Here is a 57,671-nt window from a genome sequence, read left to right on the forward strand (position 1 = left end):
GGGGAGAGGGAGCAAACACTAAAAACGGCAATCTTTGATTGCCGTTTTGCGTTTACCTAGCCTTTCATCCACGTCCGGATCCCGTCCAGGAACATCTGCGTTGCCATCATCACCAGAATCAACCCCATCAGACGCTCCAGCGCATTCACCCCTTTCTCGCCCAGCAGGCGCAGGAACAGCGACGACTGCAGCAGGATAATAAATGTCCCGCCCCAGGCGATCAGTAAGGCAATCACCAGATGGCTCATCTGATTGGGATACTGATGCGACAGCAGCATCAGCGTGGCCAGAATGGTCGGTCCGGCAACGAGGGGGATCGCCAGCGGCACAATAAACGGCTCTTCACCGGCGGGCAGGCCGCTGCTGCTGCCTTCCGCGCTCGGGAAAATCATCTTAATGGCAATCAGGAACAGAATAATCCCGCCGGAAATCGAAACGGTTTCGGCGCGTAGGTTCAGGAACGCGAGGATCTTTTCACCGGCAAACAGGAAGATAAACATCACCAGCAGGGCGATGAGCAGCTCGCGGATCATGATCGCGCGGCGGCGCTTTGGCTCGGTATGCTTTAGCACCGACATGAAGATCGGCAGGTTTCCCAGCGGATCCATTATCAGGATCAATAAAACCGCGGCGGAAATGATTTCACTCATGTAAATTATCCCTGAAACTCTCTATGGTTATTATGATGATTAGCTCTTTTTCTGATAGCCGGGCAATCATCGATTAATTTCGCTTGCGACTTTGGCAGCATTTTGTAATGTGAAGCATATCCCAGTTCAATACTGGCTTGCACAATCAGCACACACCCCTTGCAGGAAAAAAATGCTATGAAAAACGTTGGTTTTATCGGCTGGCGCGGTATGGTCGGCTCTGTACTCATGCAACGCATGGTTGAAGAGCGCGATTTCGACGCCATCCGCCCGGTCTTCTTCTCCACTTCCCAGCTTGGCCAGGCTGCGCCGTCCTTTGGTGGTTCCACCGGTACGTTGCAGGATGCTTACGATCTGGAAGCGCTGAAGGCACTCGATATTATTGTGACGTGCCAGGGCGGCGATTATACCAACGAAATTTATCCGAAGCTGCGTGAAAGCGGCTGGCAGGGCTACTGGATTGACGCGGCCTCGTCGCTTCGCATGAAAGATGATGCCATTATCATTCTCGACCCGGTTAACCAGGGCGTGATCACCGAGGGCCTGAACAAGGGCGTGAAAACCTTTGTCGGCGGTAACTGTACCGTCAGCCTGATGCTGATGTCCCTCGGCGGCCTGTTCGCGCAGGACCTGGTGGAGTGGGTCTCCGTGGCGACCTACCAGGCGGCGTCCGGCGGCGGCGCGCGTCATATGCGTGAGCTGCTGACCCAGATGGGCCAGCTGCATAACAGCGTCGCGACCGAGCTGGCCAACCCGGCGTCTGCGATCCTTGATATCGAGCGTAAAGTCACCCAGCTGACCCGCAGCGGCGAGCTGCCGGTGGATAACTTTGGCGTACCGCTGGCCGGTGGCCTGATCCCGTGGATCGACAAACAGCTGGATAACGGCCAGACCCGCGAAGAGTGGAAGGGCCAGGCCGAGACCAACAAAATCCTCAATACCGCGAACACCATTCCGGTTGACGGTCTGTGCGTGCGTATCGGTGCGCTGCGCTGCCACAGCCAGGCCTTCACCATTAAACTGAAAAAAGATGTGTCTATTCCGACCGTGGAAGAGCTGCTGGCCGCGCACAACCCGTGGGCGAAAGTGGTGCCAAACGATCGCGATATCACTATGCGTGAACTGACCCCAGCAGCCGTAACCGGCACGCTAACCACGCCGGTTGGCCGTCTGCGTAAGCTGAACATGGGGCCGGAATACCTCTCCGCGTTCACCGTGGGTGACCAGCTGCTGTGGGGTGCCGCCGAGCCGCTGCGCCGTATGCTGCGCCAGCTGGCGTAATAATTTGTTAACTACCGGGGGTGATTTTCACCCCCTTTTTTTGCGTACTACAGGGAGTAAAACGCAGATGTCTTATTTTTTATCAGGAGTCATGTAGAGCGTTGGCTATGCTTTAAGGAAGAGTCATTTCTTACCTGAGGTTAGGACGGGCTGACAGGATGCTCGTTCAGGTCACATTAAAGTCGTCCCAGGCGCTAAAAAGGACGACATAAAAAAACAGGATGAATACCATGTCCGATCGTATTTCGAGAGACGTGATTAATGCGCTTATTGCGGGTCATTTTGCCGACCCCTTTTCTGTGCTAGGGATGCACCGTACTGAGGCCGGGCTCGAAGTCCGTGCGTTGTTACCGGATGCGACGGAAGTCTGGGTGATTGAACCCAAAACCGGCCGCAAGGTGGGTAATCTGGAATGCCTCGATTCGCGTGGCTTCTTCTCAGGCGTCATGCCTCGTCGTAAAAACCCCTTTCGTTACCAGCTCGCCGTCATCTGGCACGGCCAGCAAAACCTGATTGACGACCCCTATAGCTTTGGCCCGCTCTTAAAAGAGATGGACGCCTGGCTGCTGTCCGAAGGGACCCATCTGCGTCCTTATGAAACGCTGGGTGCCCATGCAGATACGATGGATGGGATCACCGGCACGCGGTTTGCCGTGTGGGCGCCCAATGCCCAGCGGGTCTCCGTGGTGGGGCAGTTCAACTACTGGGACGGGCGTCGTCACCCGATGCGCCTGCGCCGGGAAACCGGCATCTGGGAGCTGTTTATCCCCGGGGCGCACAACGGGCAGCTCTATAAGTTCGAGATGATCGATGCCAACGGTAAGCTGCGCATTAAATCCGACCCTTACGCCTTTGAAGCGCAGATGCGCCCGGACACCGCCTCGCTGATCTGCGGCCTGCCGGAGAAAGTTGTGCAGACCGAGGAGCGCAAACAGGCCAACCGCTTCGATGCGCCGATCTCCGTCTATGAGGTGCATCTCGGCTCCTGGCGTCGCCACACGGATAACAACTTCTGGCTGAGTTACCGCGAGCTGGCGGACCAGCTGGTGCCGTACGCCAAATGGATGGGCTTTACCCACCTTGAGCTGCTGCCGGTTAACGAACACCCGTTCGACGGCAGCTGGGGCTATCAGCCTACCGGGCTGTATGCGCCAACGCGCCGCTTCGGCACGCGTGATGATTTCCGCTATTTCATCGATGCCGCGCACGCCGCCGGGCTGAACGTCATCCTCGACTGGGTGCCGGGCCATTTCCCGGCGGACGATTTCGCGCTGGCCGAGTTTGACGGCACAAAGCTGTACGAGCACAGCGATCCGCGCGAAGGCTATCACCAGGACTGGAATACGCTGATCTACAACTACGGTCGCCGTGAAGTCGCGAACTACCTTGTCGGGAACGCGCTGTACTGGATCGAGCGCTTCGGCATTGACGCCCTGCGCGTGGATGCGGTGGCGTCGATGATCTACCGCGACTACAGCCGCAAAGAGGGCGAGTGGATCCCGAACGAATTTGGCGGCCGCGAAAACCTGGAAGCGATTGAGTTCCTGCGTAACACCAACCGCATTATTGGCGAGCAGGTTGAGGGCGCGGTGACAATGGCGGAAGAGTCGACCGACTTTGCCGGCGTCTCCCGTCCACCGTCAATGGGCGGTCTGGGCTTCTGGTACAAGTGGAACCTCGGCTGGATGCACGACACGCTCGACTACATGAAACTCGATCCGGTTTATCGTCAGTATCATCACGATAAATTGACGTTCGGGATGCTCTACAACTACACCGAAAACTTCATGCTGCCGCTGTCGCACGATGAGGTGGTGCACGGTAAGAAATCCATTCTCGACCGCATGCCGGGCGACGCGTGGCAGAAGTTTGCCAACCTGCGCGCCTACTACGGCTGGATGTTTGCCTTCCCGGGTAAAAAACTGCTGTTTATGGGCAATGAGTTTGCCCAGGGACGCGAGTGGAACCACGATTCCAGCCTCGACTGGCATCTGCTGGAAGGAGGCGATAACTGGCATCATGGCGTGCAGCGTCTGGTCCGTGACCTGAACCTGACCTACCGCCATCACAAAGCGCTGCACGAGCTGGACTTTGATCCTTACGGCTTTGAGTGGCTGGTGGTGGATGACCATGCGCGCTCGGTGTTTGTCTTTGTGCGTCGTGACAAGGCGGGTAACGAGATTATCGTCGCCAGCAACTTCACGCCCGTTCCGCGCCACCATTACCGCTTCGGCATTAATCAGGCGGGTAAATGGCGAGAAATCCTCAACACCGACTCGATGCATTACCACGGCAGCAACGCCGGTAACGGCGGGCTGGTACAGAGCGATGCCATCGAAAGCCACGGGCGGCCAAACTCCCTGAGCCTGACGCTGCCGCCGCTTAGCACTGTCTGGCTGGTGCGGGAGGGCGAATGACGCAGCTTACGGCAGGTAAACCCGAACCGCTCGGGGCGAGTTTTGACGGGAAGGGGGTCAATTTCACCCTCTTTTCCGCCCATGCTGAGCGGGTAGAACTGTGCGTGTTTGACGGTGAAGGTAACGAACACCGTTATGATTTACCTGCCCGCACCGGGGATACCTGGCACGGTTACCTGTCCGGAGGTCGGCCAGGGTTGCACTATGGCTTTCGCGTGCACGGTCCGTGGGAACCCGCGCAGGGACACTGGTTTAACCCTGCGAAGCTGTTGATTGACCCGTGCGCGCGCCGCGTGGACGGTGAATTTAAAGACGACCCGCTGTTCCACGTGGGCTACGGCGAGCCCGACCACCGCGACAGCGCGCCCGTCGCGCCAAAAAGCGTGGTGGTGAACGATCTCTATGACTGGGAAGACGATGCCCCGCCGCACACGCCGTGGGGCAATACCGTCATTTATGAAGCCCACGTCAAAGGGCTGACCTACCTGCACCCGTCGATCCCCAAAGAGATGCGCGGCACCTATAAGGCGCTTGGGCATCCGACGATGGTCGCCTACCTGAAACATCTTGGCATTACCGCCCTGGAACTGCTGCCCGTCGCCCATTTCGCCAGCGAGCCTCGCCTGCAGCGGCTGGGGCTGAGCAACTACTGGGGCTACAACCCGCTGGCGATGTTCGCGCTTGAGCCGCGTTATGCCGTCCATCCTGACAAGGCGCGGGACGAGTTTCGCGACGCGGTGAAGGCGCTCCATGCGGCGGGTATTGAGGTCATTCTGGACGTGGTGCTGAACCACAGTGCGGAAAGCGATCTCGACGGCCCGACGCTCTCCATGCGCGGAATTGATAACCGTAGCTATTATTGGATCAGGCAGGATGGCGATTATGAGAACTGGACCGGCTGCGGTAACACCCTCAATCTCAGCCATCCGGCGGTCACGCATTTTGCGTATGAATGCCTGAAATACTGGGTAGACACGTTCCACGTCGACGGTTTTCGTTTCGACCTCGCGCCCGTCATGGGGCGCACGCCGGCGTTCAGCCAGCAGGCGCCGCTGTTTGAGGCGATAAAAAACTGTCCGGTGCTCTCACAGGTCAAGCTCATCGCGGAGCCGTGGGACATCGGTGAAGGCGGCTATCAGGTCGGGAATTTCCCGCCGCTGTTTGCCGAGTGGAACGATCATTATCGCGATGCCGTGCGCCGCTTCTGGCTGGAGCGGAATCTGTCGCTGGGGGAATTTGCCGGACGCTTTGCCGCATCCAGCGATCTCTTTAAGCGTGACGGTAAACGCCCGTCAGCCACCATCAATCTGTTAACGGCGCATGACGGTTTTACCCTCAGGGACTGCGTTTGTTTCAATCAGAAACACAATGAGGCAAACGGCGAAGAGAATCGCGATGGCACTAACAATAACCATAGCTTTAATCATGGTATAGAAGGATTAGGCGGAAGTCTGGATGTTATCGAGCGGCGACGCGCCAGCGTACATGCGCTGCTGACAACGCTTTTATTGTCGCAGGGCACGCCGATGTTGCTGGCCGGCGACGAGCATGGCCACAGCCAGCACGGTAACAACAATGCGTATTGCCAGGACAACACCTTAACCTGGCTCGACTGGGGAGAAGCGAACAGCGGTTTGATCCATTTCACCGCGGCGCTGATCCATCTTCGCCAGCACATTCCCGCACTGACCGCCGACCGCTGGTGGGAAGAGGGTGACGGAAACGTTCGCTGGCTGAATAAAGACGCGCAACCGTTAAGCGCGCAAGAGTGGCAACACGGTGTACCCCGCCTGCAGATCCTGTTGTCGGATCGCTGGCTGGTCACGCTGAACGCGACGGATGACGTCGCAGAGATTGTTTTACCTGACGGGGAATGGCGCGCCGTTCCCCCCTTTGCCGGAGCGGATAATCCGGTAGTAATGGCTGTCTGGCACGGGCCTGCGCACGGAGTGTGCGTATTCCAAAGATGATAAAAAAGGAGTTAGTCATGGTTAGATTAGAGAAGAACGATCCCTTAATGTTGGCACGCCAGCTACCATTAAAAACGGTTGCCCTGATCCTTGCGGGTGGGCGTGGTACCCGTCTGAAAGATTTGACCATCAAGCGCGCCAAACCGGCTGTTCACTTTGGTGGTAAGTTCCGCATTATCGACTTTGCGCTCTCCAACTGCCTGAACTCAGGCATTCGCCGCATTGGCGTCATTACGCAGTATCAGTCGCACACGCTGGTTCAGCATATCCAGCGCGGCTGGTCATTCTTCAGCGAAGAGATGAACGAGTTTGTCGATCTGCTTCCTGCTCAACAGCGCGTTCACGGGGAGAACTGGTACCGCGGCACGGCGGATGCAGTGACGCAGAACCTCGACATCATTCGCCGCTATAACGCGGAATACATCGTGATCCTCGCCGGGGACCATATTTACAAGCAAGATTACTCCCACATGCTCATCGACCACGTCGAAAAAGGGGCGCGCTGCACCGTGGCGTGTCTGCCGGTGCCCGTTGCTGAAGCGACGGCGTTTGGCGTGATGCACGTGGATGCAGACGACAAAATCATCGACTTCGTTGAAAAACCGGCGAACCCGCCAACCATGCCGGGAGATGACACCAAATCCCTCGCCAGCATGGGGATCTATGTCTTTGATGCCGATTATCTTTATGAGCTGCTGGAAGAAGACGACAAAGACGAAAATTCTAGCCACGACTTCGGTAAAGACATCATTCCGAAAATCACCAAAGCTGGCATGGCGTATGCACATCCATTCCCGTTGTCCTGCGTGCAGTCAGACCCGAATGCGGAACCTTACTGGCGCGATGTGGGAACGCTGGAAGCGTACTGGAAAGCGAACCTCGACTTAGCCTCCGTCACGCCTGAGCTGGATATGTACGATCAAAACTGGCCGATTCGTACGCATATGGAATCGCTGCCGCCGGCCAAATTCGTTCAGGACCGCTCCGGTAGCCACGGTATGACGCTGAACTCGCTGGTGTCCGGCGGGTGCATCATTTCAGGCTCGGTGGTGGTGCAGTCGGTACTGTTCCCCCGCGTGCGGATAAATTCATTCTGTAATATCGATTCGGCAGTCTTGCTGCCGGATGTCTGGGTAGGGCGTTCGTGTCGTCTGCGTCGTTGCGTGATCGACCGTGCCTGCGTCATCCCTGAAGGGATGGTCATTGGGGAGAATGCGGAAGAAGACGCGCGTCGTTTCTACCGTTCGGAAGAGGGGATCGTGTTAGTCACACGGGAAATGTTGCGGAAGCTGCAAATCAAACAGGAGCGATGATGCAGGTTTTACACGTATGTTCTGAGATGTTCCCGTTATTAAAAACGGGCGGTCTGGCAGATGTACTTGGTGCATTACCGGCGGCGCAAATCGCCGGAGGCGTGGATACCCGAGTCCTGCTGCCCGCCTTCCCGGATATCCGGCGCGGTATACCTGATGCGAAAGTGGTGACCCGCCGTGACACGTTTGCCGGACGCATTACCCTGCTGTTTGGGCATTACAACGGTGTAGGGATCTACCTGATCGACGCGCCACACTTATACGACCGACCGGGCAGCCCGTATCACGATACGAACCTGTTCGCCTATACCGACAACGTGTTGCGCTTTGCGCTGCTTGGCTGGGTCGGTGCAGAAATGGCGACGGGGCTGGATCCGTTCTGGCGCCCGGATGTCGTGCATGCGCACGACTGGCACGCCGGGCTGGCCCCGGCATACCTGGCCGCGCGCGGTCACCCGGCGAAATCGGTCTTCACCGTGCATAACCTGGCCTATCAGGGGATGTACTATGCCCATCACATGAGTGAAATCGATCTGCCATTATCGTTCTATAACATGCATGGGCTGGAATTTAACGGGCAGATTTCGTTCCTGAAAGCCGGGCTCTATTACGCCGATCATATTACCGCCGTGAGCCCAACCTACGCCCGCGAAATTACCCAGCCTGAGTTTGGCTACGGTCTGGAGGGGCTGTTGCGCCAGCGTCATCGTGAAGGGCGCCTGTCGGGCATTCTGAACGGCGTCGACGAACAGATCTGGAGCCCGGAAACCGATCTCCTGCTGGCGTCGCGCTATGGCCGTGATTCGGTGGAAGACAAAGCGGAAAACAAACGCCAGCTGCAGATTGCGATGGGCCTGAAGGTTAACGACAAAGTGCCGCTGTTCGCGGTAGTGAGCCGCCTGACCAGCCAGAAAGGGCTGGATCTGGTGCTGGAGGCGCTGCCCGGTTTACTGGAGCAGGGGGGACAGCTGGCCCTGCTCGGGGCGGGCGACCCGGTGCTGCAGGAAGGTTTCCTGGCCGCCGCCGCGGAACATCCGGGGCAGGTGGGCGTGCAGATTGGTTATCACGAGGCGTTTTCGCACCGCATTATGGGCGGCGCGGACGTCATTCTGGTGCCGAGCCGTTTCGAACCCTGCGGCCTGACGCAGCTCTACGGTCTGAAATACGGCACCCTGCCGCTGGTACGCCGCACGGGCGGGCTGGCGGATACGGTATCCGATAGCTCTCTGGAAAACCTGGCGGACGGTATCGCCAGCGGGTTTGTCTTTGAGGACAGTAATGCCTGGTCGCTGCTACGGGCGATTCGGCGTGCTTTCGTCTTGTGGTCCCGTCCATCGCTGTGGCGTTACGTCCAACGTCAGGCGATGTCCATGGACTTTAGCTGGCATGTCGCGGCGCAGTCGTACCGCGATCTTTATCAACGCTTGATGTAACGAGGCGAAGTTACTGATATGAACGCTCCCTTTAGCTACTCTTCACCCACGCTCAGCGTTGAGGCGTTAAAGCACTCCATCGCCTACAAGCTGATGTTCACCATCGGGAAAGATCCGGTTATCGCCAACAAGCACGAGTGGCTGAACGCCACCCTGTTTGCGGTGCGCGACCGCTTAGTGGAACGCTGGCTGCGCTCAAACCGCGCCCAGCTCTCGCAGGAAACGCGACAGGTTTACTACCTGTCGATGGAATTTTTGATTGGCCGCACGCTGTCCAATGCGCTGTTGTCGCTCGGTATTTATGACGACGTCAAAACCGCGCTGGAAGAGATGGGGTTAGATCTGGAAGAACTGATCGACGAAGAGAACGACCCGGGCCTCGGTAACGGCGGTCTGGGGCGTCTTGCCGCCTGCTTCCTCGACTCGCTGGCGACGCTGGCGCTGCCGGGCCGCGGCTACGGTATTCGCTACGACTACGGCATGTTCAAACAGAATATCGTCGACGGGCGCCAGAAAGAGTCACCGGACTACTGGCTGGAGTACGGTAACCCGTGGGAGTTTAAACGCCACAATACGCGTTACAAGGTGCGTTTTGGCGGACGTATTCAGCAGGAAGGGAAAAAATCCCGCTGGGTGGAAACCGAAGAGATCCTGGCCGTGGCCTACGACCAGATTATCCCCGGCTACGACACCGATGCCACCAACACGCTGCGCCTGTGGAGCGCGCAGGCCAGTAGCGAAATCAATCTCGGTAAATTTAACCAGGGTGACTACTTCGCGGCGGTGGAGGATAAAAACCACTCCGAGAATGTGTCCCGCGTGCTGTACCCGGACGACTCGACCTATTCCGGTCGCGAGCTGCGCCTGCGTCAGGAATATTTCCTCGTCTCCGCGACGATTCAGGATATCCTCAGCCGCCACCATCAGCTGCACAGAACCTACGCCAATCTGGCGGAGAAAACCGCGATTCACCTCAACGACACCCACCCGGTGCTCTCCATTCCGGAACTGATGCGCCTGCTCATTGACGAGCATAAGTTCAGCTGGGACGACGCCTTTGAGGTGACCTGCCAGGTGTTCTCGTACACCAACCACACGCTGATGAGCGAAGCGCTGGAGACCTGGCCGGTGGATATGCTGGGCAAGATCCTGCCGCGCCATCTGCAGATTATCTTTGAGATTAACGACTACTTCCTCAAGACGCTGCAGGAGCAGTACCCGAACGATACTGGCCTGCTGAGCCGGGCATCCATCATTGATGAATCCAACGGCCGCCGCGTGCGCATGGCCTGGCTGGCGGTGGTGATCAGCCACAAGGTGAATGGGGTATCTGAGCTGCACTCAAACCTGATGGTGCAGTCGCTGTTTGCGGACTTCGCGAAGATTTTCCCGACGCGCTTCTGCAACGTTACCAACGGCGTTACGCCGCGCCGCTGGCTGGCGCTGGCTAACCAGCCGCTTTCTGAGGTGCTGGACGAGAATATCGGCCGCACCTGGCGTACCGATTTGAGCCAGCTGAGCGAGCTTGAACAGCATATTGATTTCCCGACGGTGAATAAGGCCGTGCGCGAAGCCAAGCTGCTGAACAAAAAACGGCTGGCGGTCTGGCTGGCGCTCCACCTCAACGTGGTGGCCAACCCGAAAGCGCTGTTCGACGTGCAGATCAAACGCATCCACGAATACAAGCGTCAGCTGATGAACGTGCTGCACGTGATCACCCATTACAACCGCATCAAGGCCGATCCAACGGCGGAATGGGTACCGCGCGTGAAGATCTTTGCCGGTAAGGCGGCCTCCGCCTATTACATGGCGAAGCACATCATTCATCTGATCAACGATGTGGCGAAGGTGGTAAACCAGGATCCGGATATTGGTGACAAGCTGAAGGTGGTGTTTATCCCGAACTACAGCGTCAGCCTGGCGCAGCTGATCATCCCGGCGGCGGATCTCTCTGAGCAGATCTCCACCGCGGGAACGGAAGCCTCCGGCACCAGTAACATGAAGTTTGCCCTCAACGGCGCGCTGACTATCGGTACCCTGGACGGGGCGAACGTCGAGATGCTGGAGCATGTGGGGGAAGACAATATCTTTATCTTCGGTAATACGACGGAAGAGGTGGAGGCGCTGCGCCGGAAAGGCTACTCGCCGCGTGAATATTACGAAGAGGATGAAGAGCTGCGTCAGGTGCTGACGCAGATTGCGACCGGCGTGTTTAGCCCTGAGGAGCCGGGCCGTTACCGCGACCTGGTGGATTCGCTGATTAACTTTGGTGACCACTACCAGGTACTGGCGGATTATCGCAGCTATGTGGATTGTCAGGACAGGGTGGACGAGCTGTATCGTCAGCAGGAGAAGTGGACCAGTGCCGCGATGCATAACATCGCCAATATGGGGTATTTCTCGTCTGACAGGACCATCAAGGAGTATGCCGAGACGATCTGGCATATTGATCCGGTGCGGTTGTAAAAACAACCCCTCACCCTGACCCTCTCCCCAGAGGGGAGAGGGAACTTGAACACCCTCTCCCCTCTGGGGAGAGGGAACTTGAACACCCTCTCCCCTCTGGGGAGAGGGCTGGGGTGAGGGGTCAGGCCGCACACATCAAGACGCTAACGACAATTCACGCTTCCCCGCATGCTGCAGCAACCACTGCGCCACGCGGGACTGCTGTTCGGCGTTAAGCCACATCCCTTCTTTGGTACGACGCCAGATGGCATCGTCCAGACGGCGAACCCATTCGTGTTCGACCAGATAACGCAGCTCGGCTTCGTACAGCTCGTGACCGAAATGTTCGCCCAGATCGGCAAGCGCTTTCGCGTCACCCAGGAGCAGTTCGGTGTTGCTGCCGTAGGTGCGGGCATAGTGGCGTGCCATCCCCTCGGTGATGAACGGGAAGCGACGACGCAGCTTCACGGCGTAATCATCGCGGTTGCCGCCAATATCACCGCCGGGCAGTACCGCGTCTTTGGTCCATGCCGGGCCAATGCCTTTGTAGTACGGCGCCAGTTTTTCCAGCGCGTGCTCGGCCAGCTTACGGTAGGTAGTGAGCTTACCGCCAAACACCGACAGCAGCGGCGCCTGACCGTCTACGTCGTGAATATCAAGCGTATAGTCGCGGGTGATGGCCTGCGGGGAATCCGATTCATCATCGCACAGCGGACGCACGCCGGAGTAAGTCCAGACCACATCATCGCGCGACAGCTGTTTCTTAAAGTGCGCGTTATACACTTTCAGCAGGTAGTTAACTTCACTCTCGTCGATCTCGACGTTTTTCGGATCGCCTTTGTACTCCACGTCGGTGGTGCCGATGATCGAGAATTCGTCCATCCACGGGATGACGAACACGATGCGCTTGTCTTCGTTCTGCAGAATGTAGGCCTGTTTCTGGGTATGCACGCGCGGCACCACAATATGGCTGCCTTTGATCAGGCGAATGCCGTACGGGGAGGGCAGATGCATGCCGTCGTCAAAGAACTGTTTCACCCACGGACCGGTGGCGTTCACCAGGCCGCGCGCTTTCCAGCTGAATTTCTCGCCGGTATCGATATCTTCCGCTTCGACAATCCACAGGCCGTTTTCACGGCGGGCGGCGGTGGCACGGGTGCGGGTTTTCACCTCGCCGCCTTTCTTCTCGACCATCTGTGCATTGGCCAGCACCAGGCGCGCATCGTCTACCCAGCAGTCGGAATATTCGAAACCGCGCACGATTTCAGGTTTAAGGACCGATTCTGAGCCAAAACGCAAACCGGTCGAACCCGGCAGGCTGGTGCGTTTACCCAGATGATCGTACATAAACAGACCGATTCGGATCATCCACGCCGGACGCAGATGCGGGCGATGGGGCAGGCGGAAGCGCATCGGAATCGCCAGATGCGGCGCCATTTTTAACAGCACTTCACGTTCAGCCAGTGCTTCACTGACCAGGCGGAATTCGTAGTGTTCCAGGTAGCGCAGGCCACCGTGAATCAGTTTGGAGCTGGCGGACGAGGTCGCACAGGCGAGATCGTTAGCTTCCAGCATCAGTACGGATAAGCCGCGTCCTGCGGCATCGACCGCAATACCGGCACCGTTGATGCCACCGCCTATCACAATCAGATCTTTGGTTTCCATAACACCCTCACGCACTTTCGTTAAAGCTCATAAATGTTCGATATCGCTCATAATAGCAAAGGAACGCGCTTTTGGTAACATCAAAAAAACAATTTAGAGTGATATGGATAACATAATGGCGTTTACCCGCCGCCAGGACGTACACTACGCGGTAAAATCATGTCGCCGACCACTGTAAAGAGAACACCATGGATCAGTTTGAATGTATTAACGTAGAAGAAGCCCACCAGAAGATGCACCAGGGAAAAGCGGTGCTGGTGGACATCCGCGATCCGCAGAGTTTTGCGATGGGCCACACGCCAGGCGCGTTCCATCTCACCAACGACACGCTGGGCGCCTTTATGCGCGATAACGACTTCGACACGCCGGTGATGGTGATGTGCTACCACGGCAACAGCAGTAAAGGCGCGGCGCAGTATCTGCTTCAGCAGGGTTACGAGGCGGTATACAGCGTCGACGGTGGCTTCGATGCCTGGCATCGCCATTTCCCGGCGGAAGTGGAATACGCTTTTGAGCGCTGATCCCGCTATACTGTCCCCTTTTGTGTGGAAATAAGCGACCGCTGCCCATGTTGATGATCACCTCTTTTACCAACCCGCGCGTCGCCCAGGCGTTTGTCGACTATATGGCGACGCAGGGCGTTATTCTGACCATCCAGCAACATACACAGACCGACGTCTGGCTGGCCGATGAGAGCCAGGCCGGGCGGGTAAACGAGGAGCTGGCGCGTTTTCTGGAAAACCCTGGCGACCCGCGCTATCTGGCGGCAAGCTGGCAGTCTGGTCAGACCGGTAGCGGATTGCACTACAGCCGCTTTCCCTTTCTTGCCACCATTCGCGAGCGCGCAGGCCCGTTTACGCTGCTGCTGATGGCGGCCTGCATTATCGTCTTCATTATCATGAATGTGGTGGGCGACCAGAGCGTCATGATCGCCCTGGCGTGGCCGTATGACCCGTCTCTGGATTTTGACGTCTGGCGCTACTTTACCCACGCGCTGATGCACTTCTCGGTGATGCATATCCTCTTTAACCTGCTCTGGTGGTGGTATCTCGGCGGTGCCGTGGAGAAGCGTCTGGGCAGCGGGAAGCTGATCGTTATCACCATTATTAGCGCCCTGCTGAGCGGCTACGTGCAGCACAAATTCAGCGGCCCGTGGTTTGGCGGGCTCTCCGGCGTGGTGTATGCCCTGATGGGCTATGTCTGGCTCAGGGGCGAGCGTGACCCTGAAAGTGGCATCTATCTGCAGCGCGGATTAATAACCTTTGCGTTAATATGGCTTATTGCCGGATGGTTTGATCTGTTTGGTATGTCTATCGCCAATGGTGCGCACGTCACCGGGCTGGCCGTTGGGCTGGCGATGGCCTTTGCCGACACGCTCCATGCGCGAAAACGAACATAATTCTCAGGGATAATTGATGAAACAAACACAACGCCATGACGCCATTATCGAACTGGTAAAAAAACAGGGATACGTCAGCACCGAAGAGCTGGTTGAGCAGTTTGCCGTCAGCCCACAAACCATCCGTCGTGACCTGAACGACCTGGCCGATCAAAACCGCATTCTGCGCCACCACGGCGGCGCGGCGCTGCCGTCCAGCTCGGTCAACACCTCCTGGCACGACCGCAAAGCCACGCAAACGGCAGAAAAAGAGCGCATTGCCCGTAAAGTGGCCAGCCAGATCCCCAACGGGGCGACGCTGTTTATTGATATCGGCACCACGCCGGAAGCGGTGGCCCATGCCCTGCTGGATCACGAGAACCTGCGCATCGTTACCAACAACCTGAACGTGGCCAATACCCTGATGCAGAAAGACGATTTCCGCATTATTCTCGCCGGCGGTGAACTGCGCAGCCGCGATGGCGGAATTATCGGCGAGGCGACGCTCGATTTTATCTCTCAGTTCCGTCTCGACTTCGGCATTCTCGGGATTAGCGGCATCGACAGCGACGGCTCGCTGCTGGAATTTGATTACCACGAAGTACGCACCAAGCGGGCGATCATTGAAAACTCACGCCACGTGATGCTGGTTGTGGATCACTCGAAGTTTGGCCGTAACGCGATGGTCAACATGGGCAGCATCAGCATGGTGGATGCGGTCTATACCGACGTGATGCCGCCGGCGGGCGTTATGCAGGTGATTAAAGATAATAATTTGCAGTTAGAGTTGTGTTGAGAAGCCTTTCTCCCTCTCCCTGTGGGAGAGGGCCGGGGTGAGGGCATCAGACCGCAAAGGACTTACACTCCGTATCCCATCATCTTCAACAATTGCTGCGCATGCTGCACCGCATCCTGACGATGCGCCACACCCAGCTTCTGATACAGATTGCGGATATGCGTTTTGATGGTGGTCGCCGCCACCGCCAGCTCACCGGCAATCTGCTCATTGCTGTAACCGGAATAGATCAGCCCCAGAACCTGCCATTCGCGCTGAGTCAGCGGGCTGGTACGGATCAGTTCCGGCACTTCCGGGTGGTTCAGCAGACGTTCAACGAAGTTCTCGTCGAAATGGGCAAACTTGTGGCGATGATGCTGGTTAATCTCGCGCAGAATGCGTTGGGCGCGATGCTGATCCAGCTCCGGCAGCGTATTGAGCTGAATCAGCTGACGCAGCTGCTGCGCCATCACTTCACCTTCAATCACAAAGTGGCTGATAAACCCGGTGCGGTTAGCCAGCTGTAGCGCTTCCAGCAGCACGCGCTGCGCATCGTTTTTACGGCCCGCCTGCCAGTAGAGCTGGTTTTGCAGGAGCAGGTTGCGGTTGAGGTCGCTCATCAGACGCAGGCTGCGCGCGTTCTCGTTCAACTCCTCCAGCACAATCTCTGCGGGCTCTAATTCACCAAGCAGGATCTGCGCGCGGGCAATGTTGCGCCACTGGCTCTGCAGGAAGTGGTTATTGGCAAATTCCGGTTTTGGCGTCTGGCGTAACCAGTTGGCGGCGGATTTTTTATCGCCGGTCATCTGCCAGTAAATCACCCGGACCTTATCGGCGTTTGAAACCCAGTCGCTATGATACTGACCGTTGCCGAGCAGGTTTTCCAGGCGGTTAAGATGGTTGCGGGCGTTATCGAGATCGCCGCGCGCCAGCGAGCACTGCACCAGCAGCGCCAGACACTGCAGCTGCTGCTGAGGCTGGAAGCTGGAGAGGACATCCACACCCTGGCGGGCGCAGCTTTCGGCTTCATCCAGACGCGACCATGCCCACAGGAGCTGAGCGCGAATACGCAGCAGGAACTCGTGCATCGGCAGTTGTTCAAGATGCTGTTCACGAATCAGCTGGAACGCTTTTTCCTGGTTTTCCCAGGCGGCCTGCAGGAACCCCTGCGCGAACAAAATTTCGCTTTGCTGGATCAGGCTCCACAGCGCGTAATGCCAGACATCATGGCGACGCGCCATCTGCTCGGTTTGTTGCATCAGCGACAGGGAGCGCGTCAGCTCGCCTTTGCAGTGCAGCACTTCACCGTGTACCGACGTGGCAACAATCCGGCTGTAGAAGTTAGCGAGCGGCAGTTCATCCAGGGCAACCATCGCCAGGCGCTCAGCCTCATCCGGGTCGCCGTCGTTAATTGCTACCTGGGCCCGCAGGGCGTTAAATTCACCGTGCAGGGGCGTATCCATGTTGCTTTCCATCTCCTGCTCCGCGCGGGCCAGCAGGGTGTTCACTTCGCTGTAGCGATGCTGGCTTTGCATCAGCCAGGCCTGAAGCAGCACCAGACGTGGGTTCTCCAGCAGGCTTTCCCAAGGCAGGGCTTTAAGCGACTCTTCCAGCAGCGTCAGTTCGCTGTGGTTAAACAGGCCCCACGCATGGTTGAGAAGGATATCGCGCAGCATGCTGGCATCACCCGCCGCCAGGGCGTGGTGAATGGCTTCGCTCGGGAAGCCCTGCGCCATCCAGCTTTCGGCGGCGGCGCGGTGAATTTCAGGCAGTTCAACCGCCAGCTCCCACTGGCAACGCTGGCGCAGGAAACTGCCAAACAGCGGGTGATAGCTAAACCACTCGCCGGGGTCGTCCATGCGGGTCAGGAACAGGCCCTGACGTTCAATCTCTTCAAGCTGTAGCTGACCGTTTTCACACCCCGTCACGCGCACAATTAACGCATCGTTCATGGAGCGTAGCAGCGAGCTTTTCAGCAGGAAATTGCGGGTCGCCGGATCAACGCTGTTCAGCACTTCGTCCACGAGGTAATCCGAAAGGTGGCTGGCGTTGATGCCCGCCAGGCGGCGCGCAGACTGATGCGCCGGGCTGTTGTTTTGTCGGGCAGAGAGGGCGATGAGCTGCAGCGCCGTCGCCCAGCCGGCGACGTCGTCGCACAGGCGGCTGCTTTCGGCGGCCTCAATCGGTGACGTCAGGCGGCAGTCAAAGAACTGTTTTGCTTCCTGGTGGGTAAAGGCCAGCTGCTGGCTGCCCACTTCGAGAAGCTGATCGCGCACGCGCAGGTTTGCAATCCCCAGCTGTGGCAGATTGCGTGACAGCACCACTAAGGTCAGGTTTTCCGGCTGATGGCGCAGGAAGAAACGCATCGATTCATGAATCACCGGGTTGGTAATGAGGTGGTAATCATCAATCACCACGTATAGCGGGCGATGCCATTCGGCCAGCTCGATAAAGAGCTGGGAGAAAAGGGAGGACAGGCTGGCGTACTGGCGCTTTTGCACCATCACCTCGCTGGCGACGCAGTGTCCATTGGTTGCCTGCTGAATAGCGGCAATCAGATAGCTGGCAAAACGCTCTTGCTGGTTATCGCCCTCATCAAGGGAGTACCAGCCAAGATCGCTCTTACCTGCTGCCCATTGCGAAATGAGCGTTGTTTTTCCATAACCTGCAGGGCTCGTAACCAGCGCCAGTCGGAAATTATGTGCGCCGGAAAGTTTAGCCAACAGACGCTCGCGGACCACGGTATGGTCAAGGCGAACCGGGCGACTTAATTTTGACGGAATCAACATAGGTTTCACTTCACTGTGGGGACGAGAGATTTTATTTTTTTTGCGCTTCGTAATTAATAGATATAAGGTCGGCCAATAAGTTAACTATTGCAAGTTATGTCTGAATTTGGTGGCTCTGAATTTGCACTCTGTCACAAAACATTCAGGCGGATGGCGGAACTTTCTGGAAAGGGCTTTGATGCCTTGTCAGTGCTGGCTTGTATGGCTGTGCTGCGGCTGCGCTGAAACTGGTTTCAGAAAGGGATAGTGACGGAAAATTTAATATACCCGGTGTAAAGTTAAGTGGGATTAATAATCTCCTTAGTAATGACCTGATTGCAGAAATATTATTCTACGTAAGTAATCATTTCAGCGCGTTTTAATTTCAGCCGAAACCGCATTTCATTTCTTTGACATTCTCCACGGTGACGATTTCCTCTTCCGGGCACACTCGAACTATGCTCTGAGAGTGGCCTCGATCACACTTTTCTGCTCATCCCCGCTACTCCTCCCTGTCTAATCCCCCGCGGGAGGAGGAAGAGGTGAAATGAGCCAGGCACACTAGCGCCAACTTGTGTTTTCTTTCTAAAGGATGCCGATCCCCTATGTCACAGCCTACCTTCAACAAAGCTCAATTCCAGGCTGCCCTGACGCGTCAGTGGCAGCGTTTTGGCCTTCATGCTGCTAACGAAATGACGCCTCACCAGTGGTGGCAGGCAGTGAGCGGTGCGCTCGCAGAGCAGCTGGATGCTCAACCTCTGGCAAAACCGGTAAAAGGTCAGCGCCATGTCAACTACATCTCAATGGAGTTCCTGATTGGCCGTCTGACGGGCAACAACCTGTTGAACCTCGGCTGGTATCAGGAGGTGGGGGACGTGCTGAAAGAGCACGACATTAACCTGACCGACCTGCTGGAAGAAGAGATTGACCCTGCGCTGGGTAATGGTGGTCTGGGGCGTCTGGCGGCCTGTTTCCTGGACTCCATGGCAACCGTCGGCCAGTCGGCGATTGGCTATGGCCTGAACTATCAGTACGGTCTGTTCCGTCAGTCATTTGCCGATGGTCATCAGATGGAAGCGCCGGACGACTGGCACCGTAACACCTACCCGTGGTTCCGCCATAACGCGCAGCTGGATGTGCAGGTCGGGATTGGCGGGAAAGTCACGAAGCAGGGGCGCTGGGAACCGGCGTTCACCATCACCGGTGAAGCCTGGGACCTGCCTGTACTCGGCTACCGTAACGGCGTGGCGCAGCCGCTGCGTCTGTGGCAGGCGAAGCATGCGCATCCGTTTAACCTGACCAAATTCAACGACGGCGATTTCCTGCGCGCCGAGCAGCAGGGCATCGACGCCGAGAAGCTGACCAAGGTGCTCTACCCGAACGACAACCACCTGGCGGGTAAAAAACTGCGTCTGATGCAGCAGTATTTCCAGTGCGCCTGCTCTGTGGCGGACATTCTGCGCCGCCATCATCTGGCGGGCCGGAAGCTGGCGCAGCTGCCGGACTTCGAAGTGATTCAGCTCAACGACACGCACCCGACCATTGCCATTCCTGAGCTGCTGCGCGTGCTGATCGACGAGCATCAGCTGAGCTGGGATGACGCCTGGGCCATCGCCAGCCGTACCTTCGCTTACACCAACCACACCCTTATGCCAGAAGCGCTGGAGTGCTGGGATGAGAAGCTGGTGAAAAACCTCCTGCCGCGTCACATGCAGATCATCAACAAGATTAACGACCAGTTTAAAACGCTGGTGGATAAAACCTGGCCGGGCAACAAAGCGGTCTGGGCGAAGCTGGCGGTGGTCCACGATAAGCAGGTTCGCATGGCGAACATGTGCGTGGTGAGCGGCTTCGCGGTGAATGGCGTGGCGGCGCTGCACTCGGATCTGGTGGTGAAAGACCTCTTCCCGGAATACCACCAGCTGTGGCCGACCAAATTCCATAACGTGACCAACGGCATTACGCCGCGTCGCTGGATCAAGCAGTGCAACCCGCTGCTGGCCGGTCTGCTGGACAAAACCCTGAAGAAAGAGTGGGCCAACGATCTGGACCAGCTCATCAATCTGGAAAAATATGCGGACGACGCAAAATTCCGCGAGCAGTACCGCGCCATCAAGCAGGAGAACAAAGTCCGTCTGGCGGCGTTTGTTAAAGCGCGTACCGGGATTGAGATCAACCCGCATGCCATTTTCGATATCCAGATCAAACGTCTGCACGAGTACAAACGCCAGCACCTGAACCTGCTGCACATTCTGGCGCTGTACAAAGAGATCCGCGAGAACCCGCAGGCCGACCGCGTACCGCGCGTGTTCCTGTTCGGTGCGAAAGCGGCGCCGGGCTACTATCTGGCGAAAAACATCATCCTCGCCATCAACAAAGTGGCGGCGGCGATCAACAACGATCCGAAAGTGGGCGACAAGCTGAAGGTGGTGTTCCTGCCGGACTACTGCGTCTCTGCGGCTGAAATGCTGATCCCGGCGGCGGATATCTCCGAGCAGATCTCGACTGCGGGTAAAGAAGCCTCCGGCACCGGCAACATGAAGCTGGCGCTGAATGGCGCGCTGACCGTCGGTACGCTCGACGGGGCCAACGTCGAAATCGCCGAGAAAGTGGGTGAAGAGAATATCTTTATTTTCGGCCACACCGTGGAAGAGGTGAAAGCCATTAAGGCCAAAGGCTACGATCCGGTGAAGTGGCGCAAGAAAGACAAAGTGCTGGATGCGGTACTGAAAGAGCTGGAAAGCGGTAAATACAGCGACGGCGACAAGCACGCGTTTGACCAGATGCTGCACAGCATGGATAAACACGGCGGTGACCCGTATCTGGTGATGGCCGATTTCACAGCCTATGTGGACGCGCAAAAACAGGTCGACGTGCTGTATCGCGACCAGGAAGCGTGGACCCGGGCGTGCATTCTGAACACTGCCCGCTGCGGTATGTTCAGCTCTGACCGCTCAATCCGTGATTATCAGGCCCGTATCTGGCAGGCAAAACGCTAAGGAAGCGCGATGGAGAGTAAACGTCTGGACAGCGCCGCGCAGGCGGCGGGGATCAGCCTCAGTTACATTAATGCTCACGGCAAACCGCAGTCTATTGGCGCCGACACCAAAAGACGTTTGCTGGATGCCATGCACAAAACCGACGCGAAAGCGTCGGCTGCACCGGTGCCGAACGTGAAGGTTTTCACCTCGGGGAAAAAGATGCCGCTGGCGGTGGAGGGGCGCGGCGAGTTTACCTGGCTGCTCACCACCGAAGACGGCCAGCAGCATAAAGGCCACGCCACCGGCGGTAAGACCCTTAACCTTCCGGCAAAACTGCCGGAGGGTTACCACTCCTTAACGCTCACCCAGGATGACCAGCGCTTCCATTGCCGGGTGATCGTCGCGCCAAAACGCTGCTATGAGCCGCAGGCGTTGCTTGAGGGTAAAAAGCTGTGGGGCGCCTGCGTGCAGCTCTACACCCTGCGTTCAGAGAGCAACTGGGGTATCGGTGATTTTGGCGATCTGAAGAAAATGCTGGCCTCCGTGGGGGAGCGCGGCGGCGCGTTTATCGGCCTCAATCCGATCCATGCGCTTTATCCGGCCAACCCGGAGAGCGCCAGCCCGTACAGCCCGTCATCCCGCCGCTGGCTGAACGTGATTTATATTGATGTTAATGCGTTAGACGACTTCAAAAACAGCCAGGAGGCGCAGGCGTGGTGGAAACTCAGCACCACCCAGCAGGCGCTGAAGCAGGCGCGTGACGCGGACTGGGTGGACTATTCTACCGTCACGGCGCTGAAAATGGCCGCGTTGCGTCTGGCGTGGAAAGGCTTTTCACAGCGCGATGACGAGCAGATGGCGTCCTTCCGCCAGTTTGTCACTCAGGAGGGCGAGAGCCTGTACTGGCAGGCAGCATTTGATGCGCTGCACGCGTATCAGGTGAAAGAGGACGAAATGCGCTGGGGCTGGCCGGTGTGGCCGGAAGCGTATCAGTCCGTCGACACGCCGGAAGTGAAAGCCTTCTGTAAAAAACACGCGGATGAAGTGGACTTCTACCTGTGGCTGCAGTGGCTGGCGTACAGCCAGTTTGCCGCCTGCTGGCAGGTGAGCCAGGGCTATAAGATGCCTATCGGCCTGTATCGTGACCTGGCCGTCGGCGTCGCAGAGGGCGGTGCGGAAACCTGGTGCGACCGTGAACTCTACTGCCTGAAAGCCTCCGTCGGCGCGCCACCGGATATCCTTGGCCCGCTCGGCCAGAACTGGGGCCTGCCGCCGATGGATCCGCACGTGATGGCGGCGCGAGCGTACGAGCCGTTTATCGACCTGCTGCGCGCCAACATGCAGAACTGCGGGGCATTGCGTATCGACCACGTGATGTCTGTGCTGCGCCTGTGGTGGATCCCGTACGGTGAAACGGCGGATCACGGGGCCTATGTGCAGTATCCGGTTGACGATCTGCTGTCGATCCTGGCGCTGGAAAGCAAGCGTCACCAGTGCATGGTGATCGGCGAAGATCTTGGCACCGTACCGGTGGAAATTGTCAGCAAACTCCGCGATAGCGGCGTTTACTCCTATAAAGTGCTCTATTTTGAAAACGACCATGAGAAAACCTTCCGCGCGCCGAAAGCGTACCCTGAACAGTCAATGGCAGTCGCGACGACGCATGACCTTCCTACGCTTCGTGGCTATTGGGAAAGCGGCGATCTGACGCTCGGTAAAACGCTGGGTCTCTATCCGGATGAGGATGTGCTTCGCGGCCTGTATCAGGATCGCGAGCTGGCGAAGCAGGGCCTGCTGGATGCGCTGCATAAGCATGGCTGTCTGCCGAAACGTGCCGGGCATAAGGCATCGCTGATGGCGATGACCCCGACGCTCAACCGTGGTCTGCAGCGTTACATTGCCGACAGCAACAGTGCCCTGCTGGGCCTGCAGCCGGAAGACTGGATTGATATGGCGGAGCCGGTCAATATCCCGGGCACCAGCTATCAGTACAAGAACTGGCGTCGCAAGCTTTCCACTACGCTTGAGAAGATGTTTGCCGATGACGGGGTGAACAGGCTGATTAAGGATTTGGATAAGCGCAGAAGGGCGGTGGGCAAGAAGCGGTAGTTCCACCCTCACCCTAACCCTCTCCCTGGGGGAGAGGGAATGGAATGTAGGCCGGGTAAGCGTCAGCGCCACCCGGCTTTTTTACATCAAACCACCATATTCAGCAGCAGCACCCCGACCAGACCGCACACCGAAATAATGGTTTCCAGCGCGGACCAGGACTTGATGGTTTCACCGATTGTCAGGTTGAAGTACTCCTTGAACAGCCAGAAGCCCGGGTCGTTGACGTGAGAGAAAATCACGCTACCGGAACCGACGGCAATAACCATCAGCTCAGGGCTCACGCCCGTGGTCGCAATCAGCGGGGCAACGATACCGCCTGCGGTGATCGCCGCAACGGTCGCAGAGCCCAGCGCAATACGCAGAACCGCGGCGATGGACCAGGCCATCAGGAGCGGCGACACGTTGGTTTCATGCATCATGGCCGCGATGTATTTGTCCACGCCGCTGTCGACCAGAACCTGCTTGAACGCACCGCCACCGCCAATGATCAGCAGCATCATGGCAATGATTTTGATGGACGAGGTCAGCGTGTCGTTGATCTGATCCATTGAACGGCCGCGGTTCAGACCGAAGGTGAACATCGCAATCAGGACCGCAATCAGGGTTGCCATCACCGGGTCACCCAGGAATTCGGCCACGGACAGGAATGCATGACCTTTTGGCAGGATCATCTCCGCCACTGCGCGCATCGCCATCAGAATCACCGGTACCAGAGAGGTCCAGACGCTGACGCCAAAGCCAGGCATCTCTTCTTCGGTGAAGGTTTTCGCGCTGTACAGACCTTCCGGAATCGGCTTATCAATGCCTTTCAGGAAGCGGGCATAGACCGGACCGGCCAGAATAACGGTCGGGATCGCCAGAATGGTACCGAACAGCAGGGTTTTACCCATATCCGCGTGGAAGATGGTCGCAATAGCGGTTGGACCCGGGTGCGGCGGCAGGAAGCCGTGGGTAACGGACAGCGCCGCAGCCATTGGCACACCGACATACAGCAGCGGGATGCTCGCCGCAGCCGCGATGGTAAACACCAGCGGCAGCATCAGCACGAAGCCCACTTCATAGAACAGCGCGAAACCGACGGTAAAACCGGTTAACACCACCGCCCACTGGATGTTCTTCTTACCAAATTTGTCGATAAGCGTGGTGGCAATACGCTGGGCGCCCCCGCAGTCCGCCAGCATTTTGCCGAGCATGGCGCCGAAGCCCATGATCAACGCCAGGCTGCCGAGCGTGCCGCCAACGCCGGCTTTAATCGAGCTGATGACTTTTACCAGCGGCATCCCCTGCATCAGACCGACTGCAAGCGCCACCAGAACCAGAGCGATAAATCCGTTCATTTTGAAACGGATCATCAAGAGCAGTAATAACACAACACCGATAGCAACGATGACTAATGGCATGATTTACCTGGCCTTTGAATTGTTATGGGTAACGTCATTGTTTCAACGACAAGTTCCGATTGTCCCAACTGGGAACAGAGTGTTAACGGCACTCATACTGATGCCTTCGAAACCATTAAGTTTAGTCGGCTGTTATAAGGATGCTGAGTGCCCACGAGAATGATACGGGTAACATGGCGAGATTGAGAATCACCCTGGGAGGCTAAATTTGAATTATGAGACGCAGGTCAACATATAGAGGGAGAGGTAAACGCAAAACGGTAACCACGAGGTTACCGTTTTTAATGTTTTCACCCTCTCCCGTGGGAGAGGGCCGGGGTGAGGGCATCAGACCTCACTATTTTCGTAGGCCCGGTAAGCGCAGCGCCACCGGGCAATACGGGCGGGCAAAGAATCAGTAGTATGAGTGCTCGCCGCGCTGGTGTTCAGTCAGATCGCGCACGCCTTTCAGTTCCGGGAATTCGTTCAGCAGCTGCTTCTCGATCCCTTCTTTCAGGGTCACATCCACCATGGAACAACCGTTACAGCCGCCGCCAAACTGCAGAATGGCGAAGCCTTCATCGGTGATCTCCATCAGGGAGACACGACCGCCGTGGCCAGCCAGCTGTGGGTTGATCTGGGATTGCAGCAGATACTCAACGCGCTCCATCAGCGGGGCATCGTCAGAGACTTTACGCATTTTCGCGTTAGGTGCTTTCAGGGTCAGCTGAGAACCCAGCTGGTCGGTGACGAAGTCGATCTCCGCATCTTCAAGATACGGTGCGCTCAGCTCATCAACGTAGGCGGTGAGCTGTTCAAATTTCAGGGCAGTGTCGGTGGCTTCCACCGCGTCCGGCGGACAATAAGAAACACCACATTCTGCATTCGGAGTGCCTGGATTAATCACAAACACGCGGATCTGCGTCCCTTCTTCCTGATTTGCCAGCAGTTTGGCAAAGTGCGCTTGTGCAGAATCGGAAATACGGATCATAGCTTTGGCCTAATAGTTGACTAAATTACCTGGGTATAATCATACGCCCATTGAAGAAGGGCTACAAGGTACGGCACAGACACCATACCTGAACCGACGCGGCGCCGCTTTGCAAAAGCAGTCGGGAAAGTTCAGCAACGGTACTGCCTGTGGTGACGACATCATCCACAATCGCGATATGGAGGCCGTCGACCGGCAATTCAAGGCGAAAGGCATTTTTGAGGTTTCTTTTGCGAAGCCGGGCGTTGAGCTGATGCTGGATGGCGGTGGCATGAACACGCGTAAGTGCGCGGGCGTCATACCGACAGCCAAGCCAGCGGGCGAGGGGGCGGCAGATCAGATCGCTCTGGTTATAGCCGCGCCGCCAGTGCCGACGCTGGTATAAGGGCACGTTTACCACCCTGTCGATTTTCGGCAGGGCGCGCTGACGCCGTGCCTGTAAAACCGCCAGCAGTAGCAGGCGGGCCAGGGGCTGGGCCAGCGAACTTTGACCGGAAAATTTCAGCGAATGAATAAGCCTGCTCAGCGGCGGAACATAATCATCCACGGCCACCAGCGCGTGCCACGGCGGGGCTTTTTTCAGACACCGACCGCAGGGAAGCGCGGGGTTCGTGGCCGGTAAACCGCACTGTGGGCAGGTCGCGATACGCCTTGTGAACGATCGCGTGCAGACAGAACAGATACCCCATCCGCTGAGCGCAAGCGGCATTTGGCATAGCCAGCACAAGCCTGGCACTGTTAGCATGTGCAACCTCCATGTGAAAAAAGAGAACAGTAACTGATGAAGACGCTGTGGTGGCAGACTGCAGGAACAGGAAATTGCCATCTTGTGCTGCTGCACGGATGGGGCCTGAATGCAGAAGTATGGCATTGCATAAGTGAGGAACTTGCCTCGCATTTCACCCTGCATCTGGTGGATCTGCCCGGTTTTGGCCGCAGCCGCGGTTTTGGGGCGATGTCGCTTGATGAGATGGCCCGGCAGGTTCTGGACGCTGCGCCGCAAAACGCCATCTGGCTCGGCTGGAGCCTGGGTGGGCTGGTGGCAAGCCAGATTGCGCTGTCGCAGCCCGAGCGCGTGAAGGCGCTGGTGACCGTGGCCTCGTCGCCCTGCTTTAGCACGCAAGAGGCGTGGCCAGGTATAAAACCTGACGTGCTGGCGAGCTTCCAGCAACAGCTGAGCGAAGATTTCCAGCGGACCGTCGAGCGCTTCCTCGCCCTGCAGACGATGGGCACAGAAACCGCGCGTCAGGATGCGAGAACGCTGAAGCAGACCGTGCTTTCCCTGCCGATGCCGGAGGTGGAGGTGCTTAATGGCGGGCTGGAGATCCTGAAAACGGTCGACCTGCGCGAGCCGCTGGCTGCGCTGGCCATGCCGCACCTGCGTATCTATGGCTACCTTGACGGCCTGGTGCCGCGTAAAGTGGTTCCGCTTCTGGATGCGCTGTGGCCGGAGAGCGAGTCGCAGGTCATTGCCAAAGCCGCGCACGCCCCGTTTATCTCTCATCCGGCGGAATTTTGTTCAGCGCTCATTGCGTTAAGTCAACGTTTCGACTGATTATTTTCCATCCAGCCTGGAAAAAGTAACACACCGCAACCATACTCCATTTGTCGTTGCGGTTGTTCTGCCTACGATAATCAAAACAACAATCCTATGGAGAGTCAGGCTATGAAACTTGTTACAGGTATTGTCACTTCTCTGGTTATTGGGTCACTTTCATTTGGCGCCTTTGCGGCAAAAGAGCTGGAAAAAGATAAAGTTGCAGGAATGAATCTGACCAAAATTGGTGAGATTTCTACGTCTGACACCACCGCGCCGATGGACGCAAGAGCAGAACTGTCGAAAAAAGCGGATGAGCTGGGTGGAACCTACTACGTTGTCACCAGTGCTGAAAAACAGACTAAAAACGTACGCGCAACAGCGGACGTTTATAAGTAATACGATAAAGCCGGGCATCACAGCCCGGCTTTATTATCGCAGTGCCCACCACTCCCTGAGGCAGGCTTTACCTTCCGGGCAGCTTTTACAACTGCCGGAGAGGCAACCTTCCGCGTCTTCCTGAATCCGCACGGCTTTCCCCATCGCTTCAAGCCTTTCCAGCATGGCATCGATCATCGGCTGCGGCGTATGCAGGGTGAGGCTTAATTGTCTGGCCTCCATCCGTCCCTGTAGCGCCAGCAGATCACGAACCTGAATCAACGATGCCATGAGGTGCTCCTTAGTGACAGTCGCCCGCCGGGCTATTGCAGCAGGTCGCGGCGGTTTTACGCTTCGCCAGCAGGTCGATATCGACGCGGCTGCGCGCGCGCCGTAACAGGCCGAGCACGATGACGTTAAACAGAACCACCGCGAGGATGCAGACCAGGCTGTAGCGCGGGTGCTGGCTGAAGTTAACGGTCTGATAGAAGAGCGTTGCCAGCGAGTAGGCGATGTTTAACCCCCACAGGATGGAGAAGCCCATCCAGCCGCGGCTGGACTCACGGGCAATTGCCCCCATCACCGAGATGCACGGGATATAGAGCAGAACAAAGATGAGGTAGCTATAGGCCGCGGAGGCGCTGCCAAATTTCTCGCTCATCACGCCCATGGCACCCGTCGCCATTTCACCATCGCCTTTGCTGGCTTCAATCGGGTTGGCCAGCACGCTCAGGCTAAAGGTATCTTTCAGGCTCTGCCAGGTTTCCTCTACGGCACCCAGCAGTTCATGGCCGAGATGAAACGCTGCTGGATCAAATTCCTGCTCCTGAATGTTCTCTGCGGTGTAGAGCGTGTTCAGGGTGCCGACAACCACCTCTTTCGCCATCGCACCGGTGAACAGCCCGACGGTTGCCTGCCAGTTATCCTCATGCACGCCAATCGGTTTGAAGACCGGGGTGATGACGCGGCTGACGGAGGCAAGGGCCGAGTCATTGATATTATCTGCCGCCTGCCCGCTAAGGGTGAAGCTGTTCAGCGCGCTCAGGAAAACACTGACGATGACAATCACCTTACCGGCGCGCAGCACAAAGCCTTTCAGGCGCTGCCAGGTCTGGATCACCAGGCTTTTCAGATGCGGCACATGATAGACCGGCAGCTCCATCACAAACGGTGAGGCTTCACCCCGCATGATGGTGTGTTTCAGCATCAAGCCGGTGAGGATCGCCATCACGATGCCCAGCACATACAGGGAGAAGACCGCCAGCGCGCCCTGCTGGCCAAAGAAGGCGGCGGCAAAGACGGCAAAGATCGCCAGGCGGGCACCGCAGGACATGAACGGCGCCATCATGATGGTCATCAGACGTTCGCGGGGCGCATCAAGCGTGCGCGCCCCCATCACCGACGGGACGTTACAGCCAAAGCCGACAATTAGCGGGACGAAGGATTTACCCGGCAGGCCCAGCGCCTGCATCAGGCGATCCATCACGAACGCGGCGCGCGCCATGTAACCGGAGTCTTCCAGGAACGAGAGGAACAGGTACATCATGCCGATCTGCGGCACCAGCGGCAGAACGGTGTTGATACCGCCGCCGATCCCCTGTGCGAGGAAGATGGTTAGCCATTCCGGGAAGTGCAGGGTGTAGCCTACCCACTGAATTCCATGCACGAAGACCGCAACGGAACCGGCATCGAAAATCGGCTGGAGCGCGCCACCAATGTTAATGGCGAGCAGGAACATCACGTACATGACCAGCAGGAAGATGGGTAAGCCGAGGAAGCGGTTAAGCACAACCTTATCCACCGCCGCCGTAAAGCGGCTGGGTTCTGCCGTGAGGGCATTACTGACCACATCGCAGATCGACGCGATGGCCTGGTAACGAGCATCGGCGATGTGCAGCGCCGGGTCATCCAGTTCGTCGCTCAGACGCGCCATGGTTACGTCGAGTTTATCAGCCGCATGTCCGGCGTAAGCACGGCTGTAGATATCGCCTTCCAGCATCTGCAGGCCGAGCCACAGCCGCTGTTTCGCCGGCATACTGTTGTCCATCTCCTGCGCCAGCATATGGGCTTCGCGCAGGAGGGGCTTCGCGTAATGCACCAGTTCAACGTCGCGGTTCCCCGCATGGCGATCGATGGCGAGCTTCAGGGAATCAATCCCGCGAGCGCGCGTCGATACCAGCGGAACCACCGGGCAACCCAGGCGCGCGGAGAGGGCATCGACGTCGATGCGCAGCTTTTGTTTCTCCGCAATGTCGAGCATGTTGAGCGCCACGATGCAGGGGATCCCCAGCTCCAGCAGCTGCAGCGTCAGATAAAGGTTACGCTCGAGATTGGAGGCATCAACCACGTTGATCAGCAGGTCCGCGTCGCCGCCCAGAATATAGTGACAGGCAATTTGCTCATCGAGCGAGGTTTGTGACGAAATGGTGGTTAAAGAGTAGGTGCCGGGAAGGTCAACCAGCGTGACCTGGTTGTCGGTTGTCGTAAACTGACCCTCTTTACGCTCAACCGTTACCCCGGCCCAGTTGCCCACGCGCTGGCGGGCCCCTGTCAGCTGGTTAAAAAGCGTCGTCTTGCCGGAATTAGGATTGCCAATTAAGCCAATAGTTAACTTTTTCATTTTTTTAGACTCACTGAAACCGCTGGCTTGTTATCGGGATAAGGCTTCGACTTCTATTAATGCGAGGTCTTTCTTACGCAGTACCAGATTCACGCGTCGGGTTTCGATATGAACCGGATCGCCTAACGGGGCCACGCGTACCACCTGGAATGACGAGCCGGGCAGCATGCCCAGTGACAGCAGCTTTTGCCGATAGGCCGGGCTAATTTCGCGGGTAAAACCGGTAATCTTCCATGCACTGTCTGGAGTGAATTGCATAATGCCTGATTCCACGAAAGGTTAAATAATCTACTATGCGATGATAATGAGAATAGTTTTTATCAGCAATATTAAAACTGTGACGGAATGTTGTTTGCGGTATTAATTTACGGCCTGTTTGACCTTGCTCAATATTTGCTGAAATGACGGGAAAACGAAAAGGGGAGTATTTGTTAACGGGGTGATAATTCGCGGTTTAAATATGGATGTGCAATCGGTTTCATCTATTACGATATAATTTGTGCCCTCTCCCCGTTGGGGAGAGGGTTAGGGTGAGGGGTTAGCGCTTCTTACCCATCGCGGCCGCCAGCGCATCCATCATCGCGCTGTTGCCTGCAGGCTGGGCATCACGCCCGCGCGGTTTCGCGCCTTTAGCGGCCGGGCGCTGCTGCTCGCGACCTCCACCGTTAGCCCCGCGGCGCGCGCTGGTTTCACCTGGCTGCTCGTCCAGACGCATGGTCAGGGCGATTCGCTTGCGCTGCAGATCCACTTCCAGCACTTTAACCTTCACGATGTCGCCCGCTTTGACCACGGTATGCGGGTCTTCAACGAACTTGTCGGCTAGCGATGAGATATGCACCAGACCATCCTGATGCACGCCGATATCGACAAATGCGCCAAAGTTGGTGACGTTGGTCACTGCGCCTTCCAGCACCATGCCCGGAAGCAGGTCGTTCATGGTCTCGATACCGTCGGCAAAGGTCGCTGTTTTAAACTCAGGGCGCGGATCGCGGCCCGGCTTTTCCAGCTCTTTGATGATGTCGGTAACGGTAGGCACACCAAACTTGTCGTCAGTGAAATCAGCGGCTTTCAGGTTGCGCAGGGCGCTGCTGTCGCCCATCAGATCTTTCAGCGCCTGCTGGGTGGCGGCCAGAATGCGTTCCACCACCGGGTACGCTTCCGGGTGAACGGTGGAGGCATCCAGCGGGTTATCGCCATGGTTGATGCGCAGGAAGCCCGCGCACTGCTCAAACGCTTTTGGCCCCAGACGGCTTACCTTCAGCAGCTGCTGGCGGTTCTGGAACTGACCGTTCTCATCGCGCCAGGCGACGATGTTCTGCGCCATCATGCGGGTTAAGCCCGCCACGCGCGTCAGCAGAGGAACGGAGGCGGTGTTCAGGTCCACGCCGACGGCGTTAACACAGTCTTCCACCACCGCATCCAGCTTACGCGCCAGCTGAGTCTGGCTCACGTCGTGCTGATACTGGCCCACGCCGATGGATTTCGGGTCGATTTTCACCAGCTCTGCCAGCGGATCCTGCAGGCGACGGGCGATCGAGACCGCACCGCGAAGAGAAACGTCCAGGTCCGGGAACTCCTGCGCTGCCAGCTCGGACGCGGAATAGACGGAGGCCCCTGCTTCGCTGACGATCACTTTCTGCGCCGTCACTTTCGGGAACTGCTTCTGCACGTCGAGGTAGAAACGTTCGGTTTCGCGGGACGCCGTACCGTTGCCGATGGCGACCAGCTCCACGTTGTACTTCTCGCACAGCGCGGCCACCACGACGGCCGCTTTGGCGGCCTGGCCGGTATGCGGATAGATGGTGTCGGTAGCGACCAGTTTACCGGTGCCGTCCACCACGGCCACCTTCACGCCGGTACGCAGCCCCGGATCGAGACCCATGGTGGCCCGCAGGCCCGCAGGGGCGGCCATCAGCAGGTCGTGCAGGTTACGGGCGAAGACGTTGATCGCTTCATCTTCGGCGCGCTCGCGCACGGTGCCCATCAGCTCGGTTTCGAGGTGCATCAGCACTTTGATGCGCCAGGTCCAGCTCACCACGCCTTTACGCCAGCTGTCTGCCGGGGCGTTGTTCAGGCGCAGGCCAAGATGGTCGATGATGATCTGCTCACAGTGGCTCTCTTTCGGCGGCTCGTCAAACTGCGGGTCGGCGTTCAGGGAGAGCTGCAGCACGCCTTCGTTGCGGCCACGGAACATCGCCAGCGCACGGTGAGAAGGGGTGGTAGAAATCGGTTCGTGGTGATCGAAGTAGTCGCGGAATTTCGCGCCCTCTTCCTCTTTACCCGCGACGACGGTAGAGACGATGTGTGCATTCTTCCACAGGTAATCACGCACTTTGGCAAGCAGGGCTGCGTCTTCGGCGAAGCGCTCCATCAGAATGTAGCGTGCGCCATCAAGAGCGGCTTTGGTGTCCGCCACGCCTTTATCGGCATCAATAAATTTCGCCGCTTCGGTTTCCGGATCATGTGACGGCGTGTTCCACAGCAGCTCTGCCAGCGGCTCAAGGCCCGCTTCAATCGCAATCTGCCCGCGCGTGCGGCGCTTCGGCTTGTACGGCAGATAGAGGTCTTCGAGCTCGGTTTTGCTCAGGGTGCCGTTGATGGCGGCTTCCAGCTCGCTGGTCAGTTTGCCCTGTTCGCCGATGGATTTGAGGATCGCCTGACGACGTTCTTCCAGTTCGCGCAGATAACCCAGACGGGTTTCCAGGTTACGCAGCTGCGTGTCATCCAGCCCGCCGGTGACTTCCTTACGATAACGTGCAATAAACGGCACGGTGTTCCCTTCATCAAGCAGGCGAACGGCAGCTTCTACCTGTTCGGCTCTGGCCTGAAGTTCACCCGCAATAATGCGGCAGAGCGAATCTTTCATCATGGCTTTATCATCTTGTGGGTCAAAAATCAGGGGATAGTTATACGGGCTGACACGGCAAAATGCCAGCCGGGGAGGGCGCTCTCGGACTATTTTACGTAGACGATCTCATTGACGTACCAGCTGGCTTCACCGGCGGGTGTCTGCACGACGGCGAGGTCGCCCACCTCTTTTTTCAGCAGCGCGCGGGCCATCGGGGAGTCGATGGAGATGTAATCCTTACGACCAAAAATTTCATCGTAGCCGACAATGCGAAAACGCAGGGTATCACCGTTGTCGTTCTCAATCTCAACCCACGCGCCAAAGAACACTTTGCCCTCCTGCTGGGGGGAGTAATCGACAATTTTAAGGTTTTCAAGGCATTTGGTCAGATAGCGTACCCGGCGGTCGATCTCACGCAGCCGCTTTTTGTTGTACTGGTAGTCAGCGTTTTCGCTGCGGTCGCCCAGGCTTGCTGCCCAGGTCACTTTTTTGGTCACTTCAGGGCGCTCTTCGCGCCACAGGGTGTCCATCTCTTTTTTGAGTTTTTCGTACCCTTCGCGGGTGATCAGGGGCGTTTTCATTGGGTGACCTTCAGACTCGACATCATTGCAAACCTTGCGCACATTACGTATCACATCGCATATCTGACAGCGTTAATAATGATTTATGTGATGAAATGTGCAGATAAGCTGCTGTTAAATATGCTTTGTAACAATTTCGACTAGAATTTATACCAGAATTAGCTGGTCGAACACGTGCACTTTTTTAGAATACGCTGTTATTAGACTATCCGAACCTTTGGGAGTACACACAATGCAAGAGAACTACAAAATTCTGGTCGTGGATGACGACATGCGCCTGCGTGCGCTGCTGGAACGTTATCTGACCGAGCAGGGCTTCCAGGTTCGTAGCGTCGCGAACGCTGAGCAGATGGACCGTCTGCTGACCCGTGAATCTTTCCACCTGATGGTTCTCGACCTGATGCTGCCTGGCGAAGACGGGCTTTCGATCTGCCGCCGTCTGCGTAGCCAGAGCAATCCGATGCCGATCATCATGGTGACGGCGAAGGGCGAGGAAGTGGACCGTATCGTGGGCCTCGAAATCGGCGCGGACGACTACATTCCTAAACCGTTTAACCCGCGTGAACTGCTGGCGCGTATTCGTGCCGTGCTGCGTCGTCAGGCGAACGAACTGCCGGGCGCACCGTCGCAGGAAGAAGCCGTCATCGCCTTCGGCAAGTTTAAGCTGAACCTCGGCACGCGCGAGATGTTCCGTGAAGACGAGCCTATGCCGCTCACCAGCGGCGAATTTGCGGTGCTGAAAGCGCTGGTCAGCCACCCGCGTGAACCGCTCTCCCGTGATAAGCTGATGAACCTCGCGCGTGGTCGTGAATACTCCGCAATGGAACGCTCCATCGACGTGCAGATTTCCCGTCTGCGCCGCATGGTGGAAGAAGATCCAGCGCATCCTCGTTATATTCAGACCGTTTGGGGTCTGGGTTACGTGTTCGTCCCGGACGGCTCTAAAGCATGAGGCGAATGCGCTTCTCACCGCGAAGCTCGTTTGCCCGCACCCTGTTACTGATCGTCACCCTGCTGTTCGTCAGCCTGGTGACGACCTACCTGGTCGTGCTGAACTTTGCAATTTTGCCTAGCCTCCAGCAGTTTAATAAGGTCCTGGCCTATGAAGTCCGTATGCTGATGACCGATAAGCTGCAGCTGGAGGACGGCACGCAACTGGTTGTTCCTCCGGCGTTTCGCCGTGAAATCTACCGTGAGCTGGGCATTTCGCTCTATTCCAATGAAGCGGCGGAAGACGCCGGCCTGCGCTGGGCGCAGCACTACGAATTTCTCAGTCAGCAGATGGCGCAGCAGCTGGGCGGCCCGACGGAAGTGCGCGTTGAGGTAAACAAAAGTTCGCCTGTCGTCTGGTTGAAAACCTGGCTGTCGCCCAACATCTGGGTGCGCGTCCCGCTGACCGAAATCCATCAGGGCGATTTCTCGCCGCTGTTCCGCTACACCCTGGCGATTATGCTGCTGGCGATAGGCGGTGCGTGGCTGTTTATCCGTATCCAGAACCGACCGCTGGTCGACCTGGAGCACGCGGCGCTGCAGGTCGGTAAGGGCATTATTCCTCCCCCGCTGCGCGAGTATGGCGCTTCGGAAGTCCGTTCGGTGACGCGTGCGTTTAATCATATGGCGGCAGGCGTGAAGCAGCTGGCGGATGATCGTACGCTGCTGATGGCGGGGGTCAGCCATGACCTGCGCACGCCGCTCACGCGTATCCGTCTGGCGACGGAGATGATGGGAGAAGAAGACGGTTATCTCGCCGAGTCCATCAACAAGGATATCGAAGAGTGTAACGCCATCATCGAGCAGTTCATCGACTACCTGCGCACCGGGCAGGAGATGCCGATGGAGATGGCCGATCTGAACGCGGTGCTGGGTGAAGTGGTGGCAGCGGAAAGTGGCTATGAACGTGAAATTGATACCGACCTTCAGGCGGGTGAAATTCAGGTTCGCATGCACCCGCTCTCCATTAAGCGCGCGGTAGCGAACATGGTGGTCAACGCGGCGCGCTACGGCAATGGCTGGATCAAGGTGAGCAGCGGATCGGAGCTCAACCGCGCCTGGTTCCAGGTCGAAGACGACGGTCCTGGCATTAAGCCGGAGCAGCGTAAGCATCTGTTCCAGCCGTTTGTGCGCGGCGACAGCGCCCGCAGCACCAGCGGTACGGGCCTGGGCCTGGCGATTGTGCAGCGTATTGTGGATAACCATAACGGGTTGCTGGAGATTGGTACCAGCGAGCGGGGCGGTTTAAGCATTCGCGCCTGGTTGCCGGTGCCGGTCACGCGGGGTCAGGTGAAAGAGGGATAGTGCGGTCTGATGCCCTCATCCCGACCCTCTCTCACGGGGAGAGGGAGAAAACATTAAAAAAGGCAACTTTCGTTGCCTTTTTGTTTTTACCTACAGCTTCGGTCCCGCACTCACCAGCGCAGCACCTGCCGGGGTATCGGTATACTTCTCGAAGTTCTCAATAAACAGTTTCGCCAGCGATTCCGCTTTTTCACGCCACTGCTCCGGCGAACCATACGTATTGCGCGGGTCGAGGATATGCGTATCCACACCCGGCAGCGACGTCGGGATGGCCAGATCAAACATCGGCAGCGTGAAGGTTTCGGCGTCGTCCAGAGAACCATCCAGAATGGCGTCGATAATGGCGCGGGTATCTTTGATGGAGATACGCTTGCCGGTGCCGTTCCAGCCGGTGTTTACCAGATATGCCTGTGCCCCGGATGCCTGCATGCGTTTCACCAGCACTTCCGCGTACTGCGTCGGGTGCAGCGACAGGAAAGCCGCGCCGAAGCAGGCGGAGAAGGTCGGGGTTGGCTCCGTCACACCGCGCTCGGTACCGGCCAGCTTCGCGGTGAAGCCGGAGAGGAAGTGGTACTGCGTCTGGCTGGCGGTCAGGCGAGAGACCGGAGGCAGCACGCCGAACGCATCCGCCGTCAGGAAAATGACCTTCGTGGCATGACCCGCTTTTGACACCGGCTTGACGATATTGTCGATGTGGTAGATCGGATAAGAGACGCGGGTGTTTTCCGTTTTCGACGCATCGTCGAAGTCGATGGAGCCGTCAGCACGCACGGTGACGTTTTCCAGCAGCGCATCGCGACGGATGGCGTGGAAGATATCCGGTTCGGCCTCTTCAGAAAGACGAATGGTCTTCGCGTAGCAGCCGCCTTCAAAGTTGAATACGCCGTCGTCATCCCAGCCGTGTTCGTCATCGCCAATCAGACGACGTTTTGGATCGGTGGACAGCGTAGTTTTCCCGGTGCCGGAAAGACCAAAGAACACCGCCACGTCGCCTTTTTCCCCGACGTTCGCCGAGCAGTGCATGGAGGCGATGCCCCGCAGCGGCAGCAGGTAGTTCATGACGGAGAACATCCCTTTCTTCATTTCGCCACCGTACCAGGTACCGCCAATCAGCTGGATACGCTCAGTCAGGTTGAAGGCAACAAAGTTTTCGGAGTTCAGACCCTGCTCTTTCCACTGTGGGTTCGTGCATTTCGCGCCGTTCATCACAATGAAATCTGGGGTGAAATCCTGCAGCTCTTCGTCGGTTGGACGAATAAACATGTTTTTCACGAAATGTGCCTGCCAGGCCACTTCGGTGATAAAACGTACGGAGAGACGGGTGTCGGCGTTAGCGCCGCAGAAAGCGTCGACAATGAACAGACGCTTGCCGGAAAGTTGATGAGTGACGAGCCCTTTCAGATGCTGCCAGGTTTCCGGAGAGAGCGGTTTGTTATCGTTCTTTCCTTTGCCCTTATCAGCCCACCACAGCGTATCGCGGGTGGTATCGTCACGGACGATATACTTATCTTTCGGCGAACGACCGGTAAAAATACCGGTATCGACGGCGATAGCACCAAGATTTGTCAACACACCGCGCTCGTATCCTTCCAGTGCTGGATTGAGCTCTTCCTGATACAGCGTATCGTAGTCGGGGTTGTAGACGATTTCCTGGACGTCGTGAATACCATAAGCCTTGAGATCTTGCGGGGTTAAACCAGTAACACGCATATCACTGCTCCTTAGCCAATATGTACTGCCTAAAATTGTAGGGTTTTTCTGAGGTTGCTAACCGCGACGGGGCTCATAGATTTACGCATCTGGACAAAACCCTTACTAACGGAAAACGCTGCGACTCCAGTCACAGTGCAGGCGGATTATCGCAGGAATCGCTTTTTTGTTGGGGAAAATGTTCCGAAAAGGTTAAACGCTGGTGATTTTATCGGAAGGAATGTGAATGTAATCGCATACACGTAAGAAAATTACGTAAGTGTTACATTGTGAAAACGATTCAGCTGGGGGAGGTTTTTTACCCCTCACCCTAACCCTCTCCCCAAAGGGGAGAGGGAACTAAAACACCCTCTCCCCTTTGGGGAGAGGGCAGGGTGAGGGGATTAGTGAACCTGCGGATCCGCCGGGGAGGCATTGTTGCGGATCTCAGCGATATCCATTGAATTGAACACGTAGTGCGTACCGCAGTAGTCACAGTGCATATCAATTTCGCCATCTTCCGCCATGATGCTGTCGATCTCTTCATCAGGCAGGGTTTTCAGCGCGCCAGCGCAACGCTCGCGAGAGCAGGTGCACTTAAACTCCACAGTCTGCGGATCGTAGACGGTCACTTCTTCCTCGTGGTACAGACGCCACAGCACGTCGGTCGCCGACAGGTTGAACAGCTCTTCTGCCTTGATGGTTTCGGTCAGCGTTGCCAGGTGTTCGAAATCATTGGTCTGAGCATCCTGTGCCGGCAGAACCTGCAGCAGCATACCGCCCGCAGCAGGCTGGCCGTCCACTTCACCGGTGCGGATAAACAGACGCGTTGGCAGCTGTTCAGAACGCATGAAGTAATCTTCCAGGCAGGCAGCCAGGGTGTCGCCTTCCAGACCGACCACACCCTGATAGCGCTCACCTTCTTCCGGGGAGATGGTGATCACCAGGTAACCATTACCCACCAGCGTTTTGAGGTCCGCATTTTCAGGCACGTCGCCTTGAACGCGCGCCACGCCACGCATCTGCTGCTGATTATTGCCGTTGATGACCGCCAGCGACATCGGGCCGTCACCCTGCAGCTGCACGGTGATATCACCGGCAAATTTCAGCGTAGCGGTCAGCAGGCTGGTGGCAACCAGCAGTTCGCCCAACAGGGTTTTCACCGGCAGCGGGTAGGTGTGGTTTTCCAGAATCTGTTTCCAGGTTTCGGATACGGTGACCAGCTCGCCACGCACGGCGAATTGTTCAAACAGATAGCGGTGTAATTGGTCGTGTTGGGCCATAATAGTCTCTCGTGCAGGTGAGGTTACTCGGTCTCACCGTGTTTAAATTTCATCAGATCGCGGCGCTCTTTTTTATCCGGTCGCCGGTCCGGGTGGGGCATGGTCAGCGCGTTCATTTTGCGCGCCAGCGCGGTCTTCTCGCGCTTTTTAATGCTTTCCGCCGTCTCTTCATAAAGCAGTACGGCTTCAGAGGCGGGCCGTCGTTGTTCGGTAATGGCTTTAATCACCACCGTTCGTTCATCGTTGCCCTGACGCAGCGTTAAGGTGGCATTCAGCTCAACCAGCTTGCTCGGTTTGCTGCGCTGGCCGTTGTAATGCACTTTACCGCCGTCAATCATCTCGCGGGCAAGGGCGCGTGTTTTATAAAAACGCGCCGCCCACAGCCATTTATCCAGTCTTACCCCGTCAGAGGGTTTTTCTTTCATGTGGCGTCTCCTTCACGGTCAGTGAGGGGATCATCTGGCGATAGTCGTTCAGTCCCGGATGGCGCAGATAGCTTTTTTCAGCCAGGCCAGAGTCAGGATTGGTGACGCCCAGACAATAGCGAATGCCAAACGTCGCGGCGGAATCCAGAATGGGTTCGCTGTCATCAATGAACAAGGTGCGCTCCGGCTGCAAACCCGTCTCTTCCTTCACCGCATGCCACAAACGCTGATCCTCTTTCGGATAACCAAATGTGTGGGTGGAAAGTAATAAATCAAGGTGCGACGCCAGCCCCGTATGCTCCAGCTTCACGGCCAGGTTGTGCGGATGCGCGTTGGTCAGCAAGATACGGCGCTTGCCGCTCGCTTTCAGCGCATCCAGGAACGGAACCGTATCCTCGCGCAAAACGGCGCGTGGGCCCTGGGCGGTAGTCATGGCACAAATATCTAAACCGAGGCGCTCGCTCCAGTAGTCAAGACAGTACCAGTTTAGCGTATGTTGCACCGCGCTATATTGCGAACGAATGAATGCCTGCGCTTCTGCCGGGGTGATCCCCTGTTGCTCGCTATAGGTTTCAGGAACCAGCGTTTGCCAGAAATAGTTATCAAAGGCGAGATCGAGCAGCGTGCCGTCCATATCCAGCAGAACGGTATCAACCTCCTGCCAGGCGATATCAAGATGCATAAGGGGGAACTCCAGCCAGAAGAAACGTGCGCGACAGGGTAGCACATCTTGTCGCGCAGCGACGTTATCAGATCAGGCTCTCAGAAGAGGGGATCAGCTTAGGATTGAGGCAGTTTTCGTAATATTGCTGGATCTCGGCCAGCCGGGTGCGCGAGCGCTGGTAGCGGCGCAGGGCCATAACACCGTTCCAGAATATGGCGGCAAGCATCGCGATCATCAGCAGTGAGGTGCCTATGTAACGCCACAACCCTGCGCTATCCGGCATCCGGTGCAGGCCGACATGGCGGGTGCCATTGGCATCGGTATAAATACTCGTGACGATGCCTTCGGCGCTGAACGGCGTCTGCATCAGCATCTGCGCCAGGCGCTGGAACTGGCTCCACTGTTCCTGCGCCGGGTAGTCATAAAGCGCGACCTGCGGGTAAGGTTGATCCACCAGATCGCTGCCTTCATCGCTGACAATCACAAAACCGCCGGGTGCCGGGCTGTTCAGCGCCTGCGCCGCACGGGTGGTTTCGCGCATCATGAACGGTGATGTCGAGGTGGCGACCAGGTTATCCAGCGATTCAGCGCTAACCGGGCGCAGCAGCACGTTAACGCCATCCAGTCGTCCCGCTTCGGCACGCTTCACCAGCGAGTCCCAGTCTTTACTGTTCCCCAGGTTGACCAGCGCATTTTTGAGACGTATGCACTCGTCCTGAGAGGCACAGAGATCCTGTGTTTTCAGCACGATGTCACCAAAATCATCCAACAGAACCATGCCCGATTTCTGAATGGCCGAGCGCAGCGCAGGGCTGACGCGCGAATCATCGTCCGGTTTCGGGTGCAGCTGGCGGTTGACCGTCTGGGTAAGCGCCGTGGCTTTATTCACCACTTCGGATTCCGGCAGCGGCAGCGGCGGTGCGTCGTTCCAGATAATTTGCGAGCAATCGAACGGCGTGAACGGTGAGTTCTGACGTGTGTTCCACGCCCCTGGGGTGTGAATATTACACATCCCGGTTCCCTTCAGGCGCAGCGTGTCTCCCACGCGCACACCGGCTTCATCCAGTTGATTGACGCTGGTCGCTTCGATGGTTTGCGCCCCTTTAATCCACGACAACGTGAATTTGATGGGCATATCCAGCGGCACGAAAAGCAGCAGCATGATAAAGACCAGCGCAGCGCCGCCGGCAATGACCGCGCTGCGTAGCCAGTGCTGAAGCGGGAAATTTTTTACTTCATCATGCAGGGATAAGAAGCGTCCCTGGCGCACAACGTGGCGGTCAAGGTAGATATCAATATCGGTTTTCTGACCTAAGTCCTGCGCAATCCACGGTTGCCAGTGACGCGGGTAGATAAGGTCGATAATACCGAGCGAGATATTGTTGAGATGCTCCTGATCGTTTTCACCAAACAGACCCCAGCGCTTGGGCGTACCGCGCAGACAGTGGATCTCTCGCAGCGAGGTTTTGGCAGGTGGGGCGAACAGTCCCCACAGCCCGGCAGCCAGCAGCAGCACCGCACCACCGGCCAGCCAGGGGACAAACACATCCGGCGTCAGCAGGCAGACAAAAAAGAGCAGGAAGGCGGCGACGATCAGAACGGCTTCCCGAATGCCGTCCGGGCGGCTCAGGGCATACTCTTCATGCGTCTCCTGGCGAATGTTCAACAGCTCGATCTGCTCAGTCTCTTCGCCACGGATGGAGGCCTGGGTCGAACTTGCGCGCTCAAGCGCAAAACGCGGGGCTTCCTGAAGGTACTCATTCAGCGTGTGGCCGTTCAGTGAGATAACCAGGGGCAATGAATCGGTATGGATCAGCTCAACGCTGTTTTCGTCATTAATGTATTGCTCCCAGGACGGGGGCAGATGCACTTCGACAGAATCAAGGTAATAGCGCCATTTGTTGGGGTCGTCGGTGGTGATGCCATACCGCGTGATGGAGCGCGTCACGCAAAGTACGGTATCGCTTTGCGCATTAAGCTTTAGCGCAACGGGCGCAGCAGTGGCTCCCGTCGGCCCAGGGGTCAGCTGAGAACGGTTCAGTATTTCAAGATAGTTTTCAACCGCATCGCGCTCGTCTTGTGTAAGCTTACGCGTGCTCGCACCCGCAAAAGCATTCAAAAAGGGCAGACGGTAACGGCGCTGTACGCGACGCCTGTAGATCCATCCTGCAACCAATGCGCCGGCCAGCATAGCAGCGAGAACAATCAAAATGGTGCTCATGCTTTCCCCATCTTACTTATCTTCTTACAGGTGTATACCCGTCATACTTCGAGTTGTCTGTGCGTTGGCTTGACTCGGCCTGTGGCCTCGCCCCTTCGAGGCCAGCGCAAGCGCTGTTCAAACTGGCAAGGCCAGTTTGTCCTCGCTCACCTCAGTCACGTACTGATGTACGCTCCTGAGGATTCGCTGCGTCGCCGCCTTCATACAACTCGAATTATTTAGGGTAAAGTCAGTAGCACCTTTACAATGAATGAGTTTCTGTGGCTGGCTATCGGCAAGTATGGAGTCGAACTTGAGCATTCTGAAGCGCATCCCAGTGACCGCTGATAATAGCAAAGCCTGATAGGGCGCGATATCAGCAAATTCCTGGAAACATTTCAACCTCTTGACATTTGTTTTGAATTGAGGATTGATCCCTGCTACGTTGCACAAATGTAAATAAAGAACGATTGACATTGCCGAAACCGTGCAGCGTATCGCACAATAACGCCAGTTCTCACTGCTAAGACCCATCAAGATGAGCAAACCACTACAAAAACCCACCATTCTGAATGTTGAAACTGTCGCAAAATCGCGCCTGTTTAATGTCGAAAGTGTGGACCTGGAGTTCAGCAACGGTGTGCGTCGCGTTTATGAGCGTATGCGCCCCTCGTCGCGCGAAGCGGTGATGATAGTTCCGATTGTCGACGATCATCTGATTTTGATCCGCGAATACGCTGTGGGAACGGAATCTTACGAGCTTGGGTTCTCGAAAGGGCTTATCGACCCGGGCGAAACCGTCTTTGAAGCGGCAAACCGCGAGCTGAAAGAAGAGGTGGGTTTTGGTGCCAATGAGCTGTCGTTCCTGAAAAAACTGAGCATGGCACCGTCTTATTTTTCCAGCAAAATGAATATCGTGGTGGCTGAAGACCTCTACCCTGAATCGCTGGAAGGGGACGAGCCGGAGCCGCTGCCGCAGGTTCGCTGGCCGCTGGCGCATCTGATGGATCTGCTTGAAGACCCTGACTTCAATGAAGCTCGCAACGTGAGCGCGCTGTTCCTGGTCCGGGAGTGGCTGAAGGGGCAGGGGCGACTGTAGTCCATAAAAAAAGCCGGGTGGCGGCTTCGCCTGACCCGGCCTGCGATGTTTTGCCCGGCTTTTACCGGGCATTTTTATATTTAGAACAGCTCGTGCGTTTCGCCGTTATCAATAATCTCGGTACCCACCTCATGCACCGCCTGTGTGGTCGGCTGCGTGCCCTCGATGAAATACTCTTCGCGGCTGTTGCCGCCGTTGGCGAGCTGGCCCGTGCTGCGGTCGATATTGACCGTCACCACGCCCGGCGGTGGCGTCAGCGGCTGCTCCGGCACACCTTCAAGGACCGATTTCATGTAGGCATCCCAGGCCGGTTGCGCGCTTTTCGCGCCGCCTTCGTAGCCGGAAATCTGATCTTTTATCGCGCCAGACGCCGTTGTACGACCTAAATCACGGCGGTGATCGTCGAAACCGATCCACACCGAGGTCACCACGCCCGGGCCGTAACCCGAGAACCAGGCATCCTTCGAGCTGTTGGTGGTCCCCGTTTTACCGCCGATATCATGGCGCTGCAAATCACGCCCTGCGCGCCAGCCGGTACCCTGCCAGCCGGGTTCACCGAAGATGTTGGTGTTCAGCGCACTCTTGATCAGGAATGACAGCGGGGTATTGATCACATGCGGGGCATATTCCTGCGCACCCGTCTGTGCGACCAGCGCCTGGTTCGCCTGTTCCAGCTGTGGCTGCGGTACAACGCCGTTCGGCTGCTCCTGCGACACGGCAGGGTCTTCCATGTCCTTATTCTCAAGCACGTCAGATTTCGGTGTATTACCGTAAATCACCGGAATATCGCACTCTGCACAGGCAATTTTCGGCTTCGCCTCAAACAGCACGCCGCCCTGATCGTTCTCAATTTTGCTGATGAAGTACGGGTCAATCAGGAAGCCGCCGTTGGCCATCACGGAATATCCACGCGCCACCTGAAGCGGGGTGAATGACGCAGAGCCTAACGCCAGCGATTCGGTACGCACGATGTTCTGCGCCGGGAAACCGAAGCGTTGCAGATACTCAGCGGCATAGTCGACGCCCATCGCGCGCATGGCTCGCACCATCACCACGTTTTTCGACTGTCCCAGACCCTGACGAAGACGAATAGGGCCGGCATATTCCGCAGGGGAGTTCTTCGGCTGCCAGTCGGAACCTGCTCCGGCATCCCAGCGGGAGATAGGCACGTCGTTAAGGATGCTGGCCAGGGTCAGGCCCTTATCCATCGCCGCCGTGTAGAGGAACGGCTTAATGTTGGAACCCACCTGACGCAGCGCCTGAGTGGCGCGGTTAAATTTGCTCTGGTTGAAATCGAATCCACCGACCAACGCCAGCACGGCGCCATTCTGCGGGTTGATGGAGACCAGGGCGGAGTTGACGTCCGGTACCTGTGCCAGCCACCAGGCATCGCCCACCTTGCGCACCCAGATTTGTTGTCCGGTCTGGACTGCATCGGTCACTTTACGCGGTGTTGCGCCCTGCAGGGTATCCGAACGGTACGGACGCGCCCAACGAATCCCCTCCATACGCAGGGAGACGGACGTCCCATCCGCGAGCGTTGCTACGGCTTCCTGAGGATCGGCCTGCGTCACCACGGCCGGAAGAAGAGGACCATAGGTCGGCAGCGCTTTCAGCGTACTGGTGATTTTTTTGCTGTCCCACGCGCTTTCGCCTACTTTCCAGAGCACGTTTGACGGGCCGCGATAGCCGTGACGCATATCGTAATCCATCACGTTGTTGCGCACCGCGTCCTGAGCCGCCTGCTGCACTTTGCGGGTGACGGTGGTGTAAACGCGGTAGCCATCTTCATAGGCCTTATCGCCATAGCGGTTCACCATCTCCTGGCGAACCATTTCGGTCAGATAAGGGGCAGAGAAGGCGATCTCCGGGGCATGGTAGTTGGCGTCAATGACATCGTTGCGCGCCTGGTTGTACTCACTCTGGCTAATGTAGCCTTCGCTCAGCATACGTGACAGGACGACATTGCGACGCGCGGTGGCGCGATCGAGCGAGTAGAGCGGGTTAAAGGTTGACGGCGCTTTTGGCAGACCGGCGATGGTTGCCATTTCGCTTAGGGTGAGCTGCTCAACAGGCTTACCGAAGTACACCTGCGCGGCCGCCCCCACGCCATAGGCACGGTAGCCCAGGTAGATTTTATTGAGGTACAGCTCAAGGATCTCGTCTTTGCTCAGCAACTGCTCAATACGGATCGCAAGGAACACCTCTTTGATCTTACGTATCAGCGTCTTTTCAGGGCTGAGGAAGAAGTTACGCGCCAGCTGCTGCGTAATGGTACTTGCCCCCTGGGAGGCATGGCCGGAGAACAGCGCAATGCTCGCGGCACGGAAAATCCCCACCGGATCGACACCGTGGTGCTCGTAAAAACGGCTGTCCTCTGTGGCGATAAAGGCTTTCACCATCACTGGCGGAATTTGGTTTAAGGTCAGCGGGATACGACGCTTCTCGCCATACTGCGCCATTAATTCGCCATCGGCGCTATAGACCTGCATCGGGATCTGGAGACGCACATCGCGAAGCGTGGCGACATCAGGTAGCTGTGGCTCAATATATTTGTATAAACCGTAAATCGAGCCTGCTCCCAGCAGAATGCAACAGACTGCAAGGATAAATAAATACTTTACGAACTTCACCGGAGATTTCCCATTTGGTTTCACTTGGGCAGTTTCTAAACAATCGCGCGGTAGTATAAAGGCAAGCCTGATTCATTGATATAGCCGTCAAGGCGACGGGCGATAAGGAGATCGTGAAACATGGCTTTTAAAACATGGCAAACGGGCGTTCATATTCAACAGGATAGGGTGCTGATTGTCGCGCTGGTGCGAGAGAAGTCGGGCTGGAGTTTACGCCGCTGGTGGGCCGTTCCTCTGGCCGAAGGGATCATTGGTGACGGCAAGATTTATCAGCCAGAACAGCTGATTGATGCGTTACGCGACTGGCGGAAAACGTTGCCACACTATCACCGGATTTTTCTCTCTTTTCCGGCAGCGCGCACTCTGCAAAGGTCGCTTCCCCGCCCGGCCATTGCGCTGCGCGACAGCGAACAGCTCTCATGGCTTGGCGCGGCGCTGGCACGGGAGCTGGAGATGTCTGCCGATACGCTCTGTTTCGATTACGCGCAGGACACCTTCAGCAGCACATTTCACGTGACTGCGGCACAAAACAACGAGGTCGAAACCCTGCTGACGCTGGCCAAAACGTTACGTTTGCGGCTGGCAACCATTACCCCGGATGCCAGTGCGCTGAAGAATCTTCTTCCGGCGGTGGCACCGGCGCAGTGTGTCGTCTGGCGGGATGAACGGCAGTGGCTCTGGGCGATGCGCCACCAGTGGGGGCGCCGTGTTGCCGCAGAAGCTGAAAACGCGGCTGAGCTCTCAGCGCTGCTGGCCGTGGAGCCGGCGGATATCGCGCTGTTTGATAGCCGACGTAACCCATGGGATACCCTGCAGCGATGCCATGCCCCGTTACCGGAATGCGGCGCGGACTATACCGTTGCGCTGGCGTTAGCCATGAGTGAGGTGCCCGCATGAGCATCACGAATTTTCTGCCGTGGCGGCAGCAGCGGCGCGCGCGATGCCTGCGTTTCTGGGGAGCAACGTTTGTCTGCACGGCGCTGTTGATGGTCACGACCATCGCCTGTTTGCGGATGACCCCGCTTTTGCGGCTGCACGCCCTGCAAACGGATCTGACGGGGATACTGTCCGTGCAGCACGGCCTCGTTGCTCGCCAGAGACTCGCGACACCCGTGCAAAGCCCCGCACGCCAGCGGCGCGCATGGCAGCCGGTGCTGGAGTCGCTGTCCGCCACCCTTCCTGCGCAGGTCTGGCTGACGGAACTGCGCTACCAGCCTCCCGCTCTGATGTTTACCGGGTTTGCCACCACCCTGCCGGCCCTGTCTGCGCTGCGTGATGCGCTTGGGCAACTCCAGGGCTTTACGCCCGGGACAGCGGGTGAGCTTCGGCAGGATAGCCAGGGGCGCTGGTCGTTCACCTTTCATCTTAGCGAGGGGTAACGCGTGAATATCCTGTTGGAGCGCTGGTGCGAAAGCCGTCCCTGGATCCGCGGTCTCTGCTGGTGTCTGAGCACTTTCCTGGCAGGGCTCGCTGCGTGGGGCACCCTGCTCAGACCGGTAGAGAGACAGTGTGCTGAACGACAAAGCCAGCTGATCCAGGAGGCGAGGACCAACGCATCGTTATGGCCTGTCGTCAGCACGGTGCCGCTGCGCACAGAAACCGCCCAAGCGCCAGAAATGAAGCCGTTTTCGCCGCTTGATTTTCAGGGGGATGAGACGACGCTGGTTCACTGGAAGCCGCTGCAGAACGGAGGAGAGCTGACGCTGGAGGCGGAGTGGCAGGCCATCCCGGGGCTTTTTTCCCGGCTGGCGCAGCGGGATGTCGAGATTGCGGCTTTCGCAATTGCACCTGAAGGTAAGGCGTTACGCCTGCGGCTGGAGCTGGATCATGCGAAATAGCACACGATACTGGCTGGTGTGCTCAGTATTGCTGTTGACCGGCATGCGCGATCCCTTTCGCCCGCCGGACGATCCCTGCGCGACGGGTGAACTGACGCAGTGGCGCTATCGCGGCATGGTGGGAGGACGCGAGGCTATCGGCATTTTGCAGGATGGGCAAAAGCGCTGGCACCGACTAAAAATGGATGAGCGCTTCCCGGCGGGCTGGCAAATAACCGCCATTACTGAATCGGAACTGGTTGTTGAGGTGGGAGACACCTGTGAACCCGTCCAGTGGACGTGGCAACGAGAAGGAATCGAGAAGAATGAATTTACGGATAACGCTGTTGCTGCTGATGTTCAGCCATCCGCTTTGGGCCGCCGCGCCAAAGCCGGTCACGCTGGTGGTGGATGATGTTCCGGTCGTTCAGGTGTTGCAGGCGCTGGCCACTCAGGAGAGCCGTAATCTGGTGGTATCGCCTGATGTCGGCGGCACGCTTTCGCTCAACCTGACGCATGTCCCCTGGCGGCAGGCGCTACAGACGGTTGTCTCCAGCGCCGGACTCGTTTTGCGCGAGGAGGGGGGCATTTTCTATGTTCATACCGCAGCCTGGCAGCGTGAACAGCGGGAACGTTCAGAACAGGAGAAGGCGCGTCGACAGCTTGATGCGCCGCTGGTTTCACATAGCATCCCTTTTTCCTATGCCGATGCCGGAGAGCTGCAAAAAGCAGCGGAAAAACTCCTGAGCCCAAAGGGAAGTTTATCTGTCGACAAACGGACCAATCGCCTGTTGATTCGGGATAGCCAGACGGTGGTGGATACGCTGGTGCGCTGGGCCACTCAGATGGACATTCCCGTCGAGCAGGTAGAGCTGGCGGCGCATATTGTGACCATGACTGAAAAAAGCCTGCGTGAACTGGGGGTGAAGTGGGCGCTCGCCGATGCCACCGACGCGGGGAAGGTGGGACAGCTCACGACGCTTGGCAGCGATCTGTCCGTGGCCAGCGCCACCAGCCACGTAGGGTTTAATATCGGGCGGATCAACGGTCGGCTGCTGGATCTGGAACTGTCTGCGCTGGAGCAAAAACAGCAGGTCGATATTATTGCCAGCCCGCGACTGCTGGCCTCGCATATGCAGCCGGCCAGTATCAAACAGGGGAGCGAGATCCCCTATCAGGTCTCCAGCGGGGAAAGCGGCGCCACCTCCGTTGAGTTCAAAGAGGCCGTACTGGGGATGGAAGTGACGCCGGTGGTATTGCCGGGGGGACGCGTGCGCCTGAAATTGCACATCAGCGAAAATATGCCAGGACAGGTCCTGCAGCAGGCTGACGGCGAAACGCTGGCTATCGACAAACAAGAGATAGAGACGCAGGTTGAGGTAAAAAGTGGAGAAACGCTGGCATTGGGCGGAATTTTTTCGCAGAAGAACAAAACCGGCAGTGACAGCGTGCCGGGGCTGGGGAGCATTCCCTGGCTGGGGGCGCTTTTTCGCCATGACGGGAAAGACCAGGAACGACGTGAATTAGTGGTGTTTATTACACCACGTCTGGTCGGTATTCACTGACGGGTAACGATCCCCGCAATGATTTTGCATTCAGTTTGTTGCAGATGTTTGACGTGGGGCATGAATTAGCATACAAGGAGTACCGATTTGAGTTGGACTTACGTCTTATTACCTTATGCGCCCGGCGCGGTGATTTAATCAGTTGCCAAACAAGCCGGAGTATTGAGATAATTTTTAGTCTGACTCTCGCTCTATTGCATATGAGGTTTCAGTTCATGTCCTGCTACGCCGGGTGTCTGCGAAGCGGGGATTACCATTAACGAATAGTCTTAGTAGTACCGATAAAATGGCAGAGAAACGCAATATCTTTCTGGTTGGGCCTATGGGTGCCGGCAAAAGCACTATTGGGCGTCAGTTAGCTCAACAACTCAATATGGAATTTTACGATTCTGATCAAGAGATTGAGAAACGAACCGGAGCTGATGTGGGCTGGGTTTTCGACGTAGAAGGCGAAGAAGGTTTCCGTGACCGAGAAGAAAAAGTGATCAACGAACTCACGGAAAAACAGGGCATCGTGCTGGCAACAGGCGGCGGCTCTGTGAAATCTCGCGAAACCCGCAACCGTCTCTCCGCCCGTGGCGTAGTGGTCTATCTTGAGACGACCATTGAGAAACAGCTGGCACGTACGCAGCGCGATAAAAAGCGCCCGCTGCTGCAGGTTGAAACGCCACCACGCGAAGTTCTGGAAGCGTTGGCCGATGAACGCAATCCGCTGTATGAAGAGATTGCCGATGTGACCATTCGTACTGACGATCAGAGCGCTAAAGTGGTTGCAAACCAGATTATTCATATGCTGGAAAGCAACTGATTCTGGCTTTATATACACTCGCCTGCGGGTAAAAGCATTAAAGGTGGATGTCGCGTCATGGAGAGGATTACAGTTACTCTCGGGGAACGTAGTTACCCTATCACCATCGCGGCTGGTTTGTTTAACGACCCAGCTTCCTTTTTACCACTGAAAGCGGGTGATCAGGCGATGCTGGTCACCAATGAGACGCTGGCTCCGCTTTATCTCGACCGTGTACGCCACCTGCTTGAGCAGGCGGGCGTTAAAGTCGACAGTGTGATTCTCCCCGATGGCGAGCAGTATAAAAGCCTGACGGTACTGGATACCGTCTTTACCGCCTTGCTGCAAAAACCGCACGGTCGCGATACAACACTGCTTGCCCTGGGCGGTGGTGTTGTGGGCGATCTGACCGGCTTTGCGGCCGCAAGCTATCAGCGTGGTGTTCGCTTTATTCAAATCCCGACCACGTTGTTGTCTCAGGTTGACTCCTCTGTTGGCGGCAAAACGGCCGTTAACCATCCGCTCGGCAAAAACATGATTGGCGCGTTCTACCAGCCAGCCTCGGTGGTGGTGGATCTCGACTGTCTGAAAACCCTGCCGGCGCGCGAGCTGGCTTCTGGTCTGGCGGAAGTGATCAAATACGGCATTATTCTGGATGGCGAGTTCTTTAACTGGCTTGAAGAGAATATGGATGCGCTGCTGCGCCTGGATGAGGCTGCGCTTGCATACTGCATTCGTCGTTGTTGTGAGCTGAAAGCAGAAGTTGTCGCTGCGGACGAGCGTGAAACGGGCTTACGTGCTTTACTGAATCTTGGGCATACGTTTGGTCACGCGATTGAAGCCGAAATGGGTTACGGCAACTGGCTGCACGGTGAAGCCGTCGCGGCTGGCATGGTGATGGCCGCCCGCACCTCTGAACGTCTTGGCCAGTTCAAACCACAAGAGACGGCACGTATTGTTGCGCTGCTTGAGCGTGCTGGTTTGCCGGTAACCGGGCCGCAGGAGATGTCGGCACACGCGTATTTACCCCACATGATGCGCGATAAAAAAGTATTGGCAGGCGAGATGCGTCTTGTACTCCCGCTTGCAATAGGGAAGAGTGAAGTACGCGGCGGAGTGCCGCACGATGTCGTTCTTGGCGCTATCGCTGATTGTCAGCAGGCGTAACAACTAGAAAGGTCAGGCCACTGTTGCAGGTGGTCGTTTAGCTTCAGGTGAAATGCAAAGTCGTTGGCATAAGCCTTTGAGTGGGGTGTTAAATGGATGAATTCAAACCAGAAGACGAGCTGAAACCCGATCCCAGCGATCGTCGTACTGGTCGTTCTCGTCAATCTTCAGAACGTGATAACGAGCCGCAGATCAACTTTGACGATGTTGATCTGGATGCAGACGATCGTCGCCCTTCGCGCAGCCGCAACGCGCGTGATGAGCGAGAAGAAGAGGATTATGAGTCCGAAGAAGATTCAATGGACGAAGAGCCTGTAGAGCGTCGCCCGCGTAAACGTAAAAAAGCCGCTGCGCCAAAACCAGCCTCCCGTCAGTACATCATGATGGGCCTTGGCGTTCTGGTGCTGGTGCTGCTGATTGTTGGCATTGGCTCCGCGCTAAAAGCACCGTCATCGAACTCAACCGAGCAAACCGCTTCCGCTGAGAAGAGCATCAACCTTTCCGGTAACGATGCAAGCGATCAGGCGAATGGCGCACAGCCTGCACCGGGAACCACCTCCGCAGAGCAGACGGCAGGCAATACCGCTGCGCCGCAGGATGTTTCTCTGCCGCCCGTATCTTCAACCCCCGCTCAGGGTCAGGCACCTGTTACGCCTGAAGGCCAACAACGCGTAGAAGTTCAGGGTGACCTGAACAATGCCCTGACGCAGCCGCAGAATCAGCAGCAGGTTGATAACGTCGTGGTTAACTCTACGCTGCCAACTGAACCTGCAACGGTTGCCCCGATTCGCGGTGCTAACGCTCAGCCACAAACGGCGGCGACGGAAACCAAACCGCGTCAGACGCAAACCACCACGCGTCCTGAACGTAAGCAGGCGGTAATTGAGCCTAAGCGTGAAACCAAACCTCAGGCTGTGGTAAAAGCGCCTGAAGTGAAAACCGTACCGGCACAGCCGAAACGCACTGAAACGGCTGCGGTGAGCGAGCCTGCAAAAGCACCTGTCACACAGACCGCGCCGAAAGCAACGGCGACCACCACGGCACCGGCTGCCACCACGGCTCCAGCCGCGACGGCAACAGCATCCAGCAGCGCGGCAGGTAAAACGGCAGGCAACGTCGGTTCGCTGAAGTCTGCGCCATCCAGCAATTACACGCTGCAGCTGAGCAGTTCGTCTAACTATGACAACCTCAACAGTTGGGCGAAGAAATCCAATCTGAAAAACTATGTGGTTTATCAGACGACCCGTAACGGTCAGCCGTGGTATGTGCTGGTCAGCGGTGTGTATTCATCCAAAGATGAAGCAAAACGCGCCGTGGCGGCCCTGCCTGCTGATGTTCAGGCAAAAAACCCATGGGCGAAGCCGATTCATCAGGTTCAGGCCGATCTGAAGTAATGTTTAAAGCGCAGGATGCTGTCGGAGCTTTCTCCACAGCCGGAGAAGGTGTAATCAGTTAGTCAGCATGAAAAAAAATCGCGCTTTTCTGAAATGGGCAGGGGGGAAATACCCCCTGCTCGATGATATTAAAAAGCACCTGCCTGAGGGCGAGTGTCTTATCGAGCCTTTCGTTGGCGCGGGATCGGTGTTCCTGAACACCGATTTTTCGCGTTATATCCTGGCGGATATCAACAGCGACCTTATCAGCCTCTATAACATCGTTAAGCTGCGTACCGAAGAGTATGTCGCAGAGGCGCGCAAACTGTTTACGCCGGAGAACAATAACCCGGACGTTTACTACCAGTTCCGCGCGGAGTTTAACCAGAGTCAGGATCCGTTCCGCCGGGCACTGCTGTTCCTCTATCTCAACCGACATGGTTATAACGGTCTGTGCCGGTATAATCTTCGTGGGGAATTTAACGTGCCGTTTGGCCGTTATAAGCGCCCCTATTTCCCGCAGGACGAGCTGTATCACTTCGCCGAAAAAGCACAGCATGCGGAATTCCACTGCCTCTCGTATGAAGAGTGTATGGAGCTGGCAGGCGTAAACTCGGTGGTTTACTGTGACCCTCCGTACGCGCCGCTGTCTGCGACAGCGAATTTCACCGCCTATCACACCAACAGCTTCAGCCCGGCCGAACAGGCCCGCCTGGCGGAGATGGCGGAAAAGCTGGTCAGCAAAAGAATTCCGGTGTTAATTTCGAATCACGATACCCCTGATACGCGCGAATGGTACAAAGCCGCGACGCATTTTCAGGTTAAAGTGCGGCGTAGCATTAGCAGCAACGGCGGCACACGTAAAAAGGTGGACGAACTCCTGGCTCTTTATCGCCCCTGAGCCGTTTTGCCCGCCGGTAAACACATTTCAAGGAGATGCGGATGAAACAGTTTTTGATTGCTCCCTCAATTCTGTCGGCCGATTTTGCCCGCCTGGGTGAAGACACCGCTAAAGCTCTCGCGGCTGGCGCAGATGTTGTCCATTTCGACGTGATGGATAACCACTACGTTCCCAATCTGACCATTGGCCCAATGGTGCTTAAGGCGCTGCGTAACTACGGCATTACCGCCCCGATTGACGTGCATCTGATGGTGAAACCGGTTGACCGTATCGTGCCGGATTTCGCCGCGGCGGGCGCCAGCATCATCACCTTCCATCCGGAAGCCTCTGAACATGTGGATCGCACCCTGCAGCTCATCAAAGAGAACGGCTGTAAAGCAGGTCTGGTGTTTAACCCGGCAACGCCGCTGAGCTATCTCGATTATGTGATGGATAAGCTGGACGTGATCCTGCTGATGTCCGTTAACCCGGGCTTTGGTGGTCAGTCGTTTATTCCTCACACGCTGGATAAGCTGCGTGAAGTACGCCGTCGTATTGATGAGTCAGGTTACGATATTCGTCTGGAAGTGGACGGCGGGGTGAAAGTCAATAACATTGGTGAAATCGCGGCAGCGGGCGCGGATATGTTCGTTGCAGGTTCGGCGATTTTCGACCAACCGGATTACAAAAAAGTCATTGATGAAATGCGCCGTGAGCTGGCGAAGGTAAGTCATGGATAAATTGCAGGCAATTCGGGGTGTGGCATTCGACCTCGACGGCACGCTGGTCGACAGCGCGCCAGGCTTAACGAGTGCCGTAGACCAGGCGCTGTATGCCCTTGAGCTGCCCGTGGCGGGTGAAGATCGTGTCGTCACGTGGATTGGCAACGGCGCTGATGTCCTGATGGAGCGTGCGCTGACCTGGGCGCGTCAGGAGCGCGCATCGCAGCGTTCTGCACAGGGTAAACCGAGCGTTGACCATGCGGACATTCCACAGGAAGAGCAACTGCGTATTCTGCGCAAACTGTTCGATCGTTTCTATGAAGAGACCGTCGAAGAGGGCAGTTTCCTCTTCCCGGACGTTCTGGAAACGCTGAGCGTGTTGCACGCGAAGGGCATTCCGATGGGTCTGGTCACCAACAAACCAACGCCGTTTGTGGCACCGCTGCTGGAAGCACTGGATATCGCGAAGTACTTCTCTGTGATTGTGGGCGGTGATGATGTGCAAAACAAAAAACCGCATCCGGAACCGCTGCTGCTGGTGGCAGGAAAATTATCCTTAACACCTGCGGAGCTGCTCTTTGTCGGTGATTCACGCAATGATATTCTGGCTGCCCGAGCGGCTGGATGTCCTTCCGTCGGATTAACCTATGGCTACAACTACGGTGAGGCCATCACGCTAAGTGAGCCGGATGTTGTGTTCGACCACTTCAAAGATTTGTTGCCCGCTCTCGGGCTTTCGCACAGTGAACATCAGGAATTGAATAATGACTAAGCCCATCGTTTTTAGTGGCGCACAGCCTTCAGGTGAATTGACCATTGGTAACTACATGGGTGCGTTACGTCAGTGGGTCAGCATGCAGGATGATTACCATTGCATTTACTGCATCGTGGATCTGCATGCGATTACCGCCCGTCAGGATCCTGAGAAGCTGCGTAAAGCCACGCTGGACACCCTCGCCCTGTATCTGGCCTGCGGGATCGACCCTGAGAAGAGCACCATTTTCGTTCAGTCCCATGTGCCAGAGCACGCGCAGCTGGGCTGGGCGCTGAACTGCTACACCTATTTCGGTGAACTGAGCCGCATGACCCAGTTCAAGGATAAATCCGCGCGCTACTCTGAAAACATCAACGCCGGTCTGTTTGACTATCCGGTGCTGATGGCGGCAGACATTCTGCTGTACCAGACAAACCAGGTGCCGGTGGGTGAAGACCAGAAGCAGCACCTGGAGCTGAGCCGCGATATCGCCCAGCGCTTTAACGCGCTTTATGGCGAGGTGTTCAAAGTGCCAGAGCCGTTTATTCCGAAATCGGGTGCGCGCGTCATGTCGCTGCTGGAGCCGACCAAGAAGATGTCCAAGTCTGACGATAACCGCAACAACGTTATCGGCCTGCTGGAAGATCCGAAATCGGTCGTGAAAAAACTCAAGCGCGCAGTGACCGACTCTGACGAGCCGCCTGTGGTGCGCTACGATGTGCAGAATAAAGCGGGCGTTTCCAACCTGCTGGATATTCTCTCCGGTGTTACCGGCCAGAGCATCCCTGAGCTGGAACAGCACTTCGAAGGCAAGATGTATGGCCACCTGAAAGGCGAAGTGGCCGATGCCGTTTCCGGCATGCTGACCGAGCTGCAGGAGCGTTATCACCGCTACCGCAACGACGAAGCCTTCCTGCAGAAAGTGATGAAAGAGGGTGCGGAAAAAGCCAGCGCCCGCGCGTCCGAAACCCTGAAAGCGGTGTACGAAGCGATTGGGTTTGTTGCGAAGCCGTAAGTCTGCTTGCCGGGTGGCGGCTTCGCCTTACCCGGCCTACGAAACAGTGTAGGTCGGGTAAGCGTTAGCGCCACCCGACAAAAAACCGCTCCGCACCAACAAAAAAACCGGGATCTCCCGGTTTTTTTTACGCCTGAAAAACGCTTACTGCTGTGCCGCCGGGCCGCAACCACCGATGATCTTCGAAATGGAGATCGCCGGGTGCAGCAGATAATCATAGCTGCAGTTGTTTTTGGTGTTCTGGACGTGACCAGTGCAGGCCGTCAGAGTGGTTAACAGGCCGACCAGTACGGCGGCTTTTGCCAGTTTAAACATACGCATTCCTTGTCTTAAAAACGAAAATCAGATGTTACTCAAGGGAATAAAGGGAAACGTTCCACTTCGGGGCGGTATGTTATCGACAGCGGTAAGAGGGGAGTAGTCCGCTTCAGGACTACTCCGGAAAGGAAGAGTGTGCGTTAGTGGTTTGAGAACCAGTTGAGTTTGTCGCGCAGCGCAACCACACGGCCAACCACAATCAGCGCCGGGCTTTCAACCTGCTGCGCCAGTTCGCCTAACTGTGTCAGTACGCCATCCACCACGCGCTGCGTAATGGCGGTACCGTTTTCGACCAGCGCGACGGGCATATCTGCCGCCATGCCGTGCTCCAGCAGCTTCGCCTGAATGGTGGCGGCCTGGTTTAACCCCATGTAGAACACCAGCGTTTGCTTTTCGGCGGCGAGGTTGTGCCAGTCCAGTTCGCTGCCCGTTTTCAGGTGGCCCGTCACCAGACGCACGCTCTGGGCGTAATCCCGGTGGGTCAGTGGAATACCCGCGTACGCTGAACAGCCGGATGCCGCGGTAATGCCCGGCACCACGGAGAAGGGAATGCCCGCGTTGCAAAGGGTTTCCAGCTCCTCGCCGCCGCGACCGAAGATAAACGGATCGCCCCCTTTCAGGCGCACCACGCGTTTTCCCTTTTGCGCCTCGCGCAGCAGGATCTGGTTAATCTCTTCCTGCGGTACGCAGTGGTAGCCCGCCCGTTTGCCCACGAAGACGCGGTCGGCATCTCGGCGTACCAGGTTCATGATGTCATCCGAGACCAGGCGGTCATATACCACAATATCCGCCTGCTGGATCTGCTGCAGGCCTTTCAGCGTCAGCAAGCCCGCATCGCCAGGACCTGCACCGACCAGCACCACTTCGCCACGATGATCCAGCGGCTCAGCGAGTAACTGCGCCGTCGTCTCTTCAACCGCTTTACTGTCCTGATTCGCCAGCGACTGAGCCAGCCGGTCATTCACAAAGAATTTTTCCCAGAAACGACGACGCTCGCCAACGGTCGCGAAGGTTTGCTTCACGCGTGAACGCAATTGCCCTGCATAGTGGGCAATCTGACCGAGATGTTGCGGTAACAGGGCTTCCAGTTTTTCCCGCAGCAGGCGCGCCAGAACGGGCGAGCGGCCCCCGGATGACACGGCGATCATCAGCGGTGAACGGTCAATAATCGACGGCATGATAAAGCTGGCTTCTTTCGGCGCATCCACCACGTTACAGAAGATACGGCGCGCCTCACAGGCATCGCTGACCCACTGGTTCACTGCATCGTCATCCGTCGCGGCAATGGTCAGCCAGCAGGTCTCCAGCAGGGATTCATCAAACTCTCCTTGCACCAGCGTCAGCATCCCTTCCTGGGCCCAGACGTTAAACTGGGGGGCGAAGGCAATGGCGTTGACGGTCAGTCGGGCGCCCGCCTCTAACAACAGGCGCGCTTTGCGCTCAGCCACGTCGCCGCCGCCCAC

Annotated in this window: 47 protein-coding genes (1 of these 47 running past the window's edge); 28 read left to right on the top strand and 19 right to left on the bottom strand. The window is 56.9% G+C overall.

All coding sequences use genetic code 11. From position 1 onward, the window contains the following. Window positions 1-56: 56 nt before the first annotated feature. Entirely contained in the window at window positions 57-650 is a 594-nt protein-coding gene (yhgN, locus tag EKN83_RS16005; protein ID WP_025759646.1) for an NAAT family transporter YhgN, read from the bottom strand. 177 nt (window positions 651-827) lie between these two features. Between yhgN and asd the strand changes: the two genes are divergently transcribed. From asd to glgP, 6 genes are all read left to right on the top strand, one after another. Beyond that, window positions 828-1,931 (top strand): aspartate-semialdehyde dehydrogenase, encoded by a 1,104-nt coding sequence (asd, locus tag EKN83_RS16010; RefSeq protein ID WP_025759648.1) that lies wholly within the window; start codon window positions 828-830, stop codon window positions 1,929-1,931. A gap of 230 nt (window positions 1,932-2,161) precedes the next feature. Continuing rightward, a complete protein-coding gene (gene glgB, locus EKN83_RS16015; RefSeq protein WP_045286853.1) occupies window positions 2,162-4,348 on the top strand; it encodes a 1,4-alpha-glucan branching enzyme in 2,187 nt (728 codons plus the stop codon). After that, complete coding sequence (glgX, locus tag EKN83_RS16020; protein WP_126801277.1) at window positions 4,345-6,318, top strand: glycogen debranching protein GlgX; 1,974 nt, start codon at window positions 4,345-4,347, stop codon at window positions 6,316-6,318. Before glgB ends, glgX begins: the two co-directional genes overlap by 4 nt. 17 nt (window positions 6,319-6,335) lie before the next feature. Beyond that, the gene (gene glgC / locus EKN83_RS16025; protein WP_008503066.1) at window positions 6,336-7,631 is read left to right on the top strand and encodes a glucose-1-phosphate adenylyltransferase; all 1,296 of its coding nucleotides are present in this window, start codon (window positions 6,336-6,338) and stop codon (window positions 7,629-7,631) included. Beyond that, complete coding sequence (gene glgA / locus EKN83_RS16030; RefSeq protein ID WP_025759652.1) at window positions 7,631-9,064, top strand: glycogen synthase GlgA; 1,434 nt, start codon at window positions 7,631-7,633, stop codon at window positions 9,062-9,064. Before glgC ends, glgA begins: the two co-directional genes overlap by 1 nt. Window positions 9,065-9,082: 18 nt before the next feature. Then, on the top strand, window positions 9,083-11,530 hold the full coding sequence (glgP, locus tag EKN83_RS16035; RefSeq protein ID WP_059386870.1) for a glycogen phosphorylase: 2,448 nt from the start codon (window positions 9,083-9,085) through the stop codon (window positions 11,528-11,530). 135 nt (window positions 11,531-11,665) lie between these two features. Here glgP and glpD read toward each other — a convergent pair whose 3' ends face one another. After that, window positions 11,666-13,174 carry a glycerol-3-phosphate dehydrogenase gene (gene glpD / locus EKN83_RS16040; protein ID WP_126801278.1) on the bottom strand — a complete coding sequence of 503 codons (1,509 nt, stop codon included), beginning with the start codon at window positions 13,172-13,174 and terminating at the stop codon, window positions 11,666-11,668. A 188-nt stretch (window positions 13,175-13,362) separates the two neighbouring features. On the opposite strand from glpD, the gene glpE reads away from it, so the two are divergent. From glpE to EKN83_RS16055, 3 genes are read left to right on the top strand one after another with little or no spacing between them, the layout of a single operon-like run. After that, window positions 13,363-13,695 (top strand): thiosulfate sulfurtransferase GlpE, encoded by a 333-nt coding sequence (glpE, locus tag EKN83_RS16045; RefSeq protein ID WP_003861590.1) that lies wholly within the window; start codon window positions 13,363-13,365, stop codon window positions 13,693-13,695. Window positions 13,696-13,742: 47 nt separating this feature from the next. Next, a complete protein-coding gene (gene glpG / locus EKN83_RS16050; RefSeq protein WP_025758124.1) occupies window positions 13,743-14,573 on the top strand; it encodes a rhomboid family intramembrane serine protease GlpG in 831 nt (276 codons plus the stop codon). A 16-nt stretch (window positions 14,574-14,589) separates the two neighbouring features. After that, on the top strand, window positions 14,590-15,348 hold the full coding sequence (locus EKN83_RS16055) for a DeoR/GlpR family transcriptional regulator (RefSeq protein ID WP_025758123.1): 759 nt from the start codon (window positions 14,590-14,592) through the stop codon (window positions 15,346-15,348). A 62-nt stretch (window positions 15,349-15,410) separates the two neighbouring features. Here the strand turns inward: EKN83_RS16055 and malT are convergent, their stop codons facing one another. Continuing rightward, the gene (malT, locus tag EKN83_RS16060; protein WP_045285989.1) at window positions 15,411-18,116 is read right to left on the bottom strand and encodes an HTH-type transcriptional regulator MalT; all 2,706 of its coding nucleotides are present in this window, start codon (window positions 18,114-18,116) and stop codon (window positions 15,411-15,413) included. A 584-nt stretch (window positions 18,117-18,700) separates the two neighbouring features. On the opposite strand from malT, the gene malP reads away from it, so the two are divergent. Further along, window positions 18,701-21,094 carry a maltodextrin phosphorylase gene (gene malP, locus EKN83_RS16065; RefSeq protein WP_126801279.1) on the top strand — a complete coding sequence of 798 codons (2,394 nt, stop codon included), beginning with the start codon at window positions 18,701-18,703 and terminating at the stop codon, window positions 21,092-21,094. A gap of 9 nt (window positions 21,095-21,103) precedes the next feature. Continuing rightward, the gene (gene malQ, locus EKN83_RS16070; protein WP_088244401.1) at window positions 21,104-23,185 is read left to right on the top strand and encodes a 4-alpha-glucanotransferase; all 2,082 of its coding nucleotides are present in this window, start codon (window positions 21,104-21,106) and stop codon (window positions 23,183-23,185) included. Window positions 23,186-23,271: 86 nt separating this feature from the next. On the opposite strand, the gene gntT is transcribed toward malQ, so the two are convergent. The 3 genes from gntT to gntX all read right to left on the bottom strand — a co-directional run bounded on the left by gntT (window position 23,272) and on the right by gntX (window position 26,303). Next, window positions 23,272-24,588, bottom strand: a complete 1,317-nt coding sequence (gene gntT / locus EKN83_RS16075) for a gluconate transporter (protein WP_024907902.1) — start codon at window positions 24,586-24,588, stop codon at window positions 23,272-23,274. Between the two features lie 394 nt (window positions 24,589-24,982). Further along, the gene (gene nfuA / locus EKN83_RS16080) at window positions 24,983-25,558 is read right to left on the bottom strand and encodes a Fe-S biogenesis protein NfuA (protein ID WP_008503055.1); all 576 of its coding nucleotides are present in this window, start codon (window positions 25,556-25,558) and stop codon (window positions 24,983-24,985) included. A 61-nt stretch (window positions 25,559-25,619) separates the two neighbouring features. Then, window positions 25,620-26,303, bottom strand: a complete 684-nt coding sequence (gntX, locus tag EKN83_RS16085; RefSeq protein ID WP_045285986.1) for a DNA utilization protein GntX — start codon at window positions 26,301-26,303, stop codon at window positions 25,620-25,622. 36 nt (window positions 26,304-26,339) lie between these two features. On the opposite strand from gntX, the gene bioH reads away from it, so the two are divergent. Both bioH and EKN83_RS16095 read left to right on the top strand, forming a co-directional pair. Further along, window positions 26,340-27,113, top strand: a complete 774-nt coding sequence (bioH, locus tag EKN83_RS16090; protein WP_126801280.1) for a pimeloyl-ACP methyl ester esterase BioH — start codon at window positions 26,340-26,342, stop codon at window positions 27,111-27,113. 111 nt (window positions 27,114-27,224) lie between these two features. Further along, window positions 27,225-27,494 carry a YdgH/BhsA/McbA-like domain containing protein gene (locus EKN83_RS16095; RefSeq protein WP_045285984.1) on the top strand — a complete coding sequence of 90 codons (270 nt, stop codon included), beginning with the start codon at window positions 27,225-27,227 and terminating at the stop codon, window positions 27,492-27,494. Between the two features lie 33 nt (window positions 27,495-27,527). Here EKN83_RS16095 and feoC read toward each other — a convergent pair whose 3' ends face one another. The 5 genes from feoC to greB form a co-directional block, all read right to left on the bottom strand. Further along, complete coding sequence (feoC, locus tag EKN83_RS16100) at window positions 27,528-27,764, bottom strand: [Fe-S]-dependent transcriptional repressor FeoC (protein ID WP_025758111.1); 237 nt, start codon at window positions 27,762-27,764, stop codon at window positions 27,528-27,530. 10 nt (window positions 27,765-27,774) lie between these two features. Then, window positions 27,775-30,093: a Fe(2+) transporter permease subunit FeoB gene (gene feoB, locus EKN83_RS16105; protein ID WP_045285983.1), complete on the bottom strand. Its 2,319-nt coding sequence runs from the start codon at window positions 30,091-30,093 to the stop codon at window positions 27,775-27,777. A gap of 30 nt (window positions 30,094-30,123) precedes the next feature. After that, the gene (feoA, locus tag EKN83_RS16110; RefSeq protein ID WP_008503050.1) at window positions 30,124-30,351 is read right to left on the bottom strand and encodes a ferrous iron transporter A; all 228 of its coding nucleotides are present in this window, start codon (window positions 30,349-30,351) and stop codon (window positions 30,124-30,126) included. Between the two features lie 280 nt (window positions 30,352-30,631). Then, complete coding sequence (locus tag EKN83_RS16115) at window positions 30,632-32,962, bottom strand: Tex family protein (protein WP_126801281.1); 2,331 nt, start codon at window positions 32,960-32,962, stop codon at window positions 30,632-30,634. Between the two features lie 86 nt (window positions 32,963-33,048). Then, a complete protein-coding gene (gene greB / locus EKN83_RS16120) occupies window positions 33,049-33,522 on the bottom strand; it encodes a transcription elongation factor GreB (protein ID WP_045285981.1) in 474 nt (157 codons plus the stop codon). Window positions 33,523-33,754: 232 nt separating this feature from the next. Here greB and ompR point away from each other — a divergent pair, with 232 nt between their 5' ends. Further along, window positions 33,755-34,474, top strand: a complete 720-nt coding sequence (gene ompR, locus EKN83_RS16125; RefSeq protein ID WP_001157751.1) for a two-component system response regulator OmpR — start codon at window positions 33,755-33,757, stop codon at window positions 34,472-34,474. Then, entirely contained in the window at window positions 34,471-35,817 is a 1,347-nt protein-coding gene (gene envZ / locus EKN83_RS16130; protein ID WP_029882169.1) for a two-component system sensor histidine kinase EnvZ, read from the top strand. Before ompR ends, envZ begins: the two co-directional genes overlap by 4 nt. A gap of 90 nt (window positions 35,818-35,907) precedes the next feature. On the opposite strand, the gene pckA is transcribed toward envZ, so the two are convergent. From pckA to EKN83_RS16155, 5 genes are all read right to left on the bottom strand, one after another. Beyond that, window positions 35,908-37,527 carry a phosphoenolpyruvate carboxykinase (ATP) gene (pckA, locus tag EKN83_RS16135; protein WP_025758106.1) on the bottom strand — a complete coding sequence of 540 codons (1,620 nt, stop codon included), beginning with the start codon at window positions 37,525-37,527 and terminating at the stop codon, window positions 35,908-35,910. A gap of 383 nt (window positions 37,528-37,910) precedes the next feature. Then, window positions 37,911-38,789 (bottom strand): Hsp33 family molecular chaperone HslO, encoded by an 879-nt coding sequence (gene hslO, locus EKN83_RS16140; protein WP_025758104.1) that lies wholly within the window; start codon window positions 38,787-38,789, stop codon window positions 37,911-37,913. 23 nt (window positions 38,790-38,812) lie between these two features. After that, entirely contained in the window at window positions 38,813-39,214 is a 402-nt protein-coding gene (gene hslR, locus EKN83_RS16145; protein ID WP_126801282.1) for a ribosome-associated heat shock protein Hsp15, read from the bottom strand. Continuing rightward, complete coding sequence (gene yrfG, locus EKN83_RS16150; RefSeq protein WP_025758101.1) at window positions 39,195-39,896, bottom strand: GMP/IMP nucleotidase; 702 nt, start codon at window positions 39,894-39,896, stop codon at window positions 39,195-39,197. Before yrfG ends, hslR begins: the two co-directional genes overlap by 20 nt. Window positions 39,897-39,963: 67 nt before the next feature. Beyond that, window positions 39,964-42,099: an intracellular growth attenuator family protein gene (locus tag EKN83_RS16155; protein WP_045285980.1), complete on the bottom strand. Its 2,136-nt coding sequence runs from the start codon at window positions 42,097-42,099 to the stop codon at window positions 39,964-39,966. A 517-nt stretch (window positions 42,100-42,616) separates the two neighbouring features. On the opposite strand from EKN83_RS16155, the gene nudE reads away from it, so the two are divergent. Beyond that, window positions 42,617-43,177: an ADP compounds hydrolase NudE gene (nudE, locus tag EKN83_RS16165; protein WP_008503041.1), complete on the top strand. Its 561-nt coding sequence runs from the start codon at window positions 42,617-42,619 to the stop codon at window positions 43,175-43,177. Window positions 43,178-43,257: 80 nt separating this feature from the next. On the opposite strand, the gene mrcA is transcribed toward nudE, so the two are convergent. After that, window positions 43,258-45,810, bottom strand: coding sequence for a peptidoglycan glycosyltransferase/peptidoglycan DD-transpeptidase MrcA (gene mrcA / locus EKN83_RS16170; RefSeq protein ID WP_088244399.1), 2,553 nt, complete (start codon window positions 45,808-45,810; stop codon window positions 43,258-43,260). 120 nt (window positions 45,811-45,930) lie between these two features. Here mrcA and EKN83_RS16175 point away from each other — a divergent pair, with 120 nt between their 5' ends. From EKN83_RS16175 to trpS, 12 genes are all read left to right on the top strand, one after another. Continuing rightward, on the top strand, window positions 45,931-46,707 hold the full coding sequence (locus tag EKN83_RS16175; protein WP_126801283.1) for a DNA utilization protein HofM: 777 nt from the start codon (window positions 45,931-45,933) through the stop codon (window positions 46,705-46,707). Further along, entirely contained in the window at window positions 46,704-47,189 is a 486-nt protein-coding gene (locus EKN83_RS16180) for a PilN domain-containing protein (protein WP_126801284.1), read from the top strand. Before EKN83_RS16175 ends, EKN83_RS16180 begins: the two co-directional genes overlap by 4 nt. Window positions 47,190-47,192: 3 nt before the next feature. Next, on the top strand, window positions 47,193-47,648 hold the full coding sequence (locus tag EKN83_RS16185) for a hypothetical protein (protein ID WP_025758093.1): 456 nt from the start codon (window positions 47,193-47,195) through the stop codon (window positions 47,646-47,648). Continuing rightward, a complete protein-coding gene (locus EKN83_RS16190; protein ID WP_126801285.1) occupies window positions 47,638-48,042 on the top strand; it encodes a HofP DNA utilization family protein in 405 nt (134 codons plus the stop codon). Before EKN83_RS16185 ends, EKN83_RS16190 begins: the two co-directional genes overlap by 11 nt. Continuing rightward, the gene (hofQ, locus tag EKN83_RS16195) at window positions 47,954-49,192 is read left to right on the top strand and encodes a DNA uptake porin HofQ (protein WP_045285975.1); all 1,239 of its coding nucleotides are present in this window, start codon (window positions 47,954-47,956) and stop codon (window positions 49,190-49,192) included. The genes EKN83_RS16190 and hofQ overlap by 89 nt, the downstream gene beginning before the upstream one ends. A gap of 286 nt (window positions 49,193-49,478) precedes the next feature. Further along, window positions 49,479-50,000, top strand: a complete 522-nt coding sequence (gene aroK, locus EKN83_RS16205; RefSeq protein WP_003861630.1) for a shikimate kinase AroK — start codon at window positions 49,479-49,481, stop codon at window positions 49,998-50,000. Window positions 50,001-50,057: 57 nt separating this feature from the next. After that, a complete protein-coding gene (aroB, locus tag EKN83_RS16210) occupies window positions 50,058-51,146 on the top strand; it encodes a 3-dehydroquinate synthase (protein WP_025758090.1) in 1,089 nt (362 codons plus the stop codon). A 92-nt stretch (window positions 51,147-51,238) separates the two neighbouring features. After that, on the top strand, window positions 51,239-52,540 hold the full coding sequence (gene damX / locus EKN83_RS16215) for a cell division protein DamX (protein ID WP_095442053.1): 1,302 nt from the start codon (window positions 51,239-51,241) through the stop codon (window positions 52,538-52,540). 67 nt (window positions 52,541-52,607) lie between these two features. Beyond that, complete coding sequence (gene dam / locus EKN83_RS16220; protein WP_025758088.1) at window positions 52,608-53,420, top strand: adenine-specific DNA-methyltransferase; 813 nt, start codon at window positions 52,608-52,610, stop codon at window positions 53,418-53,420. Window positions 53,421-53,461: 41 nt separating this feature from the next. Further along, the gene (rpe, locus tag EKN83_RS16225; RefSeq protein WP_024907923.1) at window positions 53,462-54,139 is read left to right on the top strand and encodes a ribulose-phosphate 3-epimerase; all 678 of its coding nucleotides are present in this window, start codon (window positions 53,462-53,464) and stop codon (window positions 54,137-54,139) included. Further along, complete coding sequence (gene gph / locus EKN83_RS16230; RefSeq protein ID WP_025758086.1) at window positions 54,132-54,893, top strand: phosphoglycolate phosphatase; 762 nt, start codon at window positions 54,132-54,134, stop codon at window positions 54,891-54,893. The genes rpe and gph overlap by 8 nt, the downstream gene beginning before the upstream one ends. Further along, window positions 54,886-55,890, top strand: a complete 1,005-nt coding sequence (trpS, locus tag EKN83_RS16235; protein ID WP_020687783.1) for a tryptophan--tRNA ligase — start codon at window positions 54,886-54,888, stop codon at window positions 55,888-55,890. Before gph ends, trpS begins: the two co-directional genes overlap by 8 nt. Before the next feature lie 144 nt (window positions 55,891-56,034). Here the strand turns inward: trpS and EKN83_RS16240 are convergent, their stop codons facing one another. After that, a complete protein-coding gene (locus EKN83_RS16240; RefSeq protein ID WP_003861638.1) occupies window positions 56,035-56,205 on the bottom strand; it encodes a YhfL family protein in 171 nt (56 codons plus the stop codon). 143 nt (window positions 56,206-56,348) lie between these two features. Continuing rightward, window positions 56,349-57,671, bottom strand: partial view of a siroheme synthase CysG gene (cysG, locus tag EKN83_RS16245; protein ID WP_126801286.1) — the 3' portion only. Its footprint extends 51 nt past the window's final position; 1,323 of the gene's 1,374 nt are visible here — the last part of the coding sequence; the start codon falls outside the window, past its right edge; it ends in the stop codon at window positions 56,349-56,351.

The sequence above is a fragment of the Enterobacter sp. WCHEn090032 genome (assembly GCF_003986875.1).
Classification (GTDB): Bacteria; Pseudomonadota; Gammaproteobacteria; order Enterobacterales; family Enterobacteriaceae; genus Enterobacter; species Enterobacter sichuanensis.

Bases quoted from the DNA above. Each gene is read 5' to 3' on its own strand.
- yhgN (WP_025759646.1), bottom strand. From the start codon at position 650: ATGAGTGAAATCATTTCCGCCGCGGTTTTATTGATCCTGATAATGGAT.
- asd (WP_025759648.1), top strand. From the start codon at position 828: ATGAAAAACGTTGGTTTTATCGGCTGGCGCGGTATGGTCGGCTCTGTA.
- glgB (WP_045286853.1), top strand. From the start codon at position 2,162: ATGTCCGATCGTATTTCGAGAGACGTGATTAATGCGCTTATTGCGGGT.
- glgX (WP_126801277.1), top strand. From the start codon at position 4,345: ATGACGCAGCTTACGGCAGGTAAACCCGAACCGCTCGGGGCGAGTTTT.
- glgC (WP_008503066.1), top strand. From the start codon at position 6,336: ATGGTTAGATTAGAGAAGAACGATCCCTTAATGTTGGCACGCCAGCTA.
- glgA (WP_025759652.1), top strand. From the start codon at position 7,631: ATGCAGGTTTTACACGTATGTTCTGAGATGTTCCCGTTATTAAAAACG.
- glgP (WP_059386870.1), top strand. From the start codon at position 9,083: ATGAACGCTCCCTTTAGCTACTCTTCACCCACGCTCAGCGTTGAGGCG.
- glpD (WP_126801278.1), bottom strand. From the start codon at position 13,174: ATGGAAACCAAAGATCTGATTGTGATAGGCGGTGGCATCAACGGTGCC.
- glpE (WP_003861590.1), top strand. From the start codon at position 13,363: ATGGATCAGTTTGAATGTATTAACGTAGAAGAAGCCCACCAGAAGATG.
- glpG (WP_025758124.1), top strand. From the start codon at position 13,743: ATGTTGATGATCACCTCTTTTACCAACCCGCGCGTCGCCCAGGCGTTT.
- EKN83_RS16055 (WP_025758123.1), top strand. From the start codon at position 14,590: ATGAAACAAACACAACGCCATGACGCCATTATCGAACTGGTAAAAAAA.
- malT (WP_045285989.1), bottom strand. From the start codon at position 18,116: ATGTTGATTCCGTCAAAATTAAGTCGCCCGGTTCGCCTTGACCATACC.
- malP (WP_126801279.1), top strand. From the start codon at position 18,701: ATGTCACAGCCTACCTTCAACAAAGCTCAATTCCAGGCTGCCCTGACG.
- malQ (WP_088244401.1), top strand. From the start codon at position 21,104: ATGGAGAGTAAACGTCTGGACAGCGCCGCGCAGGCGGCGGGGATCAGC.
- gntT (WP_024907902.1), bottom strand. From the start codon at position 24,588: ATGCCATTAGTCATCGTTGCTATCGGTGTTGTGTTATTACTGCTCTTG.
- nfuA (WP_008503055.1), bottom strand. From the start codon at position 25,558: ATGATCCGTATTTCCGATTCTGCACAAGCGCACTTTGCCAAACTGCTG.
- gntX (WP_045285986.1), bottom strand. From the start codon at position 26,303: ATGCTAACAGTGCCAGGCTTGTGCTGGCTATGCCAAATGCCGCTTGCG.
- bioH (WP_126801280.1), top strand. From the start codon at position 26,340: ATGAAGACGCTGTGGTGGCAGACTGCAGGAACAGGAAATTGCCATCTT.
- EKN83_RS16095 (WP_045285984.1), top strand. From the start codon at position 27,225: ATGAAACTTGTTACAGGTATTGTCACTTCTCTGGTTATTGGGTCACTT.
- feoC (WP_025758111.1), bottom strand. From the start codon at position 27,764: ATGGCATCGTTGATTCAGGTTCGTGATCTGCTGGCGCTACAGGGACGG.
- feoB (WP_045285983.1), bottom strand. From the start codon at position 30,093: ATGAAAAAGTTAACTATTGGCTTAATTGGCAATCCTAATTCCGGCAAG.
- feoA (WP_008503050.1), bottom strand. From the start codon at position 30,351: ATGCAATTCACTCCAGACAGTGCATGGAAGATTACCGGTTTTACCCGC.
- EKN83_RS16115 (WP_126801281.1), bottom strand. From the start codon at position 32,962: ATGATGAAAGATTCGCTCTGCCGCATTATTGCGGGTGAACTTCAGGCC.
- greB (WP_045285981.1), bottom strand. From the start codon at position 33,522: ATGAAAACGCCCCTGATCACCCGCGAAGGGTACGAAAAACTCAAAAAA.
- ompR (WP_001157751.1), top strand. From the start codon at position 33,755: ATGCAAGAGAACTACAAAATTCTGGTCGTGGATGACGACATGCGCCTG.
- envZ (WP_029882169.1), top strand. From the start codon at position 34,471: ATGAGGCGAATGCGCTTCTCACCGCGAAGCTCGTTTGCCCGCACCCTG.
- pckA (WP_025758106.1), bottom strand. From the start codon at position 37,527: ATGCGTGTTACTGGTTTAACCCCGCAAGATCTCAAGGCTTATGGTATT.
- hslO (WP_025758104.1), bottom strand. From the start codon at position 38,789: ATGGCCCAACACGACCAATTACACCGCTATCTGTTTGAACAATTCGCC.
- hslR (WP_126801282.1), bottom strand. From the start codon at position 39,214: ATGAAAGAAAAACCCTCTGACGGGGTAAGACTGGATAAATGGCTGTGG.
- yrfG (WP_025758101.1), bottom strand. From the start codon at position 39,896: ATGCATCTTGATATCGCCTGGCAGGAGGTTGATACCGTTCTGCTGGAT.
- EKN83_RS16155 (WP_045285980.1), bottom strand. From the start codon at position 42,099: ATGAGCACCATTTTGATTGTTCTCGCTGCTATGCTGGCCGGCGCATTG.
- nudE (WP_008503041.1), top strand. From the start codon at position 42,617: ATGAGCAAACCACTACAAAAACCCACCATTCTGAATGTTGAAACTGTC.
- EKN83_RS16175 (WP_126801283.1), top strand. From the start codon at position 45,931: ATGGCTTTTAAAACATGGCAAACGGGCGTTCATATTCAACAGGATAGG.
- EKN83_RS16180 (WP_126801284.1), top strand. From the start codon at position 46,704: ATGAGCATCACGAATTTTCTGCCGTGGCGGCAGCAGCGGCGCGCGCGA.
- EKN83_RS16190 (WP_126801285.1), top strand. From the start codon at position 47,638: ATGCGAAATAGCACACGATACTGGCTGGTGTGCTCAGTATTGCTGTTG.
- hofQ (WP_045285975.1), top strand. From the start codon at position 47,954: ATGAATTTACGGATAACGCTGTTGCTGCTGATGTTCAGCCATCCGCTT.
- aroK (WP_003861630.1), top strand. From the start codon at position 49,479: ATGGCAGAGAAACGCAATATCTTTCTGGTTGGGCCTATGGGTGCCGGC.
- aroB (WP_025758090.1), top strand. From the start codon at position 50,058: ATGGAGAGGATTACAGTTACTCTCGGGGAACGTAGTTACCCTATCACC.
- damX (WP_095442053.1), top strand. From the start codon at position 51,239: ATGGATGAATTCAAACCAGAAGACGAGCTGAAACCCGATCCCAGCGAT.
- dam (WP_025758088.1), top strand. From the start codon at position 52,608: ATGAAAAAAAATCGCGCTTTTCTGAAATGGGCAGGGGGGAAATACCCC.
- rpe (WP_024907923.1), top strand. From the start codon at position 53,462: ATGAAACAGTTTTTGATTGCTCCCTCAATTCTGTCGGCCGATTTTGCC.
- gph (WP_025758086.1), top strand. From the start codon at position 54,132: ATGGATAAATTGCAGGCAATTCGGGGTGTGGCATTCGACCTCGACGGC.
- trpS (WP_020687783.1), top strand. From the start codon at position 54,886: ATGACTAAGCCCATCGTTTTTAGTGGCGCACAGCCTTCAGGTGAATTG.
- EKN83_RS16240 (WP_003861638.1), bottom strand. From the start codon at position 56,205: ATGTTTAAACTGGCAAAAGCCGCCGTACTGGTCGGCCTGTTAACCACT.